The sequence below is a fragment of the Bradyrhizobium canariense genome, from assembly GCF_019402665.1.
GTDB classification, from domain to species: Bacteria; Pseudomonadota; Alphaproteobacteria; order Rhizobiales; family Xanthobacteraceae; genus Bradyrhizobium; species Bradyrhizobium canariense.
This window is the reverse complement of record NZ_VSST01000067.1, coordinates 1-57,671: the sequence shown is the minus strand read 5'-3', so window position 1 is coordinate 57,671 and position 57,671 is coordinate 1. Positions and strand designations below refer to the sequence as shown.

42 protein-coding genes and 3 pseudogenes (1 of these 45 running past the window's edge) are annotated in these 57,671 nt (G+C 60.2%); 24 read left to right on the top strand and 21 right to left on the bottom strand.

Annotation, left to right across the window (positions count from 1 at the left end; genetic code table 11):
- Positions 1 to 145, top strand: the end of a protein-coding gene (locus FXB41_RS32005; RefSeq protein WP_219684609.1) for an NAD-dependent succinate-semialdehyde dehydrogenase. The gene continues 1,313 nt to the left of window position 1, outside the view; 145 of the gene's 1,458 nt are visible here — the last part of the coding sequence; its start codon lies beyond the left edge, outside the window; the stop codon is at positions 143 to 145.
- 239 nt (positions 146 to 384) lie between these two features.
- Here FXB41_RS32005 and FXB41_RS32000 read toward each other — a convergent pair whose 3' ends face one another.
- Positions 385 to 1,074, bottom strand: a complete 690-nt coding sequence (locus FXB41_RS32000) for a haloacid dehalogenase type II (protein ID WP_007601119.1) — start codon at positions 1,072 to 1,074, stop codon at positions 385 to 387.
- A 314-nt stretch (positions 1,075 to 1,388) separates the two neighbouring features.
- On the opposite strand from FXB41_RS32000, the gene FXB41_RS31995 reads away from it, so the two are divergent.
- Positions 1,389 to 2,762, top strand: coding sequence for an aspartate aminotransferase family protein (locus FXB41_RS31995; protein ID WP_219684608.1), 1,374 nt, complete (start codon positions 1,389 to 1,391; stop codon positions 2,760 to 2,762).
- A 95-nt stretch (positions 2,763 to 2,857) separates the two neighbouring features.
- Here the strand turns inward: FXB41_RS31995 and FXB41_RS31990 are convergent, their stop codons facing one another.
- Both FXB41_RS31990 and FXB41_RS31985 read right to left on the bottom strand, forming a co-directional pair.
- The gene (locus FXB41_RS31990) at positions 2,858 to 3,334 is read right to left on the bottom strand and encodes an Lrp/AsnC family transcriptional regulator (protein ID WP_018453188.1); all 477 of its coding nucleotides are present in this window, start codon (positions 3,332 to 3,334) and stop codon (positions 2,858 to 2,860) included.
- Between the two features lie 115 nt (positions 3,335 to 3,449).
- On the bottom strand, positions 3,450 to 4,775 hold the full coding sequence (locus tag FXB41_RS31985) for an NAD(P)/FAD-dependent oxidoreductase (RefSeq protein ID WP_007601123.1): 1,326 nt from the start codon (positions 4,773 to 4,775) through the stop codon (positions 3,450 to 3,452).
- Positions 4,776 to 5,529: 754 nt separating this feature from the next.
- On the opposite strand from FXB41_RS31985, the gene FXB41_RS31980 reads away from it, so the two are divergent.
- The 9 genes from FXB41_RS31980 (at position 5,530) to FXB41_RS31940 (ending at position 17,820) form a co-directional block, all read left to right on the top strand.
- Positions 5,530 to 7,233, top strand: coding sequence for an ABC transporter ATP-binding protein (locus FXB41_RS31980; RefSeq protein ID WP_007601126.1), 1,704 nt, complete (start codon positions 5,530 to 5,532; stop codon positions 7,231 to 7,233).
- Positions 7,230 to 8,894 carry a peptide ABC transporter substrate-binding protein gene (locus FXB41_RS31975; protein ID WP_007601127.1) on the top strand — a complete coding sequence of 555 codons (1,665 nt, stop codon included), beginning with the start codon at positions 7,230 to 7,232 and terminating at the stop codon, positions 8,892 to 8,894. Before FXB41_RS31980 ends, FXB41_RS31975 begins: the two co-directional genes overlap by 4 nt.
- Positions 8,895 to 8,970: 76 nt before the next feature.
- Complete coding sequence (locus FXB41_RS31970; protein ID WP_219684607.1) at positions 8,971 to 9,921, top strand: ABC transporter permease; 951 nt, start codon at positions 8,971 to 8,973, stop codon at positions 9,919 to 9,921.
- A 36-nt stretch (positions 9,922 to 9,957) separates the two neighbouring features.
- Positions 9,958 to 10,836: an ABC transporter permease gene (locus FXB41_RS31965; RefSeq protein ID WP_007601129.1), complete on the top strand. Its 879-nt coding sequence runs from the start codon at positions 9,958 to 9,960 to the stop codon at positions 10,834 to 10,836.
- A 153-nt stretch (positions 10,837 to 10,989) separates the two neighbouring features.
- Entirely contained in the window at positions 10,990 to 12,300 is a 1,311-nt protein-coding gene (locus tag FXB41_RS31960) for an NAD(P)/FAD-dependent oxidoreductase (RefSeq protein WP_219684606.1), read from the top strand.
- 87 nt (positions 12,301 to 12,387) lie between these two features.
- The gene (thrC, locus tag FXB41_RS31955; protein WP_219684605.1) at positions 12,388 to 13,815 is read left to right on the top strand and encodes a threonine synthase; all 1,428 of its coding nucleotides are present in this window, start codon (positions 12,388 to 12,390) and stop codon (positions 13,813 to 13,815) included.
- Between the two features lie 386 nt (positions 13,816 to 14,201).
- Entirely contained in the window at positions 14,202 to 15,074 is an 873-nt protein-coding gene (locus FXB41_RS31950) for a GNAT family N-acetyltransferase (RefSeq protein ID WP_219684604.1), read from the top strand.
- A 26-nt stretch (positions 15,075 to 15,100) separates the two neighbouring features.
- Positions 15,101 to 16,279 carry an alanine racemase gene (locus FXB41_RS31945; protein WP_246649386.1) on the top strand — a complete coding sequence of 393 codons (1,179 nt, stop codon included), beginning with the start codon at positions 15,101 to 15,103 and terminating at the stop codon, positions 16,277 to 16,279.
- Positions 16,280 to 16,362: 83 nt separating this feature from the next.
- Entirely contained in the window at positions 16,363 to 17,820 is a 1,458-nt protein-coding gene (locus tag FXB41_RS31940) for an aldehyde dehydrogenase family protein (RefSeq protein WP_219684602.1), read from the top strand.
- Between the two features lie 86 nt (positions 17,821 to 17,906).
- On the opposite strand, the gene FXB41_RS31935 is transcribed toward FXB41_RS31940, so the two are convergent.
- Positions 17,907 to 18,809 (bottom strand): LysR family transcriptional regulator, encoded by a 903-nt coding sequence (locus FXB41_RS31935; protein ID WP_246649385.1) that lies wholly within the window; start codon positions 18,807 to 18,809, stop codon positions 17,907 to 17,909.
- Between the two features lie 44 nt (positions 18,810 to 18,853).
- Here FXB41_RS31935 and FXB41_RS31930 point away from each other — a divergent pair, with 44 nt between their 5' ends.
- The 4 genes from FXB41_RS31930 (at position 18,854) to FXB41_RS31915 (ending at position 23,596) form a co-directional block, all read left to right on the top strand.
- Positions 18,854 to 19,921: a four-carbon acid sugar kinase family protein gene (locus FXB41_RS31930; protein WP_007601136.1), complete on the top strand. Its 1,068-nt coding sequence runs from the start codon at positions 18,854 to 18,856 to the stop codon at positions 19,919 to 19,921.
- On the top strand, positions 19,918 to 20,922 hold the full coding sequence (gene pdxA, locus FXB41_RS31925; protein ID WP_007601137.1) for a 4-hydroxythreonine-4-phosphate dehydrogenase PdxA: 1,005 nt from the start codon (positions 19,918 to 19,920) through the stop codon (positions 20,920 to 20,922). Before FXB41_RS31930 ends, pdxA begins: the two co-directional genes overlap by 4 nt.
- Positions 20,922 to 21,947, top strand: coding sequence for a cupin domain-containing protein (locus tag FXB41_RS41820; protein ID WP_219684601.1), 1,026 nt, complete (start codon positions 20,922 to 20,924; stop codon positions 21,945 to 21,947). Before pdxA ends, FXB41_RS41820 begins: the two co-directional genes overlap by 1 nt.
- Positions 21,948 to 22,276: 329 nt before the next feature.
- Positions 22,277 to 23,596 carry an NAD(P)/FAD-dependent oxidoreductase gene (locus FXB41_RS31915; RefSeq protein WP_219684600.1) on the top strand — a complete coding sequence of 440 codons (1,320 nt, stop codon included), beginning with the start codon at positions 22,277 to 22,279 and terminating at the stop codon, positions 23,594 to 23,596.
- Positions 23,597 to 23,918: 322 nt separating this feature from the next.
- Here the strand turns inward: FXB41_RS31915 and FXB41_RS31910 are convergent, their stop codons facing one another.
- From FXB41_RS31910 to FXB41_RS31890, 5 genes are all read right to left on the bottom strand, one after another.
- The gene (locus FXB41_RS31910) at positions 23,919 to 25,229 is read right to left on the bottom strand and encodes an FAD-binding oxidoreductase (RefSeq protein ID WP_311985929.1); all 1,311 of its coding nucleotides are present in this window, start codon (positions 25,227 to 25,229) and stop codon (positions 23,919 to 23,921) included.
- A gap of 1,215 nt (positions 25,230 to 26,444) precedes the next feature.
- Positions 26,445 to 26,765: a hypothetical protein gene (locus tag FXB41_RS31905; RefSeq protein WP_007601140.1), complete on the bottom strand. Its 321-nt coding sequence runs from the start codon at positions 26,763 to 26,765 to the stop codon at positions 26,445 to 26,447.
- Between the two features lie 51 nt (positions 26,766 to 26,816).
- The gene (locus tag FXB41_RS31900) at positions 26,817 to 31,643 is read right to left on the bottom strand and encodes an NAD-glutamate dehydrogenase (RefSeq protein ID WP_219684599.1); all 4,827 of its coding nucleotides are present in this window, start codon (positions 31,641 to 31,643) and stop codon (positions 26,817 to 26,819) included.
- A gap of 169 nt (positions 31,644 to 31,812) precedes the next feature.
- A complete protein-coding gene (locus FXB41_RS31895; protein WP_007601143.1) occupies positions 31,813 to 32,232 on the bottom strand; it encodes a CBS domain-containing protein in 420 nt (139 codons plus the stop codon).
- A gap of 233 nt (positions 32,233 to 32,465) precedes the next feature.
- Complete coding sequence (locus tag FXB41_RS31890) at positions 32,466 to 32,936, bottom strand: aminoacyl-tRNA deacylase (RefSeq protein ID WP_219684598.1); 471 nt, start codon at positions 32,934 to 32,936, stop codon at positions 32,466 to 32,468.
- A 409-nt stretch (positions 32,937 to 33,345) separates the two neighbouring features.
- Between FXB41_RS31890 and FXB41_RS31885 the strand changes: the two genes are divergently transcribed.
- The gene (locus FXB41_RS31885) at positions 33,346 to 36,078 is read left to right on the top strand and encodes a UPF0182 family membrane protein (RefSeq protein WP_376707526.1); all 2,733 of its coding nucleotides are present in this window, start codon (positions 33,346 to 33,348) and stop codon (positions 36,076 to 36,078) included.
- On the opposite strand, the gene FXB41_RS42100 is transcribed toward FXB41_RS31885, so the two are convergent.
- The 4 genes from FXB41_RS42100 to FXB41_RS31865 all read right to left on the bottom strand — a co-directional run bounded on the left by FXB41_RS42100 (position 36,075) and on the right by FXB41_RS31865 (position 38,631).
- Positions 36,075 to 36,329, bottom strand: coding sequence for a hypothetical protein (locus FXB41_RS42100; protein WP_198288325.1), 255 nt, complete (start codon positions 36,327 to 36,329; stop codon positions 36,075 to 36,077). The two genes, FXB41_RS31885 and FXB41_RS42100, sit on opposite strands and share 4 nt — an antisense overlap.
- A 113-nt stretch (positions 36,330 to 36,442) precedes the next feature.
- Positions 36,443 to 36,802 (bottom strand): DJ-1/PfpI family protein, encoded by a 360-nt coding sequence (locus tag FXB41_RS31875; protein WP_219684596.1) that lies wholly within the window; start codon positions 36,800 to 36,802, stop codon positions 36,443 to 36,445.
- A gap of 35 nt (positions 36,803 to 36,837) precedes the next feature.
- Positions 36,838 to 37,701 carry a complex I NDUFA9 subunit family protein gene (locus FXB41_RS31870; protein ID WP_219684595.1) on the bottom strand — a complete coding sequence of 288 codons (864 nt, stop codon included), beginning with the start codon at positions 37,699 to 37,701 and terminating at the stop codon, positions 36,838 to 36,840.
- A gap of 33 nt (positions 37,702 to 37,734) precedes the next feature.
- A complete protein-coding gene (locus FXB41_RS31865; protein ID WP_219684594.1) occupies positions 37,735 to 38,631 on the bottom strand; it encodes a DUF2189 domain-containing protein in 897 nt (298 codons plus the stop codon).
- Positions 38,632 to 39,161: 530 nt separating this feature from the next.
- On the opposite strand from FXB41_RS31865, the gene coxB reads away from it, so the two are divergent.
- From coxB to FXB41_RS31835, 6 genes are all read left to right on the top strand, one after another.
- Positions 39,162 to 39,995, top strand: coding sequence for a cytochrome c oxidase subunit II (gene coxB, locus FXB41_RS31860; protein WP_007601153.1), 834 nt, complete (start codon positions 39,162 to 39,164; stop codon positions 39,993 to 39,995).
- 74 nt (positions 39,996 to 40,069) lie between these two features.
- A complete protein-coding gene (ctaD, locus tag FXB41_RS31855) occupies positions 40,070 to 41,845 on the top strand; it encodes a cytochrome c oxidase subunit I (RefSeq protein ID WP_007601154.1) in 1,776 nt (591 codons plus the stop codon).
- Positions 41,842 to 42,546 carry a cytochrome c oxidase subunit 3 gene (locus tag FXB41_RS31850; RefSeq protein ID WP_219684593.1) on the top strand — a complete coding sequence of 235 codons (705 nt, stop codon included), beginning with the start codon at positions 41,842 to 41,844 and terminating at the stop codon, positions 42,544 to 42,546. Before ctaD ends, FXB41_RS31850 begins: the two co-directional genes overlap by 4 nt.
- Positions 42,547 to 42,561: 15 nt before the next feature.
- Positions 42,562 to 43,284, top strand: a complete 723-nt coding sequence (locus FXB41_RS31845; protein ID WP_219684592.1) for a heme-copper oxidase subunit III family protein — start codon at positions 42,562 to 42,564, stop codon at positions 43,282 to 43,284.
- A 9-nt stretch (positions 43,285 to 43,293) separates the two neighbouring features.
- Complete coding sequence (locus FXB41_RS31840) at positions 43,294 to 43,695, top strand: cytochrome C oxidase subunit IV family protein (RefSeq protein WP_219684591.1); 402 nt, start codon at positions 43,294 to 43,296, stop codon at positions 43,693 to 43,695.
- 34 nt (positions 43,696 to 43,729) lie between these two features.
- A complete protein-coding gene (locus tag FXB41_RS31835) occupies positions 43,730 to 44,023 on the top strand; it encodes a GYD domain-containing protein (protein WP_219684590.1) in 294 nt (97 codons plus the stop codon).
- Positions 44,024 to 44,129: 106 nt separating this feature from the next.
- Here FXB41_RS31835 and gspG read toward each other — a convergent pair whose 3' ends face one another.
- Positions 44,130 to 44,546: a type II secretion system major pseudopilin GspG gene (gene gspG / locus FXB41_RS31830; RefSeq protein WP_256375810.1), complete on the bottom strand. Its 417-nt coding sequence runs from the start codon at positions 44,544 to 44,546 to the stop codon at positions 44,130 to 44,132.
- A 746-nt stretch (positions 44,547 to 45,292) separates the two neighbouring features.
- On the opposite strand from gspG, the gene FXB41_RS31825 reads away from it, so the two are divergent.
- Positions 45,293 to 48,643 (top strand): AAA family ATPase, encoded by a 3,351-nt coding sequence (locus FXB41_RS31825; RefSeq protein WP_007601159.1) that lies wholly within the window; start codon positions 45,293 to 45,295, stop codon positions 48,641 to 48,643.
- 115 nt (positions 48,644 to 48,758) lie between these two features.
- Here the strand turns inward: FXB41_RS31825 and FXB41_RS31820 are convergent, their stop codons facing one another.
- The 3 genes from FXB41_RS31820 to FXB41_RS31810 all read right to left on the bottom strand — a co-directional run bounded on the left by FXB41_RS31820 (position 48,759) and on the right by FXB41_RS31810 (position 54,529).
- Positions 48,759 to 50,033: a patatin-like phospholipase family protein gene (locus FXB41_RS31820; RefSeq protein WP_007601160.1), complete on the bottom strand. Its 1,275-nt coding sequence runs from the start codon at positions 50,031 to 50,033 to the stop codon at positions 48,759 to 48,761.
- Between the two features lie 2,246 nt (positions 50,034 to 52,279).
- A complete protein-coding gene (locus FXB41_RS31815; RefSeq protein ID WP_246649383.1) occupies positions 52,280 to 52,897 on the bottom strand; it encodes a lysozyme family protein in 618 nt (205 codons plus the stop codon).
- A gap of 1,422 nt (positions 52,898 to 54,319) precedes the next feature.
- Entirely contained in the window at positions 54,320 to 54,529 is a 210-nt protein-coding gene (locus tag FXB41_RS31810) for a hypothetical protein (protein WP_007601166.1), read from the bottom strand.
- A 789-nt stretch (positions 54,530 to 55,318) separates the two neighbouring features.
- Between FXB41_RS31810 and FXB41_RS31805 the strand changes: the two are divergent.
- Positions 55,319 to 56,271, top strand: a pseudogene (locus tag FXB41_RS31805) (TMEM175 family protein).
- 292 nt (positions 56,272 to 56,563) lie between these two features.
- Here the strand turns inward: FXB41_RS31805 and FXB41_RS41815 are convergent.
- The 4 genes and pseudogenes from FXB41_RS41815 to FXB41_RS31790 form a co-directional block, all read right to left on the bottom strand.
- Complete coding sequence (locus tag FXB41_RS41815; RefSeq protein WP_083869974.1) at positions 56,564 to 56,728, bottom strand: ThuA domain-containing protein; 165 nt, start codon at positions 56,726 to 56,728, stop codon at positions 56,564 to 56,566.
- A gap of 170 nt (positions 56,729 to 56,898) precedes the next feature.
- On the bottom strand, positions 56,899 to 57,168 hold the full coding sequence (locus FXB41_RS41145; protein ID WP_246649387.1) for a ThuA domain-containing protein: 270 nt from the start codon (positions 57,166 to 57,168) through the stop codon (positions 56,899 to 56,901).
- Positions 57,169 to 57,244: 76 nt separating this feature from the next.
- Positions 57,245 to 57,514: pseudogene (locus FXB41_RS31795) on the bottom strand (integrase core domain-containing protein); the annotation flags it as partial.
- Between the two features lie 40 nt (positions 57,515 to 57,554).
- Positions 57,555 to 57,671 (bottom strand): annotated as a pseudogene (locus tag FXB41_RS31790) (IS30 family transposase); the annotation flags it as partial.

Here is a 57,671-nt window from a genome sequence, read left to right as displayed (position 1 = left end):
GGTAGGCCTGAACACCGGCCTGATCTCGACCGAGGTCGCGCCTTTCGGCGGCGTAAAACAATCGGGGCTGGGGCGCGAAGGATCCCAGCTCGGGATAGATGAATATCTCGAGATCAAAACGCTTCATGTCGGCGGATTGGAATAAGGGGACGATTCCTGGTTTCAGGAGAGGAATCGAAGGGTTCTTCGATTTTGCGGCGGACCGCGTCCGCGCGATAAACAGCATGATGCCTCAACAGCGAAGTAACACAATTCTGTCGGATGAGTAGTTCAAACACAGAAAAAGGGGGCGGTTGAACCGCCCCCTTTATTCATCACGCAACAGTCTCTACTGAAATTTTCGAAGGTCTACGTGCCGCGAAAGAGCCCGAAAAGGATACGCCTTCACGCGCTTCTTCGAAGGGGCTCCAAGCCGACTGCGGCGGCGAGCCCGCCGATGTCCGCGACCTCAGTGTATTCATAGAAGGGGTTCGCGGGCTCGTGACCGCGGTTCACCCACACCTTGCTCTTGATGCCCAGGTCGTAGGCCGTCATCAGGTCGTACCGGAAGGACGAGGAGACGTGGGTAATATCTTCCGGGCCGCAGCCCAGCTTGTCGAGCATGTACTCGAAGCCCTTCATGTGCGGCTTGTAGGCGCCGGTCTCCTCGGCCGTGATGATCATGTGGAAGGGCGCGCCGAGCTTTTCGACGTTCGACATGATGAGGTTCTTCATGGAGTTCGACAGGATCACCAGCGGTAACTCCGTGGCGACTTTGGCCAGACCGGCCGGGACGTCGGGATGTGGACCCCATGTGTGGATCTCTTCATTGATGCGCTGGGCATCCTCCGGCCGAAATACGACACCGTTGCGCTTGCACGCGCGCTCCACCGAGTTGTGCACGACCTCGAAGTATGACTTCCACGCGCCAAGAACCTCGTCCAGGCGATAGGCAGCGAAATCCTTGATGAAACTTGCCATCGTCGTGGCAGAAAGCCGGGAGCCGTAGACTCGCCTTGCCGCACCGGCCATGTCGAAATTCGTCAGCGTGCCATAGCAATCGAAAGTGATATATTTCGGTCGGAACTTGGTCATGACGTGGAATCCTCCAATCTTCTCGGCACCGCGCGCCGGTACGACAAGCATCATAAGGAGCATCTCGTAAGATAAAGCGCCGCTTTCGCTGAAGCCGGAAGCAGATTGTGTCGTACCGGATCGAAGCTTTGGCAGAGAGTTGCGCCAAGCAACCGCTCGCGTTGAGCAGCACCGTCATGCGCCGGGCCTGCTCCGGCATAAGCTGCGGCATCGATCACCAACGAAAGTCAAAACTCCTCCGATCCGGGCGCGGCTTGGGAGGAACTGCCGTCCTGGATATCCTAATCTGCCTTCGGGTTGATATGGAGGACGACATGTTGAGCAATTCGCTGATCGAGCTGGATCGTGCGCATCTGGTTCACCCGGTCTCATCCTATCGCACTCACGAGGCCTTGGGTGTGCGGGTGTTAAGATCGGCGAAGGGCGCGACGCTGACCGACGTCTCGGGCCATCAATTGCTCGACGGCTTCGCCGGCCTGTGGTGTGTCAATGCCGGGTACGGACAAGACAGCATCGTTGATGCAGCCACGAGACAACTGCGCGAACTGCCCTATGCGACGGGCTATTTCGGGTTGGGCTCCGATCCAGCCATCCGGCTGGCCGCCAGGTTGGCCGAATTAGCGCCTGGCGATTTGAACCATGTTTACTTCACGCTGGGTGGCTCCGATGCCGTCGACAGCACGATCCGATTTATTCGGTACTATTATCATGCCAAGGGTACGCCGGAGAAGGATCAGTTCATTTCCGTCGAGCATGGCTACCATGGATCGTCGACGGCAGGGTCCGGCTTGACCGCGATCCCTGCCTTTCATGCGGGCTTTGGGGTACCTTATAGCTGGCAGCACAAAATTCCGTCGCACTATGCCTATCGTAATCCTGTCGGTTCCCATCCTCAGGCTATCATTGCTGCGTCGGTTGCGGCCCTGCGAGCCAAGATCGCCGAACTGGGCGCAGACCGCGTTGCGGCTTTTTACGTCGAGCCAATTCAGGGATCAGGGGGTGTCCTCGTGCCACCGCCGTCTTGGCTGAAAGCCATGCACGCTGTTTGCCGGGAGAACGATATTTTGTTCGTTGCCGATGAGGTCATCACTGGCTTTGGTCGTGTCGGCCCATTTTTCGCATGCGAAGAAGACGACGTCGTGCCGGATTTCATGACCACCGCAAAGGGTCTGACGTCGGGCTATGTGCCGATGGGAGCCGTTTTCATGTCCGACCGCGTCTACAATACGATTGCGGACGGAGCCGGCAGGACGGCGGTCGGCCACGGCTACACCTATTCCGCACATCCCGTCAGTGCAGCGGTCGGACTCGCGTGCCTGGATCTTTACGAAAGCGGCTTGTTGGCAAACGGCCGGAAGGCCGGGCACCGCCTGATGGAGGGCCTTCGCGCGCTTGCAGATCATCCACTTGTCGGCGATGTCCGTGGTCGCGGCATGCTGGCCGCAATCGAGCTCGTCACGGACAAGGAGCGCAAGACGCCCCTGCCGGCGGAAGCCGACGCGGCGCGCCGCATCTTCGACCGCGCATGGGACAACGGTCTCGTCATCCGCGCCTTTGCCCAGGGCGTGCTGGGTTTTGCGCCCCCGCTCTGCTGCACGGATGGGGACATCGACGGCATCATCGAACGAACTCGCATGACGCTCGACCAAACCCTCGAAGACAGCGACGTCCGCGCGGCGATGAAATGATGATCACTGCGCCTGTCATTCCGAGGCCAGCAAAAGCCTGAGCCGTAGCGCGACGCGACGATCTGTCCATGCCCCCCGAGGTGGAGGATTGTTCTTCAGCTATTGAATATGCTTTCGAGAGGCAGATGGGATTTCACGATCGGGGACTTCAGCACGACAAAACTGAAGTATTTGTCGATTCCGATATCCATCTCGACGAGACGTTCCATCAGCGCCTGATATTCGCTGATTCCCGCTGTGATAAACTTCACGAGGTAGTCATATCCGCCCGAAACCAGATGGCATTCGACGACTGAATCTATCTTTTCGATAGTCGTGAGAAAGCGCGCGAAATCGATCTGGCGATGATTTTTGAGCGTGATCTCGGCGAACACAGTCAGAGTTTGTCCGAGCTTGGAGACGTCGATCTGGGCGGAATAGCCGGTGATGAAGCCCTCCGTCTGGAGTCTCTTGACGCGCATCAGGCAGGGGCTCGGGGAAAGGTTTATAAGCTCTGCGAGCTCGACGTTGGAAGTCCGCCCGTTCTTCTGCAGTTCGCATAAAATCCTGATGTCGATCTTATCGAGCTTCATAAGCAATGCCATGAGATGGGAGCCATAGCGGCGTCAAGGCTTTGAGGCTTCAGCGTCATACGCACTGTCATAGCACCAACCAGCTTCCTTTCCCACCGGGCGGAGAGATTGCTTTTCAGAACTCGGCGACCTTGCCCCAGGCACCCGTTTTCAGCCGCTCCGGCCTGTATGGACGCGGGTCGACGATCGGCGCAGTACCCGTAATGATGTCGGCGATTAGGTGCCCCGCGCCGGGGCCAATCCCGAAACCGTGGCCGCTGAACCCTGCCGCAAGGATAAAGCCTGGAATCGCCCCCACCTCACCGATTGCGGGAACGCCATCCGGTGTGCTGTCAATATAACCGGCCCAGACATTGGAGATTGCGACGCGACGGAGTTCAGGCAGCAATTCGCAAGCTCGTTGATGTGTCAGCCGAATCTGCCGCATGTCGGGACGGGGACTAAGTGTCCGGTTCAGCTCCATCGGGGTCGTCTCATCGAGCGCCCACTTCGCCAAGGATTCATGACCTTGGCGCATGCCCTCGAATGCTCCAGGGGCGAGACTGCGCCAGCGTCGCGCGAACATAGGCACGAATTCGCGAGCGAACCTGAATTGCTGCGGCGTTGGATCGACGCGCGCACGCCCGCCGATCGCCGCAGTGTATCCGCCGTTGCTACGTCGCGTAAGCGACACGAGTGCGGTGTGCAGGGCATCAGGCAGGCCGGCTGCGCCAGGAGCCACGGCGAGAATGGACTGGCGCACGGACGCCTGCGGGAAGCGAATGCCGAGCTGGTTGCAGAACGAAGAGGCCCAGGCCCCTCCTGCCATGACCACCGTGTTGGTCCGGATTGTGCCTGTTTCGGTCACTACGCCGCTCACCCGGCCGGCACGGAGCTCTATGCCGCGAGCGGCGCAGTGCTGGTGCACCGTGCCGCCAGCCGTCATGATCGCACGCGCGACCACGGGCACAGCCTTCGAAGGGTCTGCCGTTCCGTCGGTTGGAGAGAATACGCCGCCTTTCCATTTGCGGCCCGTCGCTTTGCCCCTCTCGCTCGCTTCGTTCGTGCTCAACATCTGTGTCGTAACGCCGACCGTCTTTGCAAAATCGCGCCACTTCGCCCAGCCGGTCAGCTCATTTTCGTCATTCGACAGATAGAGAAGCCCGCAGCGGCGGAACCCCGTGTCTTCCCCGGTCTCCTGTGCTACTGTCTCCCAAAGATCGAGACTCTTGGTGGCAATCGGTAGCTCGCGCGCGTCGCGATTCTGTTGACGACACCATCCCCAATTGCGACTGGACTGCTCGGCGGCGACACGCCCCTTTTCGAGCAAGGCGACCTTAACGCCGCGGCGGGCGAGATAGTACGCCGTGAACACGCCCACCACGCCGCCGCCAATGACGACGACGTCAGCCTCTTGAGGCAGAGACGGGCTTGATTCAATATGGATGAGCGGCGCACTCATGAAGCGAGGACTCCCGGCGTTTGACCTATCGTAGCTGAGCATTCGCGGCAGGTGCTCTGCGGGAATTTGTGATTAGACGGAATATTCTGCGGTTTGCCGACTTCTGTTCAAGCTATTATTGTGAGAACACGTCGCTGGCGCCCACCTCATTCGCCAAAGCACCAGGGCATCAAGCTTTGAGCGCGTGCGGCCGTGCCGTGCACAACGATAGTGCGCTTGTGCGTAAAAGACAGGCCGCCTGAGAGTTCTCTCGTCGCGGCGGCAATCTCAATCTAGTCCGGTTCGGTAATTGATCTCCGACGTTTGGCGGCGCAGACTGAAATGCCAGATGGCACTTCGTTTTCAGAACTTCCTGCTGCCCATACGGCGCGTTTCGGCGACTCTGGGGTGATTGAAGCAGTCAAACTCGCGAATGCCGGGTCAATGTCGATCAATGGCAGAAGTTCTAAAGGGAAGCTGGATGAGCCTTGTCCAGGAACAGACCTCCACAAGAGCAATCAAGCTGGATGGGATTGTTAGCTCCAAGAACTTCGATTCAGTGATCGAGTTGGCCGCTCGTCCGATGTTTTGGCTTGAGCGACAGCTTTTTTTGCTGTTGAGCACCAAGCTTTGAATCATGTCGCACTCTCCGAACAGGGAATGGCAAAATGAGCGGCGAATTTTCGACCTGTCCGATCGTCGCGGCGCCAACAATGGCCGAAGAGCCAATCCGCAGCAGAACGACCCAACGCCGTTGAAAGGGGAGACTGTTCAAATGGCCTCTGCCTCTCAGGCTGTAGCTTCGGAAGATGTGGCACTCTCGGTGCGTGACCTGACCGTGAGCTTGCCGGCCGGGATGGAGCGGGCTCACGCCGTCGAGAACGTCTCCTTTGATCTGAAGCGTGGTCAGATACTGTGCATCATTGGAGAGTCCGGATCGGGCAAGTCGGTCACAGCCAATGCGATCATGGGGCTTCTGCCCAAGGCGATACGTGTTACCTCGGGTTCGATCGACCTGAATGGGACCAACATCGTAGCCATTTCGCCCGATAAGCTCCGCAACCTTCGCGGCCGCGTCGTCTCGATGATCTTTCAAGATCCGCTCTCAGCGCTCAATCCGCTGATGACCGTGGGCGCGCAGATCGAGGAAGTGATGGCAGCGCACGACGTTGGGACCGCGAAATCCCGTCGCAGCCGCGCCATAGACTTGTTGGTTGAAGTCGGTCTTCCCGATCCGCAACTCATGTATCACCAGTATCCATTCCGGCTTTCGGGCGGGCAACGGCAGCGGGTGATGATCGCCATGGCCCTGGCTCTTGAGCCCGCGATCCTGATTGCGGACGAGCCGACGACCGCACTCGACGTGACGACGCAGGCGCAGATCCTCAAACTGATCCGCGACATTCAGCGCCGCAAGGGAATGAGCGTGATGTTCATCACCCATGACTTTGGAGTCGTGGCGGAGATTGCCGATTCCGTTGTGGTGATGGAGAAGGGCCATTGCGTGGAGCAAGGCAGTGCCGAGCAAGTGCTCAAGTCGCCCAGTCACCTCTATACGCGCCGCCTGATCGCGGCCGTGCCGCACCTGACCGGCAAGGACCGCAATCCGTTGGAAGCCGCCGACAGGGCGTCAATCCTGAAGGTCGAGTGTCTGGTCAAGACCTATCGCAGCGGCAGTGCGCTTTTCCGCACGCAGCGCATCGTGACTGCGGTCAATGGTGTCTCGTTCGATCTCACGCAGGGCCGCACGCTAGGCGTTGTCGGAGAAAGCGGTTCGGGCAAATCGTCGCTCGGCCGGCTGCTGATCAAGCTCATGGAGAGCGACGGTGGCTCGATTCTGTTCGAAGGCCGCGACGTCGCCGGGCTTACCGAGGCCGAGTTTCGGCCGCTGCGGCCAAAAATCCAGATGATCTTCCAGGATCCTTTTGCGTCGCTCAACCCGCGCTCGACGGTCGGGCAAATTCTCACAGTAGGGCCGGTCGCGCACGGCGTGCCGCACAGAGAGGCTGGTGAGCGGGCGCGTGAGCTTCTGTCCCATGTGGGCCTGGATTCAGGCGCCTTTGAACGCTATCCGCACGAATTCTCCGGCGGGCAGCGCCAGCGCGTCGGCATCGCCCGGGCGCTGATGTTCAAACCAAAATTGCTGATCGCCGACGAAGCCGTCTCCGCGCTTGACGTGTCAATCCAGGCCCAGATCCTGAAGCTGCTGGACCAGATTCAGCGGGAGACTGGCGTCTCGATGATCTTCATCACGCATGATCTGCGCGTCGCCAGCCAGATCTGCGATGAAATTGCGGTTATGCATCGAGGACAGATCATCGAACGCGGACCGCCGTCGCAGATCTTCCTGGACCCGAAATCCGCCTACACGCGCGAGCTCGTCGCTGCCATCCCCGGCGAGCAGCCAAGGGGCGCTCGCGCGCTCGCGGGAGTCAATGAACACCGGCGGGACACAGCCAAGAACGAGGAGAGGTCATGACGGAAGCTTATTTTGACTCGAGCTATTCACGGCGCAATGCACTTCGATTGATGGTGGCCGGGGCTGCCGGCCTCGCTGCACCAGGCCTGTTGGGTACGCCCGCCTTCGCTCAGAAGGCTCCCGCCAAACCGAGCGGTCGCATCGTCGTCGGACTTGGACAAGAGCCGACAGTCTTCAATCCGCTGATGGTACACATTGAAGTCGATGATGGTGTCCATTTCTCGGTTTTTGACGCGCTGTTCCGGATCGACCCAAAAGGCGAGATTCAGCCCAACCTTGCCGTCGAAGTACCGAACCAGAAGAACGGCGGCATTTCGGAGGACGGTCTCAAATGGCACCTTCGTTTGCGTGATGATGTCCGCTGGCACGACGGCAAACCCTTCACGGCCGAGGATGTGAAGTTCACCCTCGAACTGATCACCAACCCGGACTTCCGGAGTTGGCGCACCGCCGGCCATGCCCTCGTGCGCGACATCACGGTGATCTCGCCCACGGAGATCTCGTGGCGAATGGAACAGGTTTTTGCGCCTTATCTGTCGTTCCTCACCGAAACCTTCATCGTGCCCAAGCACATCCTCGAGAAGGAGGCCAATCCAAACAACGCTGCCTTCAACCAGGCGCCTGTTGGCACCGGCGCGTTCAAGTGGGGCCAGCGGGTCGCAGGCGATCATCTCGAGCTCGTGGCTAACTCCGAATATTTCGGAGAAGGCCCTCACATCGAGAAGCTGATCTTCAAATACATTCCCGACCTCACCGTCCTCTACACTCAGTTCAAGAGCGGCGACGTGGACCTGATGGGGCAGCCGTACATCACAGCTGACCATTACGAGGAAGCCAAGGCGCTGGCGAACCGAGTTGTGACACTGGTCCCAAAGGCCTCATTCGAGTCCTTTTACCTGAATCTGGAGCGTCCACAGTTCAGGGAGCTTGCAGTCCGTGAGGCGCTCTATGCAGCCATCGACAAGGAATCGATTATCCAGGGGCTCTATTACGGCGTGCCGACTCCGACGGAGACCTTCATGCCGAGGCAGGCCATCTACTATAACCCCAATCTTCCAGCGCACGCATACAATCTGGACCGCGCGCGCCAGATCCTCGACCAAGCCGGCTGGATGCCCGGGCGGGATGGCATTCGGGCCAAAAGCGGCGTCCGCCTGTCCTTTGCCAGCTCGACCACTTCAGGCGATCCGCTTCGCGAGCAGGTGCAGCAGTTCTTGCAGCAGACATTTTCTCAGTTGGGCGTCGAGATGAAGATATCGAACTTGCCCGCCGCCGTGATGTGGGGCGAGTTCTGGCAGCAATCGCAATTCGATTCCGTGATCGTCGGTAGCACGTATCTGATCGGTGCTGACCCGGACGTGACCAATCGCTTGCACTCGCGTTCGATTAGAACGAAGGGCGGGCGTGGTTCGAATAATGCGCAGTATTCAAATCTAGAGGTCGATGCCTTGCTCGATCAAGGGGTTCGCAGCTTCGATCCGGACGCGCGGCGCACGATCTACCGTCGGGTACAAGAGCTTGTTCGTCGCGACCTGCCCTTCCTTCCGCTGTACCAGATCAATGCGGTCCAGGGTAACAAGAAAGGCATTTCCGGGGTCGCGCCGAACGTCAACACGCGCACTGAATCTTGGAACGCGCTGGCTTGGTCTTGGGCGAGTTGACGTATCGCCGCCCGGGGCCCGGATAGGCGCAGGGCGGCGACCGACTAGCCGCTGTCAAGTTAATATGGAGACTCGAATGCCCGGGTTCCTGCTCAATCGTTTTTCGCAGAGCATCGTGCTGTTGGTGATCGTCTCGATCATCGGCTTCACGGTGCTCAACTTCATGCCGGGCGGTCCTCTCGCGCAGTTCGGTCTGGATCCCGGCATGACTCAGAAGGACATTGAGCGACTGGCAGAGCAGCTCGGGCTGAACCGGCCGCTGTGGATTCAGTATTTTGATTGGGCTTGGCGGCTGGTTCAAGGCGACTGGGGACACTCTTTCCGCGACGGCACGCCGGTGCTGGCGGTGATTGGGCGTCACCTTTTCGCGACGTTGCTGCTCATGGGCACCTCCACGGCACTGGCCATCGCCATTGGTTCCTGGATCGGAATCCGCGGTGCCACCCACCGCTATTCCCTGTTCGATTATTGCGCGACGATCGGCGCCATGGTCGCGCTGTCGGTCCCGACCTTTTGGTTCGGTCTCGTCGGCATCTATATCTTCACGCTGAAGCTCGGTTGGGTGCCTGCAGGGAACATGTACACGATCGGTGACGGCTCGGTGCCGGACTACTTGCATCACCTGATCCTGCCAAGTTTGGTGCTGTCGCTGGTCCACGTCGCGGTCTGGAGTCGCTACATGCGCACCGCGACACTCGATGCACTGAGCCAGGATTTCGTCAAGACGGCTCGCGCCAAGGGCCTGAGTGAGCGCCGCATCCTGCTGAAGCATGTCGTCGGCAATGCGCTGTTGCCGATGATCACGCTGGCTGGGGTGCAGTTGCCGAGCATTCTGACTGGCGCGTTGGTCACTGAGACCATCTTTACCTGGCCGGGAATGGGGCGGCTGTTTCTCGACAGCCTCGGCTACAGTGATTATCCGATGGTCATGGGGCTGTTGATATTCTCAGCCATCCTTGTCGTGCTGGGCAATCTCGTCGCAGACATCCTTGTCGCACTCGTCGATCCGCGCATTCGTCTCAGCTGAAGACGCAGGTTCGTGCCGTCAACAGGAGTCCCAATTATGACTGACATCGCCGCCCACCTCCCTCCAATTCGCTGGTGGCACAGCCGCGGTGTGCGCCGCTTCATGCGACACCATCTGGCGCTGCTCGGATTCGCGATGATCGCCCTGCTCGTGTTGGCGTGCGTCTTGGGCCCCTACGCCTTGCCTTACGACTCGCTCCACATAGATATGCGCGCCCGTTTTGCTCCTCCGTTGAGTGGTCATCATTATTTCGGCACTGACCCGTTGGGGCGAGACTTGGCTGTGCGGCTGTTGATGGCTGGGCGCGTCTCACTGCTGGTGGGATTCTCCGCGATGTTGTTGTCAACGCTGATCGGAACGCTCGTTGGCGTGACCGCAGGCTATCGCGGCGGCTGGATCGGAGCGGCGCTGATGCGCACGGTGGATGGCTTTCTTTCCTTCCCCTCGATTTTCCTCGTGCTGGCGTTGGCGGCGACGCTCCGGCCCAGTCCGATGATGATCACTGTCATCATCGCTGTCACGAGCTGGATGGAGGTTGCCAGGATCGTCGAAGCCGAGGTCCGTTCGCTGCGCGAGCGCGAGTTTGTCCAGGCCGCGCGCATGGTCGGTCTGAGCGGCAGGCATATCATGCTTCGCGAAATTCTGCCCAATGCCACCGGTCCGATCATTGTGGCCGCAAGCCTCACCGTCGCCCGTGCGATTCTTCTGGAGGCCTATATCAGTTTCCTCGGTTACGGCATCCAACCACCGCTGCCCAGCTGGGGCAATCTGCTCAACGGCGCCCAGCAATATCTGGCCAGCGCTCCCTGGCTTGCCATCATTCCAGGCGCGGCGATTACGATCGCAGTGACCAGCTTCAACTTCATCGGCGACGGGTTGCGCGATGCGCTTGACGTTAGAGATGACCACATTTGACGGCTTGAGCCCAGGTGGCAGGCAGCGGACAGCGTTGAAGGCTATCCGGCAGAACCTCCTGATAGCGTAGACGTCGCAAGCACCGCGTTGGCTGATCAGAATCCGTCTTGTCAGTAATCCAAGGCCACCTTTAACACCCGAGAAGTCAGCGACATGCACGAGCCCAGAGCCGCAGAGAAGGACACGCCCTATTGGTGGGAAGCCGCACCACTTAGGTCGCTGCCTCAACAGACTCTTCCCAAGAAACTTGACGTACTGATCGTGGGCGCTGGCTATGCCTCTCTTTCGGCCGGGCTGGTGCTGGCGCGCGAGGGACGCTCGGTTGCGGCCTTTGACGCGATGACTCCGGGCGAGGGCGCCTCGACGCGCAACGGTGGAATAACCAGCGCAAGCATACGGCCGGATTACGCGGCGATCTCCCGACGCTTCGGCGAAGACAAGGCGTTGGCAATCGAGGCCGAAGGCAAGATCGCCCGCGAATTCCTTTACGATTTCATCAAGACTGAAGGGCTCGCCTGTGATTTCCGACTGGTCGGGCAGTTCAAGGGCGCGTTCGGATATGAGCAGTACGACACGATGGCGCGTAGCGCGGAAGTATTAGCGAAGAGGCTGCGGATCGAGTCTCACGCCGTACCCTATGCCGAGCAGCGCAGTTACATCGGCACCGATGTCTACCGGGGTGGAACAGTCCGGATGGATATCGGTGGGCTACAACCGGCGAAGTTTCACGCTGAACTGCTTCGCGTGGCGCTCGCTTCGGGCGTCGCGGTTCATGCGGACACGCCCGTCATCTCAATTGAGAGGGACGGCTCCGGATTCCGCATCGTGACCTCGGCCGGTTCGGTGCAGGCGCGTCAGGTTCTGGTTTGCACGAATGGCTATACTGATAGCGCCGTTCCCTTCCTGCGCCGCAGGCTGGTCCCGGTTCGCAGCCGGATCATTGCAACCGAGGAGCTCGCACCTGACGTCATAGCGCGGCTGATGCCCAAACGCATGATGATGACCGAGAACCGCCAGATCGGGTTCTATTACCGCCCATCGCCCGACGGCAAACGTATCCTGTTAGGGGGGCGCGACAGCTCTCGTGTCGGTAACCCGGTGGCTCCAAAGCTCCTGCTGCGCAAGGGGCTGGTGAACCTTTTCCCCGAACTCGAGAATGTTCGCCTTTCGCACAGCTGGTTCGGCAATGTGGCGATGAATCGCGACATGCTCCCGCGCATCTTCGAAGAGGACGGTGTGGTTTATGCCACTGGCTTCTGCGGTTCAGGCGTCGTCTGGGCGCCTTGGATCGGGATGCACGCGGCCCACAAGCTGATGGGAAACCACGAACGGGCGCGCACCGCCTTTGACTTCCGTCCGCCGGACTCCATCCCGCTCTATCGTGGCGATCCCTGGTTCATGCCCGCCATGATCTGGGGATATCGGATGCAGGATCATTTCGCGCTGTGGCGCGACCGCCGCTGACGGCTGGAAGCTCCATCGGGCATTCTCAAAGGTACAACCCGGGTCATGGAGCTGGCGGCACTGCCGCCTCTCGAAAGAAGAGCATCGATGCACTACGTATCCACGCGCGGACATTCAGGTCGCAGACAGTTCTGCGAGACATTGCTTGAAGGCCTCGCCGAGGACGGCGGGCTGTACGTACCTGAGACCTACCCGCGTGTGGACGCCGCTACATTGGATGCATGGCGTTCCTTGTCCTATCCCAGCCTCGCCTTCGAGGTCCTGTCGCTCTACGTCAGCGATATTCCGCCCGCTGACCTGAAGGCAATCTGCGAAAAGACCTACACGCCCGAGATATTTGGAGCTTCGAGCATCGTTTTGCTTCGAAAGCTGGAGACGCGGCTTTACCTCCAGGAATTGTCGAACGGTCCTACGCTGGCGTTCAAGGACATGGCCATGCAGTTGCTCGGCAATCTGCTCGAGTACGAACTGGCACGCCGGCACGACGAATTGAACATTCTTGGGGCCACCAGTGGCGACACCGGGAGCGCTGCGGAATACGCAATGCGCGGCAAGAAGGGGGTGCGGATCTTCATGATGTCGCCCCTCGGACGGATGAGCTCCTTTCAGCAAGCTCAGATGTTCAGCCTGCAGGACGCCAACATCCACAACATCGCCATAGATGGCGTGTTCGACGATTGCCAAGACATCGTCAAATGTGTGTCCAGCGATCTGGAATTCAAACGACGATATAAGATAGGTGCAGTGAATTCGATCAACTGGGCCCGACTGGTCGCGCAGGTCGTCTATTATTTCTCCGGCTATTTTCAAGTCTCCGAAGGGAGGTCAGCAGGCGTTGACTTTTCCGTGCCTTCAGGAAACTTCGGAAACATCTGCGCTGGTCATGTTGCGCGCATGATGGGACTTCCAATATCCCGTCTCGTTCTTGCGACCAACGAAAACGACGTGCTCGACGAGTTTTTCCGCACCGGCGTTTATCGCGCCAGAAGCCGAGCTGACACGCTTGAAACATCGAGCCCTTCCATGGATATTTCCAAGGCGTCAAATCTCGAGCGGTTCATCTTCGATTTACTCGGTCGCAACGCCAGTCGGACGAAATCGCTGTTTGAGAACCAACTTCGGAAATGCGGTTCGTTCGACCTCAGCGGTGATCCCAGCTTCGTAACGGCGGCGGCGCGTTTTGGATTCCGCAGCGGCAGGAGCACCCATGCCGATCGACTGGCGACGATCCGTGACACGTGGGACCGCTACAACACAATGATCGATCCTCACACTGCGGATGGTGTGACGGTCGGGCGCATGCATGCGAACCCCGAGACGCCGATGCTTGTGCTCGAAACTGCACAGCCAATCAAATTCGCTTCGACGATCAAGGAAGCGTTAGGCCGGCAGCCAGATCGTCCGCAACGGTTCGATGGACTAGAAGGGCTGCCGAGGCGAGTCAAAGTCCTTCCCCCGGATGGACGGGCCGTGAAGAACTACATCGCCGACGTCGTGCAGGGTGCGACGTGCTGAAGGGTCGGTTTCGGATCGAGGAGTGTTTCAGCCTCGGCCGGAGTTGTCATGCGACGAGGTTCGCAACGCAAAAGCGACCGCGACGTTGCAAGCACGCCTGAGGATGGCGACCGGTGTCAGCGGACGCGAGTAAAGTTGCGGTCGGCCCTCACGGGTTCGGCGGGTCTTGGCGCGAAGCTGACCTTGGCGCACGAGCCGCTGACAGCAGATTGTCTCTTCTACCGTATCATCAATGCAATACCCTGCCGAACTTTGCGTCAGTCTGATCGCGTAATGCTGTCGGAGCCAAGGTACGCTGCAATTCGTGTGAACATCGTCAGACGGACCTCGCCGTGTCAGGCACTGACGATTAGTCCGGTAACCGAAGCGAGAGACGTCGACGCATCATGGCAACCGCAGCTACCCAGGCCGGAGATCGCGCGAACGAAGACGTGGCCCTGATCCCTTTCGCGAGAGCGCACCTGAAAGGTGCGCTGAAGCTCTCGCAGGAGATGTCTTGGCCGTATCTGCTCAAGGATTGGGAATTTGCGCTGCAGCTTGGCCGCGGTTTCGTGGTGACGAGTGCGGGTGCTGTGGTAGGGACCGCGCTGTGGTGGCCTTACGGCGACACCCATGCTTCCGCCGGAATGATCATCGTCTCGAAAGCCGTTCAGGGACGGGGTTACGGGGCCCGGCTGATGGACGCGCTGCTCGCGGCGGCACGACCACGGATCATCACGCTGAATTCGACGGCAGAGGGCCTTGCGCTTTACGCACGCCGCGGCTTCGCGAGCATCGGCATGCTGCACCAGCATCATGGCGTTCCTCGCCAGCGCCGCGACACGCCGCCGCTCGCAAACGTCAGATTGATGGTTCCATCGGACTTCGGGGCGATCGTGGAGCTCGATCACGAGGCCTCCGGCTGGACGAGGCGCGAGATGCTGAACCGGCTGATCGAGGTCGGCGACGGCTACGTCCTCTTGCGTGACGGCACGCCCCGCGGCTACGCCATTTCCCGTCTCTTCGGCCGCGGGCATGTCATCGGCCCTGTGGTTGCCGAGAGCCCGACTGATGCGCGCGCATTGATCGAGGCCGCGCTCGCGCCCCTCGGGAGTGTCTTCGTCCGGATCGACACCTCTGCCTCCTCGCAGCTCGGGGACTGGCTCGAAAGCATCGGGCTGCAGCAGGTCAGCGACGCCACCACCATGGTCATGGGGGCGCAGACGCCATCGACCGGGCCAGCGCGCAGGTTCGCGGTCGCCAACCAGTCGTTCGGCTAGGAGACCTTGAGATGCAACGCTGGGATATGCGCGGGATCGATGTCCACAACGCCGCGCCATGCGAAATAGCCGCGACGGTCGGCGCGTTGGCGACGCCGGCCCTCCTGCTCGACAAAGACCGGCTGGATCGCAATCTCGCCCGTCTGTCCTCTCGTATGGCCGCGGCTGGCGTCGTGCTGCGCCCCCATATGAAAACCGCGAAATCCATTGAGGTCGCCCGGCGCGCCTATCCCTCCGGGCCCGGGCCGATCACCGTCTCCACCTTGGCGGAGGCTGAGTACTTCGCGCAGTACGGTTTCCGTGACGTGACATATGCCGTCGGCGTGGCACCGCACACCGCTGAAAGGGCGATCCGTCTCCGCAAAGCCGGCGTTGACCTTAAGGTGCTGCTCGATTCCCCTGAACAGGCGGCGATGTTGGGCGCGGCCGCGCACGCCGCCGGCGTGACGCCCTCCGCCTTCATCGAGATCGACTGCGACGGCCATCGCGGGGGGCTGACCGCCACCGATCCCAAACTCATCGCCGTCGCGGCGGCCCTGGCCGAGGCCGGCGTCACGCTCGCCGGCATTCTCACCCATGCCGGCGAATCTTACAGCCTTTACACGTCCGATGCTCTCGTCGCGGCAGCAGAGAACGAAAGGGCCGTGGCCGTGGCGGCCGCGGAGACATTGCGGGCGGCGGGGCATGAATGCCCGGTCGTGAGTGTCGGTTCGACGCCGACCGCCCATTTCGCCGATGACCTGACCGGTGTCACGGAGATGCGGGCCGGCGTCTACATGTTCTTCGATCTGGTGATGCACGGCGTCGGTGTTTGCACGACCGACGACATCGCGATCTCGGTTCTCGCCACCATCATCGGCACGAAGCCGGAGAAGGGATGGATCTTGGTCGATGCGGGCTGGATGGCACTGTCACGCGATCGCGGCACCGCGGCGCAGCGGGTTGACCAAGGTTACGGTCTCGTCTGCGATCTGTCCGGCCAACTCTATCCGAACCTGATCGTCGCGCAGGCGAGCCAGGAGCACGGCATCCTCGCCGTCAGGTCCGGATCGGCTGCAGCCCTCCCGCATATCCCGATCGGCGCGAAGGTCAGGATTCTGCCCAATCATGCCTGCGCGATGGCGTCACAGCACGAACTGTACAATGTCATCTCGGCGGGAAGTGACGCAATCGAAGCTCAGTGGCCGCGGATGCGCGGCTGGTAAACCTGAAACAGAATCGGGCGGCGATTTGCGCATGCCCAGCTTCCGCTGGTCGGCGCCTATTACCGGATCAAGGATCGCTTCCAATGACCTCGGCCGTTCGACACCTGACGGAAGCCGGCTTCCTCGGCAAATTCTACATCGACGGAGAATGGCGCAAGCCCAGCGGATCGGCGATGGCGGTCGTCGTCAACCCGGCGGCCGAGCAGCCAATCGCCGAAGTCGCGCTCGGAAACGACGAGGACGTGGAATACGCGGTCGCCGCGGCCAGACGAGCCTTCGCGGGCTGGTCTTGCAAGCCGGCTCCGGAGCGTGCAGCGCTGCTCGACCGGATCCATGGTTTGCTCCTGGAGCGGCTCGAGCTGTTCGCGCAGGCGATCACGAGCGAGATGGGGGCCGCTATCACCTATGCGCGCCGCGCCCAGGTGCCGCTGGCCGCCGAACATATCCGCGTCGCGCGTGACAATCTCGCGACCTATTCTTTCATCAGCCCGCGCGGCAGCACCGCCCTCATGCGCGAGGCGATCGGCGTCTGTGGTCTCATCACCCCTTGGAATTGGCCTCTCTACCAGATCACAGCCAAGGTCGGTCCGGCGCTCGCGGCGGGCTGCACGGTGGTGTTGAAGCCAAGCGAATTGTCGCCCCTGAGCGCCTTGATGTTCGCCGAGGTGATCGACGATGCCGGTTGTCCGCCCGGCGTATTCAACCTCGTCAATGGGACCGGTCCCGTCGTGGGCACCGGTCTGGCGTCGCATCCGCAGGTCGACATGGTCTCGATCACCGGCTCGACCCGTGCCGGAGTTCTCGTTGCGCAGGCGGCTGCGCCCACCGTCAAGCGGGTTGCCCAGGAACTCGGTGGCAAGTCGCCAAATATCATTCTGCCGGATGCCGAGCTGAGCCGGGCCGTTCCACTCGGCGTCGGCGCCGCTTTCCGCAATCTCGGCCAATCCTGCAGCGCGCCGACGCGCATGCTTGTGTCCCGCTCGCAGATGGCGGAGGTTGAGGCTCTCGCCGCGGCGGCTGCTTCCGAAATAGTGGTCGGCGATCCGCTTTCGGAATGCACGACCCATGGTCCGATCGCCAACCGGCCGCAGTTCGAGCGCGTCCAGACTATGATCGACGTCGGCCTGGAGGAACGCGCCAAGCTTGTCATTGGCGGGCCGGGGCGGCCCGACGACCTTCAGATCGGCCTCTATGCGCGGCCGACGATCTTCTCGAACGTCCGTCGCGACATGAGGATAGCTCAGGAGGAGATCTTCGGCCCGGTGTTGTCTATCATTCCATACGATTCGGTTGACGAGGCGATCGAGATCGCCAACGACACGGTCTACGGCCTCGGCGCGCATGTGCAGGGCACTGATATGGACACCGCGAGGAAAGTGGCTGGGCAGATCCAGTCCGGTCAGGTCCATCTCAACTATCCCGACTGGGATCCGAACGCACCTTTTGGCGGATACAAGCGTTCCGGGAACGGCAGGGAATACGGCTGCGAAGGCATGGAAGAATATCTCGAGACCAAGGCCGTTCTCGGATTTTATCAATGAAACGCTACCTCTAGGGCGAGCCGTTCAAAACTAAGATGCTGCATGCAAGGTAGCGCCGAGCCCTTGAGGAGGGCGAAGTTAAATCATTAGATCAGATTGCACTGTTCCTGCAGCCATGAAGCAAGATAGTTCGCTTTCCCAGACAGTTCAGTTTCTCCCGCCCAGATAAGGCCATAGTGGCTTTCGTCAGGATCGAAACCGGCAGGTGCGATGAGCCGCCCTCTATCTACGTCGTCCGTTGCAAGGACCCGCGGGCTGAGGGCAACGCCCAATCCGGCCAATGCTGCTTCAACGATGAGGAAGTGGTGATCGTAGAAGCGTATCTCCGTGGGGCGCCGCACCGACGGGTGGGTGGAAAGCCACCGCGACCAAGCGTCCGCCCGAGTCTTCGAACCTAGGGCGATGTAGTTTCCTGAGGCAAACACCGGCGCGAGCTGAGGGCTCATGACCGGTCCTACCCTTTCAGGAAAAAGGCGCCGGACGTGCCACGCCTCTGGGAACGCAAAGTCGAGCCGACGTATAGCAAGATCGATCCGATCGCGGCGAAACTCGACGGGGCCGCCGGCGACTGAGAGATGTAGAGCGATGTTAGGATGGACGGCCTGAAAGTTTGCAAGCCGTGGAATAAGCCAGCGCATAGCGACTGAAGGCTCGCATGAGAGAACGAGGGAATTCTGCTGTGCGTTGGCAGCACGCAAGCTCTCAACGGTTGTCGCCAGCTCGGTGAAGAAACGGCCGAGGGTGAGGTTGAGCACTTCTCCAGAAGCCGTGAGGCGCAAGCCACGTCCGCTTTTTTCAAAGAGTTTGAAGCCAAGGTCTTCCGAGAGTTTGGTGATACGGCGGCTCACAGCCCCATGGGTCAAGGCAAGGCTGTTCGCGGCAAGCCGAACCGACCCCAGCCGCGCAGTGGTCTCGAACGCACGTAAGTCGTCCAACGAAGGTATTTCTGATCGCCTCATTGGTGACCTGATATCACTGATGTAGCGCAAAAACTATCGCTTTTCATGCTAGATTAGCTTGGCATAATTGATCCATGCGAACCAATGGCGAATACACAATCGGTATTCTGGCCGATGACCTGACCAGCGCCGCCGATGGGGCCGGTCCGTTTGTCGAGCGGTGCCTGCGAGCCGTTGTCGGCCGACGTCGGAGGCCGCTAGAGGATGCAAAGATCATCGCCGTCGATAGCGGATCGCGATCGGTACCAGCTTCGCAAGCGGCACAGCGGGTGTCGGAACTTGCCGAGCAGCTCGCTTCACGGGATGTCCTCTACAAGACCGTGGACTCGACTCTTCGCGGGCATGTGACGGCCGAGATGGAAGCGGCCTTCGTGGCAAGCGGCCGCAAGATGCTGGTCTTTGCACCGGCGTTCCCCGGCGCTGGGCGTACAACCGTCAGCGGCATTCAGCTTGTGGGCGGCATTCCTGTCGCGGAGACCGAATACGGTCGCGACCCCGTCCATCCTGCGCGACATTCTCGGCTGGCTGAGCTCGTTCCGGCCTCCATTGGAAGCGTCGTCATCCTTGATGCTGCGACACAGGCCGATCTCGACAAACAAGTTGCCGCCCTGCCGGATCCGGAGTCGATCCTATGGGTGGGCTCTCCGGGCATGGCCCTTGCTCTGGCGAAGCGTCTTGCGCCGCTTGCGGTGGCGTCGAACGTGACCGTCACGGTTTGTGGCGACATTCTTGTTGCTATCGGCAGCGCCAATCCGCGCAGCCATCGTCAGGCCGACTGCATTGCAATGGAGCCTGGAATCGCTCTGCTGCGGGCTCCGATCGAACGGATGAATGATCCCGGATCCGTCCTGCACGACATTGCCCAAACTGCGGCTCGACGGTTGGCCGACGAGCGTTTCGACATGGTGATCGCCACAGGCGGGGACACCATGGAGGCGATCCTGGATGGCCTGGACATTTATGAGTTCGAGATCCTGCAAGAGCTCGAGCCGGGCTTTCCGCTTGGCCGCACGTCCCTCGGAGATGGACGAGAGCTACTGATCGCCATGAAGGCAGGCGGCTTTGGCGACGACGATACGCTGCGTCGTGCGATCACGCAGCTCCGCCTCGGCACCTCGGTATCAGAACTGGTTGTATCATGACCCAATCCGCTCCCCTCGCCATCACAATGGGCGATGCCTCCGGCATCGGCCCGGAGATCGTGGCGAAGACATTGGCCAAAGCCGGCGAAGGCACGGTCGTATTCGGCAGCTACGTCGTGATGGAGAATATCGTCCACCGTCTGGGCCTCGAGCTGACGGTCAGGCGTATCGCCGGACCTGAAGAGGCGCGCTCTGAGCCGCGGTCCATTGAGGTTGTCGAGGCGACGCAAATCATCGCGCCGCCTCCGCTCGGGAGCGTCAGCGCCATGTCCGGCCAAGCTTCCTTCGATGCCATCGTCGCCGCCGTCGCGGCAGCCAAGGCCGGCAAGGTCAGCGGCATCGTCACCGCACCGATCAACAAGGAAGCGATGGCAAACGCGGGCATTCGCTATCCCGGGCACACCGAAATCCTCGCCGACTATGGTGGTGCGAAGCGCGTTGCGATGATGCTGGCGAACGACGATATCCGCACGGTTCTCGTCACCATCCACACGTCGCTGCGCAAGGCCATCGACCAAGCGGATTTCGATGCCCAGATGTCAGCGATCCGGCTCGCAAATGAGGGCGGCAAGGCCCTCGGGATCGCGGCGCCGCGCATTGCGGTCGCAGGGCTCAACCCCCATGCCGGCGAAGGTGGTCTCTTCGGCGACGAAGAAATCCAGATCATACGGCCTGCGATCGAAGCAGCCCGCGCCGAGGGCGTCGACGCCAGTGGCCCCTGGCCCGGGGACACTGTCTACATGCAGGCCCGCAAGGGCCGCTTCGATGTGGTCGTGGCCCAATATCACGATCAGGGCCTGATCCCGGTGAAATATCTCGGCCTCGAAAAGGGTGTGAACATCACGCTCGGCCTGCCGTTCGTCCGTACAAGCCCTGATCACGGCACGGCATTCGACATTGCAGGCCGAGGCATCGCCGACACCGGCAGTCTCGAGACCGCCCTGACTTACGCGCGAAGGCTCGTCGCCGCGCAAATTAAGACCAAAGAAGGGGTAGTCTAATGGGCCTTCGCTTCATCTTCATGCTCACGCGCAACGATCGCACCGTCGAGGACGCCTCTGAACAACTCAAGACCGCCCTCAGCCTTGGCGTTCGCCACATCGGTTTCAAGGACATCGGCCTGCCGATCGATCGACTCAAAGTTCTCAACCAGGTCATCAAGGCAGACGGCGCCACCTCCTATCTCGAAGTCGTCTCACTCGACCGGCAAAGTGAGATCGTTTCGGCGAAAGCGGCGGTTGAAATCGGCGTCGACGTCTTGCTCGGCGGCACACGTCTTGACGACGTGCTGCCGATCCTTGCTGGCACCGGCATTCAATACTGCCCCTTCCCGGGTCGCATTACCGGTCACCCGAGCGTGCTCGAAGGGAGCATCGAGGAGATCGTTGAGAGCGCCAAGGCGCTCGCCCTGCGGGAGGGCGTGTATGGCCTCGACCTGCTCGCCTATCGCTCCAAGGAAGACGTCCCGGCCCTCATCAAAGCGGTGTGCGCGGCGGTGCCCAAGCCCGTCTATGTGGCCGGCTCGATTGATACGCCTGAGCGGATCGCCATCCTGAAGGACGCAGGAGCCGCCGGCTTCACTATCGGCACGGCCGCGTTGGACGGCAAGTATCCGGCCGACGACAAGGACGTCGCTCGCCAGCTTGGGGCCATCATTCGTGACGTGGCCTCCCTGAACCGACATCTCTCCCCACTCCACAAGAGGAACCTGGCCAACTCGTTCGGGCAGCTCAAGGAGACTTGGATCGCGGGTCAGATTAACGACATGCAGATCAAGCTCGCCAAGTTCGCGGGCGAGTTCGCCTGGCGCTTTCACAGGAGCGGTGACGAACTCTTCCTCGTGCACAAGGGCCGCCTGCTGATGAAGTTCCGTGATCGGGACGAGATCATCGAGCAAGGCGAGTTCATCGTGGTCCCGCATGGGGTAGAGCATTGCCCTGTCGCGCTGGACGACATCTGCGAGGTCGTGCTGCTCGAACCCGGCACATCCATGGATGCCGGCACCGCTCACGACCTCGAAGGCTAGACCGTCTGCCTGCGATCGGAACAAACGCCCGACGCTCGTGGTTCAGGACATCACTCGTCCCGGTGTCGCCGACCCAATCGCGACGGTCTGGGTCCATTTTGCTGGGGCATCGAAAAGCGGTCCGGTCTCCGTGGACAAGCAGGTCGCGTCGCCATTGCGCCGAACTGGGACGATCGCGCTTGAGCAGCTCGTATCGCACAAGCGCTCAAAAACCCGAACATCTTGCGAAGTTCTAGGTGATTTCAGCACATTCTATCGCGCGCACGATGCGATGAAGGGCTGATCGGAACTTTGCTTCCGCATTCTTGGCAGCTGAGGTTCGTTGGAACATGTCGCCCCAAGTCGAGCGCATTCACAGCGATGAGCGTCTCCCGGTCGAGGCCGACGTCGTCATCGTCGGCGGCGGCATCCTCGGCTCTACGGCCGCCTATTACCTGGCGAAGCGTGGCCTCTCTGTGGCGCTGCTCGAGAAGGGCCACGTCGCCTGTGAACAATCGAGCCGAAACTGGGGTTGGTGCCGCCAGCAGAACCGCGACCGGCGCGAACTGCCGCTCTCGGTGCTCTCCATGCGGCTGTGGGACGAGCTCACGCGCGATATCAATCGGGACCTAGGATTTCGGCGCTGCGGTCTCGTCTATGCGACCCACGACGAGGCTGTGCTCGCGGGCTGGGAAAAGTGGCGCGAGCTCGCCAGGGAGTACGACGTCGATACCCGGGTGCTGAGCCGGGCGGAGGTGGCCGAGCGCGTCCCCGAAGCGCGCGGCAAATGGGTCGGTGGGACCTATTCGGAGCGGGACGGCAAGGCCGAACCTGCGCTGGCCGCGCCGGCTATCGCCGAGGGGGCCAGAACTCTGGGCGCCACGATCCACCAGGGATGCGCCGCGCGGGCGCTCGACTTGGCCAATGGCAAGATTGCAGGCGTGCACACGGAGAAGGGCTATATCAGAACCAGCGCGGTGCTGTGCGCCGCCGGCGCCTGGTCCTCGCGCTTCCTTCGGCCGCTCGGAATCAGTTTCCCCCAAGCGAGCATCCGGCAGACCGCGCTGCGTTCTACCCCGACAATCAACATCGGCGAGGCGGTCTCGACACCCTACTGCACGATCACGCGCCGACTGGACGGCAGCTATACGCTTGCGATCAGCGGCAAGGCGAACCTCGAAATCACGCCCCAGGCGATCAGGTACAGCCGGGAATTCATGCCGCAGTTCTTGCGTCGCCTGAAGAACGTCAGGATTGGTGTCGGCCAATCGTTCGTTTCGGGGCCGGATTCAATGGCGGCGTTGCTGACCAACGATCGGATCTTCGAGCAGAATCGCGTGCTGGATCCTCCGCCCTTGAAATGGCTGGTGAACCAAGTGGTGAAGAGTGTCCGGAAAACCTTCCCCCAACTCGGCGAAATCAAGATCGATAGCGCCTGGGGCGGCTTCGTCGATTGCACGCCTGATGCAGTGCCTGTCGTGTCGAAGGTGGACGGGGTGGAAGGCCTCGTCCTCGCGGCGGGCTGCTCGGGTCACGGCTTCGGTTTGGGCCCGGGGCTCGGCTATCTGGCCGCACAGCTTCTCGTCAACGACACGCCTTGCGTCGATCCCGCACCGTTCCGGCTGTCGCGTCTGACCGACGGCTCGAAGCTGAACATCTCCGCCATCTGAAGATCGAGCCGGAAGTCAGGCCTGACGCGTACCGAGCGAAGCCAAGGTTCCGGCAGACGAGTGAGCGGGACTCCATGTTTCCGCGCCGTCAAGTCCGCCGGCTTATGGACGCAAAACGGTAGGAGTTGGTCGAGTTCGTCAGGTTCTACGAAGAAACCTCAAGCTGCTCACGCGACGGCATCAGGAATTCCTCCCCAACCTGAGCCACTCCTTCGGAGTGGCTCTTTCTTTAAGGACAAGGCGATTTGGGCAATCGAGGTACCCCAGCCGACGATGCACCGTTCGACCCGCGACGAAAGATCGCCAGCGCGCCGCCGATGATTCAAGAGGCAGACGTCTCGCCCAGCGGACGAACGATTGCGCCGGCGTTCATGATATCAGCCGGATCAAAGGCGGTCTTGATCCGGCGCATCGCCGCGATACGCCCAACATCGCCGTATCGCTCCAGAAGGTGCTTTTTGAAACGACCGACGCCGTGCTCCGCGCTGAACGTGCCGCCGAGCGCCGCGGCCGTGTCGTAGAGTTGCAGCGACAGGCTGCCTTCGATCCGCTCGGTGAACTCCAGTCGGTCGACATCGGGAGGAACGAGCACGTTATAGTGCAGATTACCGTCGCCGACATGGCCATAGACGGACAGCTCAAGGTCGGCGTCATACGATCGCACCTGCGAACCGGCCAAATCCAGAAAGTGTTGAATAGACGAAAGCGGCACCGAGATGTCGTGCTTGACCGATCCGTTCCGGCATTTCTCGCCCTCGGGGATGGTCTCGCGGAGCCGCCACATCGCGGTCCGCTGCGATCCGCTCTGCGCCAGCAATGCGTCCTCGATCCATCCGGACTCTATCGCCTCGGCCAGAACGGCTTCCATCAGTTCGTCGAGATCGAGATGACGTGAGGAAGAGGCGAACTCGACGAGGACGGCGCCTGCTGGGCCCGCTCCAAGCGAGGGGGGGGCGGTCATTGCTGCGGTTGCGAGCGCGATGGATCGGGCCGCCATGAATTCGAAAGTGGTCAGCAGATCCGCGGACTCGCGACGGACCAGGGCGAGAAGCTCAGCGAGCGGCGCGCCGCTCGCGAGCTTCAGCCAGGCAGTAGCGCGGCGGGTCGGCAAGGGCGCGAGACGCAACACTGCGCCGGTGACGATGCCGAGAGTCCCCTCGCTTCCGACGAAGCACTGTTTGACGTCATAGCCGGTATTGTTCTTCCGCAGCTTGCGCATGTCGGACACCACCGTCCCGTCCGGCAGCACCGCCTCGATTCCGAGCAGCAGATCGCGCGTCATCCCGTACCTGACGACCGACAGCCCGCCCGCGTTCGTGCCGATGTTGCCGCCGATCCTGCAACTGCCTTCCGCGCCGAGGCTGAGCGGCAACAGAAGTCCGGCAGCCGCCGCGGCGTCCTGTATGTTCTTCAGGATGACGCCGGCATCGACAGAGATGCTCATGGAGACGGGATCGATTTCGCGGATCCGGTCCATCCGCTCGAGGCTCACGACAATCTGGCGCCCGGAGGCATCCGGCGTCGCGCCGCCGCAATAGCTGGTGTTGCCGCCTTGTGGAACAATTCCGATACCGTGGTGCGCCGCCAGCCGTACAATGTCGGCGACCTGCTTTGTCGTCGCCGGCTTCAGCACGGCAAACGTCGAGCCCGTGAAGAGCTGGCGCTGATCCGTTGTGTAGGCCGCGATCCGCGCTGGATCGTCAACGACGCCCCTGTCGTCCAGAAGATCGCGAAAGGCGTGAACGTGTACCGACTGAGACATGCTTCAGCTTCCAATGGGCGTTATCGGATCATTTTCGCGCGTTTGTGCGGCATTGTTTGCCGTTCGGTCGCGGTTCCGAAGACACCAATGCCGAAATGCCACGATGTTCGGCAGTTTGCGCCGGTGCAGCCTCGTATTGAACGCCTTCATCGCGAGTCCCTTCGGATTTCGGAGGAGGCAATCGATGACTCGGCAGACAATCTATCGGAGGCCAGTATTTCGAAAAAGCGCGCCAGTTCGACCGCGTCGCCACCTACTCAACCTGTCGTTCGACGAGAGCGACCGGCTGCGGCTCCGTCGGAATCGTGAATTTCACGTGGACGCATGGACGTGCGTGGACCGCGCGAGAACGGCGGCTTCTGGCGGGCTATCAAGGTGCGAGGCCGGGAGTTAAGCTGCCCTCCGGTAAGAGAACAGCGCCTCCACAGTAGTGGGCCCAGCCATGTAGCGGTCTCCTGACTCGAACCCCCGACGCCTCGTCCTGTCGCGTGCTGCGCGTATTTGGTACCGGGACATTCCGACAAATGGAAATCCAATTGTGGATTTAATGCACGTTCAACGAGTCTTTTGTCGGAATGGCCATTGATCTTACAGATAAATCATACGCCTCTTAATCAGCGGGTCCCAGGTTCGAGCCCTGGTGCGCCGACCACTCTCAAGCGATTGGCCCGCAAGCACGCTTTCCTCCTAAAACCGAAACCGCGTGGCACCGATTTGGCACCGCCAAACGGGAGGCCGTGACGCGCCAAAATATTTCTTGCGTCATGCGTTGGGTTCTTACTCCGTGCTTGTGGTGGATAGTAATACCATGCGGTGGATCAAGGTATTTCGTCCTAAGAGAACAGAATGAGATCGCTGCGACAGCAGATTGAATCTAACAGCGGCCCGATTCGAGCATAAGGTTCCCGAGCGTGCATCGGCGCATGCGGGGCGCGGGGCTATGCCAGGCCCTGTGAGTGGGTTAAGCCACGACTGACAGGATGCTGCGTAGCACGGCTTGGCCGGTTGCTCTAGCTAGGGAGCGCCATTGCCGTTTCGCTGACGACGTCGCCAATCGATCATCGCCATTGCTGCGCTTCCCGTGGCTTAGCGGATACTCGCCACAATTTCGAGCCGGTTCTTCTCGAGCCAGGCCACGGCGTCGGGTCCATCGACGACGCATTCGAAAGTTTCCCAGGTTGGGTGCTCCTGGGATTCCGGTTGCAGTCGCTTTGCTGCATACTCAACGAGGTCGTGCAAGCGTTCGTATCCTCGTCGGCGCTCAAGGGACTCTGCAATCGCCGTGCTGACCCATCCTCGTTGGGCCAAATCGATAATGCTCGGAGCGTCAGCCTCGTTGAACCAAGTTGTGGCATCGAACTCGATGCAGCGGAGATTATCGGCGGTATGGCAAGTCGCGTGGATCATGGGAGTCCTCCGTTTCGCCGGCCAAATTTCACATCCCTGCCTCGCACGCCCTCAGGCTTTGACCAGATCCCCCAGCAAGTTCGCGGCCACAGTCAGCTTGGCGAGCGTCAGTCCGGTGGCGGCAATTTCCTCGACCGAGCGGCGGATGCGCGTCGCTTCGGGGTGAGCCGCGAGCCAGGTCTCGACGGCCTGCTGGCCGGACTGGCCGGTTGCCAGCATATGCGCTGCCAGTCTTCTTTCGGCGCAAGCGATCTGCTCAACGGCGCGATCGATGGCCATACGTTCGAAATAATCGTTTGCCAGCACGCTGCGCGCGGCGGCAATGATCCGGTCGAGCCGGAAATTCGCCTCGGCGGCAAAGAATGTCGCGGCGGCATCGCTGATGCTGCGGCTGGTGCGCTCCGCCACGGTCACGATATCCGGTGCCGAGACCAGGAAGTCGAGATCGGCGAGTTCGCAGGCGAGGCCGGCCGGGACGCCGGCATCAGTCAGGTCCTGCCGACGCTTGGCACGTGCGGGCTGCAAGTCCGTCGGCAGGGTGGTGTCGAGCCCGGCGACGATCTGGCGGATAGCTTGGCCGAAGCGCGCGACAACGGCCTCCAGCCCGTCCTTGAAATCGACATTGCGCACGTACCAGACCATGCGGGAGAGCAGGAGGTCCTGGATCGCCGCGTAGAGGCTGAGCTGCAACTGCCCGTCGATACGTGTGTCGAGCGCGTCGATCTCGTCATTGAGCCGCCTGAGCTCGTAGATCGCGTCCACCGCCACCTGCGCCATGACGATGGTCCAGATATCGGCGTCGGTCTCGTCGGTCAGGCGCACGACGCAGGCCGGGCCCCCGCGGTTGATCACGGCATTGACGAGACTGGTTGCGATGATCTCGCGTCGGAGACGATGGAGCTCGACCGCGCTCGGGAACTTGTCGGGAACCTCGCGCGGGAAGTAAAGGGTCAGTCTGCGGGCGAGATAAGGATCGTCCGGCACGCTGGTGAGGAGCAGGTCCTCGTAGAGCGTCAGCTTGGCGTAGGCGAGCAATACGGCAAGCTCCGGCCGTGTCAGGGCTTGGCCGCGCCGCGTGCGCTCGGTGAGCGCTGCGTCGTCCGGCAAGAACTCGACGGAGCGGCTCAGCAAACCGCGCTGCTCGAGCGACTGCATCAGGCGGGTGAGGAAGCCGGTCTCGGCCACGCCTTTGCGCTCGGCGAGCGAGAGCGCCAGCGTCTGCAGGTAGTTGTTGCGCAGCACCAGCGTGCCGACCTCGTCGGTCATCGTAGCTAGCAGGCTGTTGCGGTCGGCGGGGCTGAGGCGTCCCTCGCGTTCGGGGCGCGCCAGCGCGATCTTGATATTGACCTCGAGGTCGGACGTGTTCACACCGGCCGAGTTGTCGATGGCGTCGGTGTTGAGCTTGACGCCCTTCTGCGCCGCTTCGATGCGGCCGCGCTGGGTGACGCCGAGATTGGCGCCTTCGCCGATCACCCGGGCGCGAACATCGGCGCCCGCGATGCGGATCGGATCGTTGGCGCGGTCACCGGCCTGATCGTCGCTCTCTCCCGATGCGCGTATATAGGTGCCGATGCCGCCAAACCATAGAAGGTCGGCGCGCGCTTTCAGGATCGCGGTCATCACCTCGAACGGCGTAGCCTGCGGCTTGTCGAGATCGAGCAGGCTCCGCACTTCCGGTGCGAGCGGGACCGCCTTGAGCGTGCGCGAGAACACGCCGCCGCCTTGCGAGATCAGCGACTTGTTGTAGTCCTGCCAGCTTGATCGCGTCAGGTCGAACAGGCGCTTGCGTTCGGCGAAGCTGATCGTCGGATCGGGGGAGGGATCGATGAAGATGTCGCGGTGATCGAAAGCCGCCACGAGCTTTGTCGCCGGCGAGAGCAGCATGCCATTGCCGAAGACATCGCCGGACATGTCGCCGACGCCGACCACGGTGAAAGGCATGGTCTGAATATCGGTGCCGAGCTCGCGGAAGTGGCGCTTGACCGCTTCCCAAGCGCCGCGCGCTGTGATCCCCATCTTCTTGTGGTCGTAGCCCTGGCTGCCGCCGGAGGCGAAGGCATCGCCGAGCCAATGGTTCTTTTCGGCCGAAATCGCATTGGCGATGTCGGAGAAGGTCGCGGTGCCTTTGTCGGCGGCGACGACCAGATAGGGGTCGTCGCCGTCATGCCGCACGGTCGAACCGGGCGGCACGATGATGTCGCCGTCGAGATTGTCGGTGAGTTCGAGCAGCGAGCGAACGAAGATGCGATAGGCTTCGGTGCCCTCCGCGAGCCAGGCGTCGCGATTGGAAGGCGGCGGCAGGCGCTTGGGCACGAAGCCGCCCTTGGCGCCGACCGGCACGATCACGGCGTTCTTGACCTGCTGGGCCTTGACCAGGCCGAGGATCTCGGTGCGGAAATCCTGCGGCCGATCGGACCAGCGCAAGCCACCGCGCGCAACCTTGCCGAAGCGCAGGTGAATGCCTTCGACACGAGGCGAATAGACGAAGATCTCGTAGAGAGGTCGCGGCGCCGGCAAATCGTCGATCCGCCGCGCGTCGAACTTGAAGGAGATTACCGGACGCGGATGCCCATCCTCGCCGATCTGCCACAGATTGGTGCGGATGGTCGACTGCACCAGATTGGTGAAACGGCGCAGGATGCGGTCTTCGTCGAGCGAGGCGACGGATTTGAGCTGCTCCTCGATCTCGGCAAGGAGAGTTGTCTCGCGCGCCGAACGCTCGCGATCGGTAAGGTCAAGGCGCGGATCGCAGCGGGACTGGAACAGCGCGACGAGGTTGGCTGTGATCCCGGCGTTCTTGCGCAAGGTCTCCCACATATAGTCCTGGGTGAAGGGGGCGCGGATCTGGTGCAAATAGCGCGACAGTGCCCGGATGGTCGAGACTTCCCGCCAGCCGAGGGGCGTGCGCAGTATCAGGGCGTTGTATCCGTCGGATTCGGCGCGATCAGCGACCACCGCCATGATCGAGGCTTCCAGGCGATGGCTGAAGTCCGGGCTGATCTCGATCGGCTCGCCGTCGCTGGTCTCGATCGTCATGTCGTGCAGCCAGACCGGCTCGGGCCTGTTACCGGGCACGATCTGATAAGTGCGTTCGTTGACCACGCGCAGGCCGTGGTTTTCGATCACCGGTACGCGATAGGATAGCGATAGCGGTGCGGCGTCGGAGAACACCTTCAGCCCGAAGCGCCTGGGATCGTCCTCGCCCTTGTCCCGGTGCACCGAAATCGTCACCGGGCGGGCTGGGGTCAGCCTTTCGATGGTCGCGATATCGGCGATGGCCTGCTCCGCTGTGAAAACCTCGGTATAACCGCCGCTAAAGGATTGGGCATAGCGGTTGGCGAGCATGCGCGCCCGCATGCCGTCGGTCGACGCGGTGAGCGCGGCTTTCAGCTTGTCGGCCCAGGTCGCGGCAATGGCGCTGATCCCGGCTTCGAGCGTGGCGCGCTCGACGACGGGCGTCTTGCCTTCATAGCGCCCGATGATGAAGTGGACGCGCGCAAGCGCGCCTTCAGGGAACGATACGTAGGAAGCCGACAGGGTCCCCTTGTAGACCTGCGACAGGAAGGCTCCGACGCGCGTGCGGACGTCGGTGTCGTATTTGTCGCGCGGAATGAAGGTGAGGATGGAGACGAAGCGATCGAACTTGTCTACGCGCGCTAGCGCCCGGACGCGTGGGCGCTCGTAGAGAATCAGGACCTCGATGACGAAATTGTAGAGCGAGTCGACGTCGATCTGGAACAGCTCGTCACGCGGATAATCTTCGAGGATATGCATGAGCGCCTTGCCCGAATGGCCGTTCGGGTCGAAGCCGGCGCGCTGCAGCACCCGCGAAACCTTGTGGCGCACATAAGGGATCTGCCGCACCGAGCGGGTATAGGCCCCTGATGTAAACAGGCCGACGACGCGCAATTCGCCCTCGAGCCGGCCGTCGGGTGCATAGAGCTTGATGCCGACATAATCCATCCGGATGCGGCGATGGACGAGGCTTGAGACATTGGCCTTGATGACGATCAGCAGCGTCGGCTCGTGCATGAACTCGCGAATTTCCGATGTCATCACCACCATTTCGTTGCCGCGTCGCAGGACCTTCGTATCCGGATCGCGGAGGATGCCGAGGCCTTCGCCGGTCGTGATGTCGTCCGACGCATCGCTGTCGGGCGAGAAGCGATATTCGCGCACGCCGAGGAAAGTGAAATTGTCCGCGCAGAGCCATTGCAGGAACTGGTTGGCTTCGGCGACCTCGTCGATCGGCAGCGGCGGCGGATTGGAAGAGAACGTCTTGATCGCTTCCTCGACGCGGTCACGCATGGCGCGCCAGTCGGTGACGCAGGCGCGGACGTTGTTCAACGCCCTGGCGAGTCCGTCGATCAGCTTCTGGCGATCGGCGTCGGCGTCCAGGCGGGTGATATGGAGGTGAATCAGGCTTTCGCGTGCGCCCCTTGCTCCCTCTGGCAGTGCTTCGCCGTAGAAGCGCAGCAGCTTGCCCTCAGCATCGCGCTCCACTGCGATGATCGGGTGGGCGACGAGTGTGACTTCGATACCCTGCTCGGCGAGCTCTGCCATCGTGGAGTCGTACAGGAAAGGCATGTTGTCGTTGAGAATCTCGAGCACGGAAATCTCGCGCCCGTTCGGCAACGTCGGATTGACCACGCGGATATCGGCGCAGCCCGACGTGCGCCGCTGTACATGCTCCCAGGCGTGCTCCGCCAGGAGGGCGAGCGAGGCGGCATCGTAATTGTCGAGATCCTCGATATTGCTGTAGCCGAACAGAGGCTCGGCAAAGGCCCGGGAGCTCTTTCCCGGCGGCACGCTGCCTGCTGCGTCGCGGATCAGGGTTGCGCGGGCCTTGTCGTCACGCCACGCCATCGCGTCCTCCATTTGCCGCGCCGTGTCCGCATTATTATCATTTTGCGGTCACACCGACGCAAAGTAGAGCACGTCGGGCCGCCGCTTTCGCGCCGCGCGATGGGTCCTTGTTAAACGCATGGCTCGGGCTCAGCTCAACGTCGGACCGAGCGGTGATCGCGAGAGGAGCCCTGGCCCTACTTCAGTGATGCGCCGCAACACTCCTGACGGTGTCGGTCAGCACATCACCGGACGCGGAATGGCTGGCGTCACCCAGACTGATGATGCCGACCATCCGCTTGCTCTTGTTGATCACCGGCAGCCTGCGGACCTGCAGCTTCTCCATATGATGCATCGCCTTCGCGAGGTCATCGTCCTCCCGGCAGCAATGGATGCCTTCGGTCATCACATCGCGCGCTGTCGCGCGGCCGGCATCGAAGTTGTGGCTTGCGAGCCCTTTGCAGACGATGTCGCGGTCGGTCACCATCCCGACCAGCTTGTCGTCCTCGCCAACCGGAATGCAGCCGATGTCGTGCGCCCGCATTAATTTGGCAAGTTCGGTGATAGGGGTGTCAGGGCTGACCCAGTCGACACCCTTGTGCATCACGTCTTTGACCTTCATGGCGAGTCTCCGTTCCTGGGTTTCAGGTGCGTTGATGCAATGCAGCAGCGCCCCCATTTTCTGAACTGTACAACCGATCGGGTGCGGTGTCGCAGGAGAAAGCATCACTCCTTGGCGATCCGGCAGACAAACGCCGACGCTGTCGCCGTCACCCTTCCCAACGATTTAACAGCGACGTCGCGAGCCGCGTTCCCGCCCAGGATTGCAAAGGCATTGGGCGGTGCGCAAATTCCTCAGTCGTGCGCGCTAAAACGCCCGTGCGGTGCGTTGCTCGTCAGGCGCGCAAACTGCGCGTGACCCATATGAAGCAGCGTCTCATGATCGCCGGCTTCCATATAGATGTCCGGCTGTGCCTCGATGCTGTCGTCGACGATGATATCCAACCCGTAGCATTTGCCGACGGCAGGAACGGCACCGTGTGCACAGTCACTGAACAGCCGATTGATCTCGCTTGCATCGGCCATGTGGACATTGTCGCCGAGACTTGTCCTCAGGTCCGACAGGCGAAGGTGATGCGATGCGGGCAAGATGGCCAGGATGTATTCGCCGTTGCGCCGCAACACGATGCCTTTGGCGAGGCGGTCGCCCGAGATATGGCAGGTCTCAGCCGTTCGCGTGGACGTCATGCTGAGTTCGTGCGGGATCAGCTCGTATTGGATGTTTTCAGCGGCCAGGTATTTCTGGAGCGTGGGAGCAATGGCCATGACATCACCTCCGATGCAGGATGCAAACCATCCACCCCCGGCAGACTCTCGCCATAGGATGGGCGGCTGCCTATAGACCCAACACGGGTCTTCCATCCGCAATTATATACGGGTTCGCAATTTTATACAGGGTGGCGAACCAAGTTGCGCTATTTCACGATATGATGCGGTGCGGCGCGGCTTCGAGAGCGCCATGTTGCCTGACGACCGACTGGCAGCGCCGGCTGCTTCAGCCGACCTCGCCCCTTTGCGCTGCCGCGATGGCGGCGATGCAGGTTCTGGCAGCCCTGTCGTCGCCTCGAGGCGCTAATCCCGAATCGGGCGGGCGGGCGTCTCTCATTTCCGCTATAATGAAACCATGACGATCGGGATTACCGGACCCGGAGGCAAGATACCGAGGCAAAGTGCCATGGTCGGGTTGATTGTTGCGGCCGTCGTCATTGGGATTTGCCTCGTCCTGCTTGCGCTCGCGAGCGACCTCCTGGTCGGCTGGCTGTGGTTTGCCTCGATCGGTTATCTCCAGGTCTTTTGGACCACAATCGGCGCCGAAGCCGTCGTCTTTCTTGCAGTCTGGATCGGAACCACCGTCATCCTCTGGCTGAACGGATGGCTCGCGCTACGCTCTGCCCGACAGCGGCCGACGCAGTTCGTCGCCGCTCCGTCGTGGAGCGCCGCGGGCAACGCGCCGCCGGATCTGCTTGTGCTTGCGCGCGATCGATTGTCGTGGCCCTGGTTGATCACAGGCGTTGCGGCTTTGCTCGCTCTTCTTGTTGCGGCAGCCCAGGCCGGCAACTGGGGCGTCTTCCTGCGATTTGTCTATCAGGTGCCCTACGGCGCAGACGATCCGCTCTACAACAAGGACATCGGCTTCTACCTCTTCTCACTGCCCGCCTATATCCTCATCAAGAACTGGATGATCCTCGCGCTCGTTCTGAGCGGGCTTTTCGCCGCGGCGATCTACTGGGTGCACGGCGACATCGAATACGACGTTCACCGTCGATCAATATCGCCGACAGCGATCGCTCATGGTTCCGCTCTGCTTGGTTTTCTCTTCGCGGTAAAAGCCTGGTCCTGTGTTCTCGACCGCTATCTGCTGCTCTACGGCGACAATAGCGTCGTCGTCGGCGCAAGTTACACCGACGTGCATGTGGGGCTGCCGGCGTTGTGGCTAATGATCGGACTTTCGATCATCGCGGCGCTTACCGCCTGGGCGAACATCCGGGTTCGCACCTACCGGCTTCCGGCCGTGGCGATTGTGCTCGTCAGCGCCGGTACGTTCGTGCTGTCCAGCGTCGTCCCTGGGCTGTTCCGGCAGTTCTTCGTCAAACCAAGCGAGTTGGAGCTGGAGAAGCCCTACATTGAACACAACATCGCGCTCACCCGGCAGGCATACAATCTCGATCAGATCGCAGCCAGGCCGTTTACCGCCGAGCAGAAGCTTACCCCCGAGGCGCTCGAAGCCAACAAGGCGACAATTGAAAATATCAGGCTGTGGGACTGGCTGCCGCTGTCGGATACCTACGCGCAACTGCAGGAAATCCGCACCTACTACAAATTCCATGACCTCGACGTCGATCGTTACTGGCTCGATGGCTCCTACCAGAGCGTGATGCTCTCGGCCCGCGAACTGCGGTCCTCCCTGCTGCCGCCGAACGCCCAGACTTGGGTCAATCGCCACGTGCTGTTCACCCACGGCAATGGCGCGGTGATGAGTCCGGTCACACGCAAGAGCGCCGAAGGACTGCCGATCTTCTATCTGCGGAATATTCCTCCTGTCGCAGACGTCGGCCCCAGGATCGACGAGCCGCGCATCTACTTCGGCGAGCAGACCGACGACTACGTCGTCGTCAAGAGCAGCATCCCGGAGTTCGATTATCCGAAGGGGAAAGAGAACGCCTATGCGGCCTATGGCGGCACCGGTGGCATCTCGATCGGGGCAATGGCCACGCGAATGCTGTTTGCTTACTATTTCAACGATCCGAACCTGCTTCTCTCAGGCTACATTACGATCGACAGCCGGATCATGATCCGGCGCAATATCAAGGAGCGGGTGAGCACGATCGCGCCCTTCCTCAGGCTCGATCATGATCCTTATCTGGTCGTCAGCAGTGGGCGCATGTTCTGGATGCAGGACGCCTACACGACGAACGCCTATTTCCCGTATGCAGAGCCCGCACAGGGGCTCGATCTCAACTACATTCGCAATTCCGTGAAGGTTGTCATTGATGCTTATAATGGGACTGTCGACTTCTACCTTATTGATTCAGGCGACCCGATTGCAGCGACCTACCAGCGCATCTTTCCGAACTTGTTCAAGCCGTTCACGACGATGCCGCCGGACTTACGTAAGCACGTTCGCTATCCGGAAGACCTGTTCATGATTCAGGCCCGACTGTACCAAGCCTACCACATGGAGGCGGCCGACGTTTTTTACAACCGCGAGGATCTCTGGCAATTCCCGCGCCAGCCGGGCGGCGACGGCATCTCGACGATGACACCCTATTACATCATCATGCGCTTGCCCGGCGAACCGCAGGCCGAATTTTTCCTCATGCTTCCCATGGTACCGAGCCGCCGCGACAACATGATCGCGTGGCTCGCCGCGCGCTGCGACGCGCCCGACTATGGCAAATTGATTGTCTACGAATTCCCCAAGGAGAAGCTCGTCTACGGACCGTTCCAGATCGAGGCGCGGATCAATCAGAATACGGAGATCTCGCAACAGCTCACGCTGTGGAATCAGATGGGCTCGCGGGTGATCCGCGGTGCCAATTTGCTTGCGATTCCGATCGAGAACTCGATCCTTTACGTATCGCCGCTCTATCTGCGGGCACAGCAAGGACACCTGCCTGAGCTGAAACGCGTGATCGCAGCCTACGGTGAACATGTGGTGATGAAGGAGACGCTCGACGAGGCCTTGTCAGCGCTGTTCATCGAGCCTGGCGCGATGCGGCCGGTGTCTAGCTCGAAGGAGGAAATGCTTGTCACACGCCCGTCGGCAAGTCAGGCCCGGGAGGCGCTCGATCGCTACAATCAGGCCGTTGAACGATTGAAGTCCGGCGACTGGAAAGGCTTTGGCACGCGGTTCGACGCGATGCGCGAGCTTCTGGAGGACATGAGCCGGCACTCCACGGGCCATTAGCGCCGCGGCTCCTTTGGCGCCGGAAATGACGAACGCGACGCCGCGCTTGGGCTCTGCTCGAAATCATGGCGTGATTTCAATCGCATAAGAGTTCGCAGTTTTGTTCTGGGTGGCGCGCCATTTTCCCAAACACGTGCCCGTCTCATGTTTTCCGCATCACCGAAGTCGACCGCCTCCGCGACGCGTTCGACCGGTTCTGCAGTTGTCTCTATGTGGCCTCGCGCCAGATCGGCGCGGAGGCGTTCAACCATGCGCGCGGGTGTGGCGCCGGTCCGCGCCCGGAATGCGCGGCCGGCCGAACTGGCGGCGGCTCATGCCGGCCGCTTCCGCCAGATGCTCGAGTGTCAGTGCTTCGAATATGTGATCACAGGCATAGCCGAGGGCAGCGCAATACGGTCGTTCTCGGGTGCCAGATCGACCGAGGCTGCGAATTGTGATGTCCGCCATAGCGACGATGGTAGACGACGAGGTGCTGTGCAACGCACTTGGCGATGGCGAAACCATGGTCCTCCTCGATCAAGGCCAGCGCGAGATCGATTCCGGCCGTAGTGCCTGCCGAAGTTGATATGTTGGCGTCCCGACAGTAGATGCGATCCGCCTCGACCCGGATGGATGGATAGTCTCGCTGAAGGCGAGCCGCAAATCGCCAGTGCGTCGTCGCTCGACGTCCATCCAACAGCCCAGCTGCCGCGAGCGTGAATGCGCCCGTGCAGACGCGCGCCACGCGCCGTTAAAGCTGGATTAGCCGGGACGCTTCTCTCATCTTCGATTCGATAGCATCCCCTGAAGGATTTCCTCGATCGAATGTGGCGAGATGCCAAGCTCAGCAAATCCAGACATCTCCGGTGATGACACCGAGTCGATCCGCATCAGCTCCACTTGGTTACGCGTAATGGGCAGGCCAGGGAGTATCTCGGAGGCCCAGGCCAGCGCGTGCCAAACGGCAAACGGGATTGGAATCAGGCGTGGCGAGAGGCCAGCCTGTTGCGCGATCGCTCTGAGCAGTTGCTCGTAGGAATAGCGGGTCGGGCCGCCGAACTCAAAGACCGTCGGGTGGGGCTCGGCTCGCTCGATGATTCGGACAACCGCCTCCGCAACATCTTCGACATGGGCCGGTTGCAATCTGGTGCGGCCGCGGCCGAACATTGGATAGATCGGAAGCCGACGAAGGAGCTTGAGGACGGTGCCGAGAAACGCGTCATCCGGTCCGAACATCACAGCTGGGCGGACGATAAACGCACCGGCGAATTCCGCGCGGACCGCCCGTTCACCTTCACCGCGCTTTCTGATGTAGAGGGATGGCGAGGCGGCGTCGGCCCCGATCCCCGAAACGTGAACAAGCCGCTCGACTCCCGCCCGGCGGGCCTGGGCTGCTACAAGTTGGGCCGCCTCGACGTGAACAGAGTGAAATGTCTCCCCTCCGCGCTCGCGATAAAGGCTGACCGCGTTCACGGCGCCGTAGGCGCCGACCAACGCATTCGCGACGGATCGCTCGTCATGAACGTTGGCCGCTACGGATTGAAGTTGCACGTCCGGATGCCGTGACGCGATCCGGACGGGAAATTTATGACTGCACAGATGGCGAGCGATGCGGCTGCCGAGAAAGCCGGTTCCGCCGAACACAGTGATGGTGCGACCGTTCGTTGCTGCCTCCGGCTAGCGTTCGCGGCTCCACGGGAAGAGTGAGGCCGGGAAATCCGCCGCATAGCGGTGACCAATCGGCGGGCGCGGCTGTTCTTCCGGCGGGTTCGGGTCAGGCTCGATGACCTTCCGATAAAGATGCCAGGTGGCATGACCGAGCACCGGCAGAACGACGGCGAGACCGACGAAGAACGGTAGCGAACCGATCGCCAGCAGTGCCGCAACAACCAGACCCCATACCGCCATCTCAATTGGATTTTCCCTCACGGCCCGCAGCGACGTCCGGATTGCGTCGATCGCAGTCGCATGCCGGTCGAGCATCAGCGGAAACGACACGACACTGACGCACAGGGCCACGACGGCGAACAGGAAGCCGGCGCCACAGCCGACGATGATAAGCGACCATCCTTCCGGCGTCGTCAAAACACGCGTTGCGAAGTCAGGGATGCTTGCAGCCGGGGCGTGGCCAAAGGTTGCAACGTAGATCGCGTTAGCGGCGCCGATCCACACCCCGAACAGAACCAGCAGGAGGATGCCGAGTTCGAGCATGGCGCCGAAAGACGGTGCGCGCAGCACCTGCATGGCATCCCAAGCCGCTGCTTCCTCTCCGCGCTCGCGGCGGCGGCTGAGCTCGTACAGGCCGAGCGCGGCAAAGGGACCGATCAGCGTAAAGCCCGCAGCCAGCGGAAACAGCAGCGGCAGCACCGAATAGCCGATGACAAGTCTAAATAGGACAATTCCGAGGACGGGATAAATCACGCAGAGGACGATGGCGTGAGATGGGATGGCGTTGAAGTCTTCCCAGCCCAGTCGCAACGCGTTGCCCAAATCGGAAAGGCTGATCTTGCGTACGACAAACGGGGTGGAGACGCCAAACACTTGCAGTCTGGGTCTTGCGAATACGGTGGTCATGGCGCCGGTCTCCTTGCTTCTGATCGCAGGGGAAATGGCGCGCCTTCAAGTCGCGCACATTCGCCTCATGCGCGAAAATCGCGATTGAGCCCGGCAAACCAGATTCAACGAGAAGGAGCTTTGCCGGACGACACCCGTCGCGACCGGTGCACCCAGCTTAGCGCGATGGGTGGAAGAAACAAGACAGCGCTTGCGGCTGGGTGAATTGTGCATCTGCACAGTTCGTTTTGTTGCGTTGCGTCACCAAGCGATCGCTGCCGGCCTCCACCGCCGGCTTGAAATGATGCCGGAGACCTCGCGGTGCGACACACTCCACTATTGACGCCCGGCTCGACGCGTACCATGTTGAATCCAACGCCCCCAGCTCCGTTGAGACTTGTGCGGTCGTAACGTGCACTCGGCGTCGCGACCGGTTGAATGGGCGAGGCAAGAGGCATGACGGCGGCGGATGTGATTCCGCCATCGCAGCAGACGTGAGCTCCGCCCTCTGGTTCGTATCCGCAGCCTTTAGCGGCAAGGATGCATGAGGGATGGCTGTAGCAATCATTCTGCTGTTGGTCGCAATCGCCTCGGTGCTGTTTCACATTTTCAGCCCGTGGTGGTGGACGCCGCTCGCCTCAAACTGGCGCTACATCGACGACACGATCACCCTGACATTCTGGATAACCGGGGCGGTTTTCTTCGCGGTCGTCGCGTTCATGGCCTATTGCGTCTTCCGCTTTCGACACACGGAGGGAAGGCGCGCAGCCTACAATCCCGAAAACAAGAAGCTCGAATGGTGGCTCAGCGTCGGTACTGCAATCGGCGTCGCAGCCATGCTGGCACCCGGCCTGGTCGTCTGGCACCAGTTCGTCACAGTGCCGGCCAATGCGACCGAGGTCGAGGTCATGGGACAGCAATGGCAATGGAGCTATCGGCTTCCCGGAAAGGACGGCCGGCTCGGGACTTCCGATGCCCGCTATGTCAGTGCCGAAAATCCCATGGGGTTGAATCCCGACGATCCCGCCGGCCAAGACGATGTCGTCATTCAAAATGACGACTTGCACCTGCCGCTCGGGAAACCGGTGAAGGTGTTGCTCCGCTCGATTGACGTCCTGCATGATTTCTATGTGCCCGAGTTTCGGGCGAAGATGGATATGATACCGGGCTCGGTCACATATTACTGGTTCACGCCCACGCGCACCGGAACATTCGAGGTTCTCTGCGCGGAACTCTGCGGTGCCGCGCACGCGCAGATGCGGAGCAAGGTCGTCGTAGAGGAAGAGAAAGACTATCACGCGTGGCTGGACAAGCAGCGGACGTTCGCCGAGCTTTCCGGGCAGCGGGATGTCGCGAAAGCGGCTTACACGAGAGAGAGCGAATGAAAACATCGGCGAGGAGCGCCGCATAGCAGAGGGCGAACTCTTCGTTGAAGAGAGAGACCAAGGAGGGGATTCCGATGGTCGATGTCCCGTTTGACACAGTCGCAGGCGTCCCGCCCGCCGAAGTGGGCGAGGTCGAGCTCTATCATCCGAGAAGCTGGTGGACGAGATACGTCTTTTCGCAGGACGCCAAGGTCATCGCCATCCAGTACTCGATCACGGCGATGTCCATTGGGATGGTTGCGCTGGTGCTGTCATGGCTGATGCGGCTGCAACTCGGATTCCCCGGCACGTTTTCGTTCATCGATCCGAACCAATATCTCCAGTTTATCACCATGCACGGCATGATCATGGTGATCTATCTTCTCACCGCGCTGTTCCTTGGTGGCTTCGGCAACTACCTTATCCCGCTGATGGTCGGCGCCCGGGACATGGTGTTTCCCTATGTGAACATGCTGAGCTACTGGGTCTACCTGCTCGCGGTCGTGGTGCTGGCCTCGACCTTTTTCGTACCCGGCGGGCCCACCGGCGCCGGCTGGACGCTGTACCCGCCGCAGGCGATTCTCTCCGGTACTCCCGGGCAGGATTGGGGCATCGTTCTCATGCTGGCCTCCCTGATCCTGTTCATCATCGGCTTCACCATGGGCGGGCTGAATTACGTGGTGACAGTGCTGCAGGCGCGCACGCGCGGCATGACGTTGATGCGTTTACCCTTGACGGTGTGGGGCATCTTCACGGCCACCGTCATGGCGCTGCTGGCCTTCCCGGCGCTGTTCGTCGCTTCGGTGATGTTGCTGCTCGACCGCCTGCTGGGAACCAGCTTCTTCATGCCGACGCTAGTCGAGATGGGCACGCTGACGAAATACGGGGGTGGCAGCCCGATCCTGTTCCAGCATCTGTTCTGGTTCTTCGGTCATCCCGAGGTCTACATCGTCGCCTTGCCGGCCTTCGGCATCATTTCCGATCTGATCAGCGTCCATGCCCGGAAGAACATCTTCGGCTATCGCATGATGGTCTGGGCGATCGTCGCGATTGGCGCCCTCAGCTTCGTCGTGTGGGCGCACCACATGTATGTGAGCGGCATGCACCCGTATTTCGGGTTCTTCTTCGCCACCACGACGCTCATCATCGCCATCCCGACTGCGATCAAGGTTTACAATTGGGTGCTGACCCTTTGGCGCGGCGACATTCATCTCACCATCCCGATGCTGTTCGCGCTGGCGTTCATCGTCACCTTCGTAAACGGCGGCCTGACTGGCCTGTTTCTCGGCAACGTGGTCGTAGACGTTCCGTTGTCCGACACGATGTTCGTTGTCGCTCATTTTCACATGGTGATGGGTATTGCGCCGATCATGGCGGTGTTCGGCGGAATCTATCATTGGTACCCGAAAGTCACCGGACGAATGCTCAATGAGGCGCTTGGACGATTCCACTTCTGGGTCTCGTTCCTCGGCGCCTATGCGATTTTCTTCCCCATGCACTATCTGGGCCTGTTGGGTATGCCCCGCCGCTATCACGACATCGGCGAAACGGCATTCGTTCCGGCATCCGCCCATGACCTCAATGCGTTCATGAGCGTCGCGGCCCTGATCGTCGGCTTCGCCCAGCTCGTGTTCCTGTTCAATCTGATCTGGAGCCTGTTCAAAGGAAAAGAGGCCGGCGGCAATCCCTGGGGCGCCGCGTCGCTGGAATGGCAAACGCCAGAGACCCCGCCGGGGCATGGCAACTGGGGCAAGGAGCTCCCGATCGTCCATCGCTGGGCCTACGATTACAGCGTCCCCGGCGCCGCCATGGATTTCGTGCCGCAAAATGAACCGCCGGCAGGATTGTCGGCGCAAGGGCCCCACGCATGAGCGCCATCATCCTGTTCATGGCTGGAATAGCCGCAATTGCGGGATGGTGGCTCTCGCAACAGCGGCTGGCAGCCAAGCCATGGCTGGAGGAAGGCGTGATGGTCGATCTTCGCGAGGAGAGTACCTCGTCCCTGCCGGCGGCGAAGCTCGGATTGGGCGTATTTCTCGCGGTCGTCGGCTCGCTATTCGCACTCTTCATCAGCGCCTACTCGATGCGCATGAACATGGTGGACTGGCGGACGCTGCCAGTGCCAGCGCTGTTGTGGTTCAACACCGGCGTCCTAGTCTTGAGCAGTGTGGCACTGCAATGGGCGTATATGGCCGCGCGCCGCGACGACATCGACGGCATAAGCATCGGCCTGTGCGCGGGTGGAGCGTCCGCCATTACATTCCTTGTCGGGCAACTGCTGGCGTGGCGCCAGCTGAGTGGCGCCGGGTACTTCCTGGCGTCCAATCCAGCCAATTCGTTCTTCTACCTGATCACCGCTGTGCACGGGCTGCATCTGATGGGCGGTCTGGTGGCGCTCGGTAGAACGGCTGCCAAGGTATTGCGTGGCGCCGAGGCGAGCCAAATTCGTCTGAGCGTGGAACTCTGCACTATCTACTGGCACTTCCTGCTGTTGGTCTGGCTGGTCCTGGCCGGCCTGCTGACGGGCTGGACAGACAATTTCGTCGACATCTGTCGCCAGTTGCTGAGCTAGGGAGGCAAGGACCAGATGGCAGAAACGGCGCTGATAAACAACGTAGAACCGCCGGCGCGGCCTGCAGGTTGGCGAGGCATCGCCGCCGATTGGTCCTCGGATCAGCGCGCCTTCAAGAACGTTTCCTGGGGGAAGGCCATGATGTGGATCTTCCTCCTCAGCGACACCTTCATCTTCAGTTGTTTCCTGTTGTCGTACATGACGGCGCGAATGTCCACGACCGTGCCGTGGCCCAATCCCAGCGAGGTCTTCGCCCTCACGATCGGGGAAAAGAAAATCCCGCTCATCCTGATTGCGATCATGACCTTCATCCTGATCAGCAGCAGCGGGACGATGGCGATGGCCGTCAACTTCGGTTATCGCCGCGACCGCGTGAAGACGGCGGCCTTGATGTTGGCCACAGCAGCATTCGGCGCAACGTTCGTCGGAATGCAAGCCTTTGAATGGACCAAGCTGATCGTGGAAGGCGTCCGGCCCTGGGGCAATCCCTGGGGTGCGGCGCAGTTTGGTTCGAGCTTCTTCATGATCACCGGCTTCCACGGCACCCATGTGACGATCGGCGTGATTTTCCTGATCGCCATTGCGCGAAAGGTTTTACGGGGAGACTTCGATGTCGAGAGGCGCGGTTTCTTTACGAGCAGAAAAGGGCATTACGAGATCGTCGAGATCACCGGCCTCTACTGGCACTTCGTCGATCTCGTGTGGGTGTTCATCTTTGCACTTTTTTATCTCTGGTGAGGTCGCAGCATGACAAACGTCGCGGTACATCTGGAAGCAAAGCAACACCCGCTGCAAGCTCACATGCATGACGCATCTGCATCAGGAGCCACGCACACAAAGGGCCAGCAGCATCCGATCAAGCTTTACCTCGTGGTCTGGGGATGGTTGTTCGTTCTCAGCACCTGCTCCTATCTCGTCGACTATTTTGGCCTCCACGGCCATCTCCGATGGTCGCTGATCCTGCTGTTCATGGTGTTGAAGGCTGGCCTGATCGTTGCGGTCTTCATGCACATGGCCTGGGAGCGGCTGGCTTTGGCCTACGCGATCCTGCTGCCGCCGGTGCTGGTGCTGGTCTTCGTGACGATCATGGTGCTCGAATCCGACTACACGCATCTGCTCCGGGTCTTGTTTTTCGCCTCAACGGCATAGCTAGCATTGCTTTCGTGCCAGAAGGAGGACGGCAATGACCACCTATGTCATGCTTGCAAATTGGACCGAGCAAGGCATCCAGAAGGCGAAGGACTCGCCACGCCGTCTGGACGCTGCGAAGAAGGCTCTCAAGGATATGAGCGGCGAGATCAAATCCTTCTTCCTGACCATGGGTGACTATGACATGGTCGTGATCCTGGAAGCCCCGGACGACGCGGTCGCGGCGCGTTTCAGCCTGCAGCTGGGGATGCAGGGAAACGTTCGGACGCGCACGTTGAAGGCGTTTCCCGAAGCCGCCTATCGGGAAATCATCAACTCGCTCGGCTAGTCGGCTCGGGGACTATCCCGGCCGGATGAAGTTCGCAAGGACGCGTAACGCGGACGATGTCGTCCTGGACGCAGAGGACGCGCTCGCGGCCACGGTGCGGCGCTCACTATTTCTGCCAGTTAGCGATATCGGCTGCCTGCTCGGTGCCTCCTTCGCGACCGTCGGCTCCAAAGGACGCCAGGTCGTAGGCTAGCCCATGCGTCCCCGGAGATGCATACTCATATGGCTTGCCCCAAGGATCGTTCGGAACCACGCTGCCTTTCAAGTAAGGCCCGTTCCAGCGTTCGACGTTGTTTGGCTTCTGCACGAGCACGGCCAATCCAACACCCGTCGCCGGATATGAGCCATTGTCGAGATAGTACAGGTCGAGCGCTTGCGCAAAGCTCTCGATCTGAATCCTGGCCGCTTTGGTTTTCGATTCCGACAGATGGTTGAGCACACGCGGGCCCACCAGACCGACGACGAGACCTATGATGGTAATCACGACGAGCATTTCGACGAGCGTGAAGCTGTCCTGCTCCAACAAAACACGCTGGGGAGCGGTTCGACCGATTAAAACTACGCTGATGCTGGCGCATGGCTCAACCTGGACTTGCTCTTCCTCTCGTATCGTCAAAACATCAAACGACCAAGATGGCGGGCTATCAGGGCGCGAGGTCGGGGAGTTAAGCTGCCCTCCGGTAAGAGAACAGCGCCTCCACAGTAGTGGGTCATCTCAAGCCTTGGCGTCGTTGATCTCATCGTGGTGAGACAGGCTCGAGACGTGGTTCGGAAACCGTGGGCACAACGAGAAGGATACGTATTGGACCGGTCCTTCGATCGACGGCCGGGTATCGCAAATCCCCGATCAAACTCTTGAAGGTGCGGACGGCTAAAGCGGGGCTGATGCAATCGTTCCTCACGGCGAACAGATGAGCCGCCGCAAGCACTGCCTTATTTTTGGCAAGCATCGCATTTCGGGGAACGACGACGCTCGCCATTGATCCCGGGCGCCATCGATTTCGATGGCCAGTGCCTTCAAATGCCTGCATCTCCGGCGCTACGGCTTCCGCTTCTGGCGCCTCAGACGTGGAAGAGCGGAAGGTGATCGGCATCAAGCGAACGCCACGATGGACCTTCAGAGACCGTGCTTGACCGCGCCGACCCTGAGCCAGGAGGAGTGCCGGTTTTGCGTTGCGGGAAGATCCGGGCTTCATGCCTTCGTCTCAGATGTGCCTACGCTTACGTTCTTGACGTGCTATGCTAATTATAACAGCCAATAGGTGTGCCATGTCCGGTATTGCAGAATGGCTATCATCGATCGGTTTGGGAGAGTACGCTCAGCGCTTTGGCGAGAACGCCATTGACCTATCAGTTGTTGGGGATCTCACCGAGCAGGACCTGAAGGACCTCGGTGTCCTGCTCGGCCATCGCCGCAAGATGTTGCGTGCTATCACGGAGCTCAAGGGCGACATTGCGCGCACGCCTCAAGCGGGCGGCAAGGCGGCGCGGGACGGAGCCGAGCGGCGTCAACTCACGGTTATGTTTTGTGATCTGGTCGGCTCGTCGGCGCTCTCGGCCCGTCTTGATCCCGAAGATTTGCGAGGGGTTGTTGGCGCCTACCACAGCTGCATTGCGGAGGTGATCGCTCGGAATGAGGGTATCATCGCGCGATACATGGGCGACGGAGTGCTCGCCTATTTCGGTTATCCACATGCCCACGAGGATGATGCCGAGCAAGCGGCGCGCGCCGGGCTGGCGCTGGTCGATGCCGTGGCCAACCTCCAGACATTCCCGTCCACGCAACTTCGAGTCCGCGTCGGGATTGCTACCGGGATGGTGGTCGTAGGCGATTTGACGGGAGAAGGTGCGGCGAAAGAGCAGGCGGTTATTGGCGAAACACCAAATTTAGCTGCGCGCTTGCAGACGCTCGCCGATTCGGGCGCCGTCCTGATCTGCGAGAGTACTCACCGGCTAACCGAAGGACATTTTGAATTCCGGAATCTTGGCCCGGTCATCCTGAAAGGTTGGGCGGAGCCAACACAAGCATGGCAGGTGCTGGGCACTACCGGCATCGACAGCCGCTTCGAGGCCCAGCACAAAACTCAGTTGACGCAGCCAATTGGACGCGAGGAGGAGATCGAGTTGCTGTTGCGTCGCTGGCAGCGCGCCATGAGCGGCGAGGGTTGCGCAGTAATGCTTACCGGAGAGGCGGGCATCGGTAAATCGCATATCGCCTTGGCGCTCGACGAGCGGCTGCAAGGAGAGGAGCACATCACGGTGCGCCAATTCTGCTCGGCGCATCATACTAATAGTGCGTTGTACCCGTTTATCCGGCAACTCGAACGAGCCGCCCGGTTCGAGCGGAGTGATTCGCCGACGGCTAAATTCGCCAAGCTTGAGGTCCTGCTCGGTCGATCCGGAGCTGACGCAGATCGCGTAGTGCCTCTGGCCAATCTTTTGTCCTTGCCACTCGGTGAGCGTTACCGACTGCAGGAGCTGAGCCCGCAAAAGCGCAAAGAAATGACATTAGGGGCGCTATTGGCTCAGCTGAAAAGCCTGGCAGCACTGCAACCAGTGTTCGTCATTGTTGAGGATGTCCATTGGGCGGATCCGACTTCTCTCGAGCTCCTGACGATGACCTTGGAACAAGTACCGCGGCTTCGGGTGCTGCTGCTCATCACCGCGAGACCGGAATTCACGCCGCCTTGGCCTGGTCATGCGCATGTTACGACGCTCTCTTTGACGCGACTTAACCGTCGCAACGGAGCGGCGTTGATCGAGCGGGTCACCGCCGGCAAGGCGCTCCCGAAGGAGGTTTTGGATCAGATACTCGCCCGCACTGATGGCGTGCCTCTGTTCGTAGAGGAGCTGACCAAGACCGTGCTCGAAACCGGGTTCTTGCAAGAGCAGGACGATCATTACACCCTAAGCCGCCCTCTGCCAGCGATGGCGATTCCGACCACGTTACAGGCATCGCTAATGGCCAGACTCGATCGATTGGCCCCGGTAAGGGAGGTAGCTCAGGTCGGCGCCGTGGTGGGTCGCGAGTTTTCGTACGAACTGCTGAGCACGGTGGCCGGGTTGCCAAGAGAGAGACTGGAGGAGGCTCTTGCCCAGTTGGTCCGATCGGAGTTGATCTTCCGCCGCGGCGAGTTACCGCAGGCGGTGTATACCTTCAAGCATGCACTTGTGCGGGACGCTGCCTATTCAGGGCTCCTGAAGAGCCGACGCGCAGCGCTGCATGCCACGATCGCGCAGGCCTTCGAGCAACGGTTCCCGGAAATTGTGGATGCTCAGCCCGAAACGCTCGCGCACCATCTCACTGAGGCCGGACTGTTCGAAAAAGCGGAGGCATACTGGTTGCAAGCCGGCAAGAAGGCAGCCACGCGCTCCGCCAATCTTGAGGCCATTGCGCACTTGCAACGAGGGATCGAGGCCACGAGCCATCGGCCCGATGACGCACGAAACGACAGGCTTGAACTTGACCTCCAGTTCGCTTTAGGCCCCTGCCTGATCGCTACCCAAGGGCCGGCCTCCAACAAGGCGATGGCTACCTTTACCCGCGCGCGAGAGCTGTGCGAGCGCCTGCGAGATCCTCCCGAGCAACTTCAGGTCATGTTCTGGCTAACCACTGCGAGCGTCATTCGCGGTGAGCTGCCGCTGGCCCAGGAAACGATCGCCGCTTTGCTTCATCTCTCCCAAACGCGCGGCGACCGGCCAGCCTTGCTCAATGCGATGCGCGGGCAGGCGATGATCCGCCTGTTCATGGGACAGATCACCGGAGCCCAGGAAGCGATCGAACGGGCTTTCGAAGCCTTCGAGGCGAGCAGCGAGGAGGATAGACTGGCAGCGCGTGTGGCCGGCCAGGATGCCGGCGTGGCCGACCTTGCGCTGATGTCGTGGCCACTGTGGCTACTTGGCCGCGACGATACGGCCATTATGCGAATGGACGCTGCAATTCAGCGCGCGGATGCCATTGGCCATCCGCATTCGCAGGCATACGCTTTTTATTATGCCTGCATTCTCCAAGCTCTCCGCGGCGAATTCCTGATAGCGCAAAGTTATGCCGAGCGCTGTATCGCCTTATCAGAGGAGCATGGATTCCGGCAGTGGCGTTTGGCCCGCGCCGTTCGCGGCATATGCATGGCATCGCTCGATCCCTCACCCAACGCGCTCGGAGAAATCCGTCCTGCGTTGGACGAGTATCGTCACGCAGGTTATCAGTTGGCCATTACCGCGCTCTTGGTACTTTTGTGTCAGCGCCTGTTGATTGATCGAGACTACGAGCCCGCGCTGGAGTTGATCGAGTCGGGCCTCGCTATAAGTACCCGCAACAGCGAACGAATTTTGGAAGCCGAGTTGTACCGACTCAAAGCACGGGTGCTAATAGGCCGCGGCGGACCAGATGTCGAGGCTGTGGCACAGTCACTGATCGAACAGGCATTGGCCATGGCAAGGGGGCAACGCGCCAAGGCCCTTGAGCTTCGGGCCGCGACAGACCTTGCCGCGCTATGCATCGATCAGCAACAACGCGAGCAGGCGCTCGATTTACTTGCGCCGATCTATGACTCCTTCACCGAGGGCTTCGACACGAGAGATATGAAGCAGGCGAAGGCGCTGCTCGACAAGCTGCGGTGACTATCGCAAAACGCCGGTTCGTTGCGTCAGGCCCGGATGATTGGCCTCAAATCATTATTCGAGGTCGAGGATTTCCGTTCGGAAGACTTCCGCCCTTCCAATGATGCTCGAGCCTTTATGCAGCGGCTCGCTTCAGCTCCTTGTGATATTCGCACACGCTTTGCCAAGCTGACCCCTCTGGCTTCTCGTTGATGAAATGCGGCCCGTTGTGCGCAGGTCGCGCCTCATGCTTTCCGAATGCCTCGAGCGCCTGCTCCGCAGCGGCCTTTCCCAGCTTGCGTCCATTATCGAGATTGCTGTGATTCCATTTGAAATTGATGTGACCCGGAACGTGAATCTCTATGATCTTGAGTTTCTTGTCCCTTGCCTCCTCCTGTTTCGATTTTTTGTCACACCGGATGTGGTATTTGAAAAGCTTGACGTCATCTTCGCCAACCGTCGAGGCGAACAATTGGCAAAGATTTGCCAGCGCGTCATGAAGATTCTCCGGCTTGCGGATTTGCTTTGAATCGACAATCCGGCTCACCCATATCTCTTCCAGCTCCGGGTGCTCCTCCAGCAAACTTTCGAAGTTGACGGTATCGACAAGCGCCCCTTCGCAGTAGGTCACTCCGCCAATCTCTACGGTACCTTCGACGAAGGGAAGAGCTGAACACGCACACAAGGTGCTTGCGTCGATAGGGCCCTCAAACATAAACTTTCCGCTCGCCCTTTTCATGGGACGATTGGAAAATAATGCGAGCTTCTGCTGATCAAGGTTCCAGGCGTTATGGAAGATTACTGGTTTTCCAGGCTTTTTCAGCTGTTCGAAATCTATCCCCTTCATGAACTCGCTATCTGGATAGTTGATCCTTGACAGGCCGTTGACTTTGGAAAGGTACATTAAGGACGTCAAATAACGGATGAAGGGATTGGTTGCCATCGCTTGATTGAGAATCCATCTATTGAAATCCCCTTCATCCAATCTTGTGAACTTCTTTTTTCTGTCTCTGTCAGGCAGCTGATTGAACAAAATCTCCATCGAGTCCTGGAAGACGTCCATCATCCGGTATGGATCCCATAGGAAGTCCTTATAGTTGTCGGAATCGCTGACGAAGTTGTTCAGCGCCTTTATGTTGCTGCGCCAATCCGGACCGAAGACTGTGTTTATGGGAAAACGCTTATAGCTTTCGTCGTCCCGAAAGACGCCATTCCTGAAGAATTGGTGAGTCTTTTCGACTTTGTCTTCATGATCGTCCCATTGGTTGTAGACGATCCCGACCCATGCGCCGATGCAGGACAGTGCCCAGACATCGAACGTTATGTTGTGTGCGGTGAGAGCTTCCAGAACCCCGATGTGCAGCCCTGCCGCCGGTCCACCACCCCCGAGCGTTATTGCTCTCTTCGCCATGGCATCCTCCGTTGACTCTTGTGTGGTTATGCTCCGATCGAATTTCACTGCCGCGGAAGACTAGTAGTTTTCATGCCTATTGAAAAGCGTTCGGACTCTCCGTTGGCCGGACTTTGGCAGAACGATGCGCGGGAGCCGTGGTGGTTGATCCGAGACCCCGAGCGACGCGAGTTAGACGTCGCGGCAGGGGATCGCTAAGCTCTCGCAGATAGAAGCGAACGCTTTCGTTGTGTCGGTGTCCTCGAAACAGAATCGGGTCCCGGAGTCCGCACGTTCTACCCACCAGTCGATCTTCCTTCCTTTTGATATCCGGGCCGCCTCTGAGCGGAGCTGATCCAACTGTCGTCCATAGGCCCGAACTATTACGCAATCTGGCTTAGTCATTAATCAATGTTCTTTCCGCAAAAAAAAACGCATAAGCGCTGATCGCGCCACCTTATGAAGATGCGCTCCGATCAAGAGCCTAGCGTCGAGACTGTTCATCTACCTCGCGCGCGGCCAAGGTAAGCTCTATTTCGGTGAGCTGTTCCAACAAACGATGCACGATGTCGACGCAGTCTGATGACGGTATGGATCTCACGCGTCGTGCGTTAAGCTCCGCTTCGAGGAGCTTCGCCAGTACAAATTTGACACCCATTGGATTCCTAAAATGCGGGCCGGGATGAAAACCCAATACTGCACCATTTGGGAAAAAGTTGCAATTGGAGGTAGATCACAGAGCCGCAATTCAATACCCTCGGGCGGAGATACAAGCCTGCGAAGGCACATCGCATCTAGGGGGATTCGTAGATCCGGCCTGAGCGAGAGGCCCTGCGGTTCACGCCATCGGCGCGGTTATCCGCTAGTGGATCGAGACCGGTGCGGAGCGACTGGCCTCCTCACGTCATTGGTTCGCCGACAGGCTACCAATCGTCAGTGCGTCCCTTCGCTCTATGTCTCTGAGGAGCGGAGAAAGTCGCTTGCATGGTCATATTGTGCGCTGCCATCTACGATCTGCTGGGCGCGCGGGCCAAGTAGGGCGCCAACGATTTCGGGACCGAGCAGTTCAAGCGCGGTCTGCCCATAGCTGAAGCAAATTCGCGGGAATGTCTTTCATAGATTCCAAACAGGTTCAGTAAGCGATGTTCGCCATCGTGGTTGTGGTCCTGATGCGCCTTCGCTGCATAAAAAGCAAACAAGCCACGAAAAGCTTCACGGGAAACGATAGGTTTGCCATCGCAATGTCCCCCAATAAAAAGCGAGCCATCTAATTCACGAAATTTGGAGTTCTCGTGGAATAAAAGCTACTGGTATTTAGTCGCTCGGCTTTGAAGAATCGGTCAGCAAAGCTGTCTTGACTAATGCAGCCGCCGTGACAGCCAGGCGCCATCGCCGGGGCTACGGTTCTTCACCTTTCAATGTCTGTTCCTATAATGCTTTAATGTCTCTGCCGTACCGCCGCACCTCCAGTGACAACCTGGTAAGGAGGGGTGTCAAAGAGCCCTGAGGGACCCGACAGAGCTGAGGCTGAGGACTACCTGGACCGTTCTGTGGTCTGCAAACACGCTCAGTCTCCCTTCTAAATAGGTATGAGCGTCGCCCTGCGTGCGCCTGCAAGCATCCGGAGTTTATTCCGATCTACTGCTTGAGTGAGCACAGGTGGTCACGAGCAGCATGGTCCGGGTGCATTGCCAATCGGTTCCCAACATCGGTTCATAGACTCCACGAGGAGTACCGATCGCCATAGTAGTACCAGCCGCCATCAAAACAACGGCGGTCAGCGCGAGCATTCGATAGGTTGCCAATTTCCACTTCATTGCGCTTCCCTCCAGTGGAAGCGTACACGCTACGCTCGGTGATACTTGCCGCTTGTGAACTACTTCACACAATGCGCATCACAGCCGTGTGCAGGAGGCGCGCCAGCGTGAACTGAAGGGCCTCTGATCGTGCCGGCAATCAGATCAGTTCATCGGCTGCCCCTTTGCACAACAATCACAGTTCGCCGAAGACCTCACTGACCTTCATCTTGATCGGCAAAAGTGGGTCTCCTCAGAAAGCGGAGCGGCGGACGCCATCGCCGGCGCTGCGGTACGGGGACATGGTGGTTATCGCGACGGGCAAGCCGCGGCGCTGCCGCCGGTTCCCTCATCGATGAGGTTGCGTCAGGTGAGATCTGGCAAGCGCCGTCCTGAACGCTATGGATCGGCTACCGAGCTGGCTTCCAGCCGAGAGCTTCGCGACCGCAAATCGCGTAGTTATCTGAGCCGCTAACGGCCAGGCCGAGTGCCTACTGCCATTTTGCGATCGGCCCAGCTCTTAACATCGCCGACGGTCGTCGCCTTGAGGAACGCGTTCGCCTTGACCAGCTTTTCGCGTGTGGTTCGACCCGTTATGTCAGCGGCGGCCATAACTGAAGCAGCATCGGCAGTTTCTGCGCCGGAAAATAGCGCCACGGCTCCCGCCGGTCCCGCGAAATGGGCGAGGTAGAGAGAACCGGGCGTGGCCGGCAGACTGCGCTTGGTCAGCATCGCGGCATGTTGCTCGACCAGCCGTGCGGCAACGTCGCGCGTAAGCTCGGCATCTCCGCGCAAGTCCAAGACTTCCTTGTCGCTGCGGCCCTTGATCAGATCGCGTCGGTGCCTTCGAACGGCTTCGAGCCACGTATCATCGAGAAACTGGGCGGCGCCGGTGGCGCTCGACCGCTTGTTCCTTGCATTCGGGTCACCGTTGGACTCGGCTATGATAATGCGCTCGACCAATGCCTTCGCAGCCGCTCTGTCGATCGATTTCCCCTTCAATTGAGCATCGCGAAACAGGACGAAACTTGCGACGAAAGCCAGGCCGATTGCCAGTCCAACAACGAGCGTGATGAATTCCGCGGACAACCACTTCCGCGCGGCGACAACGGATCCACGCTCGTCGGGGCGAGGCGGTCGGATTTCCTCGTCGCGGCGTATTTGCTCTGACACATGCGGCGGGAGCCGCGGGTTGCCATCAGCTGTCGTCCCAACGTAGAGGAATCCGTGCTCTAGGTCTGGCATCGCGTCTGCAGGTTTAATGCTTTCAAAACGCCATCGAAGGCACCTGACAGGCACGGCTTTGCCTCCGCGATTGGTTTGGCGCGACTGGCGCCTGCGCTTGCCTTGGAAATTCCGTGGCGGGGCCGAGGCCTGGGCAGCATGATCGCGGATTTTCCGCTTGCGTTGCCTTTCTGCTCGATGATCTTCGAATGTGCTGGTGCAACGATCGCAATGTGGTCCGGCGGATCCTTTAGTTCGCTCGAGGAAAGTGGCTGCGGTGGCGCTTGGAGTTGCGGAGTTTCGAGCCGGTCTGCCTTGGTCAGTGTATCGTGTGAGGGACGTAATCCGACCGTTGCGAGAGCCGGCGGCTCGTTCACAGGCTCTGTGATGCGCGGGGGCGCCTCGAGCTCCATCACGGCGAGTGTACCGAGGCCAATTAGGAAGAGAGCTACTCTCATCTGATTTCACGCCCTCCGAACGAGAAACCTCACTCAAATCCTCTTAGAAATGAGCTCCAGAAATCAAGGACGGATTGCAAAGGTCCAATAAGGCCCCTTAGCGGCAGAGGTGAACCGGGAAGCGCTGCTATGGGAGAAGATCAAAGACAGGGTTAACGCGGATCATGCGAACTGGCCGAGTGAAGGGGATAGTCAACCCGATGTGGCGCTGCCGGCTTCTCACTTCGAAAATGTCACCGAACCCCAGCTCGACGCCGTCTCGTCCTCGCTACGCCCTGGCAAGTTCGCGACTGCATTTTGCAGCGGGAGGTGTGCGTCTGTGAGTTGGTTCAAACAGCAAGGGGGACGGCGGAGTACATTTCCGCCGTGGAGGACTTCAGCAGCTGGGCAGCACGTGAGGGTGAGCTACGCAATCGTGAGCGATCACTGCAAACCGTCGGCAGGTTATCTGAGACTTCTAAGCGAGGCCGCCGGTCCACGCGGTGGAAAAGCACCGGGTCAAAATGGACAAGTAAAATATCGGGCCAGCCCCGGTGTCGAAGTTTTAGCGCTAAATTCGTCCGGATGGCGAAAAGGGCCGCTGGCTGCTGCGTCGACCTTCCACCCTGGGACATCACCGGACTCGGGCGTTCACCTCCGTCGGAAAGCGCGCGGTCACGTTGGCGGTCATTGTTCGAACCCGAGCAAGCGGCGATCAGTCCCAGCCAACCAAACAGACTTGCCCGTGGCATCGAAGCGCGGGCGTCGACAGTGGACGAAGCGCGATCTTGGCGGATTGGCTCCTGCCGATGTCATAGAGATTTGCAAATGGGGAACACCGGCCGCCGACCTACTTGACGTAGATCATTCGTTCCTTAGTGGCCCGCAGGCTGCGGATGTAATAGCCTTGTGCCTGAACGGCTGACTTGATTTCGTTGCTAACGTTGAGAACTCGTTTTCTGCTCTTGCGCCAGGTATGTGCAGAGTAAAGCGCAGGTACGGCAGAGCCTGTACTTAGAACGAGCAAGCCGCGCTTGTCATTGCGATAGATATCAAACATCGTTCGTCCCCGCTGACCATATTGAACTAAGAATGAAATATGTTTCGGTTGTCTCAATGGCCGAGCTTAGTATTTCGGTCGGCTGTGCGGGTTGTAAATCTGCAACGCCAGCGACTTTCCTTCAGTTCGTTCCGGATACAGAACGAACTGAAGCAAGCCCCGGCCGCCGTCAAATTGCTGCGTATGCAATTACTTCAGTCACGATGTGTTTCGGATGTTGTTGATTGGGGGCGGAATCGAGCGGGAAGCGGCAACCGCCGTCTTCACGGATTCGCCCCGTGTGGTTGCTCTTGCACGGCAGCGCCGACACGTCACCGTGGGCGGCGATGCATCTGGCCCGTAGGCGATGTAGCTACGTCTTTCGCTGACTGCCTGTTCAGTAAGAATAGCCGACTAGACCTGCTCGGGCTCTGCGCTTCGCGTTTTGACCCTGGCTGCGTGAAAACGTGAAATCTCGCGTAGCGCGGAGAATCTGCTTCTCAGATGGAGCGGCGTCGCAGTTCAGTATGCTCCTCACGCTCCCGGAACAGGCTTCTGAAGGAATGCTTTTCTCTGTAATTTGTGCGGCGCTGCATTTTTTACACAGCCAAGACCCATTGCGGACCTGACTGTCAAACGCGACGCTAAATTCAAATTTCAAGTAAGTCTCGGCCCGTAGTCTAGATTGTGGTCCGAATGCTGATGCGTAATGAAAATGCTTTTTAACGCGTTTAGCCCAAGACCAGCTTGCACGATCTGTCGGGCAACGCCGTTGCCACAACAATAACGTAAAGGGAGCCCCCGGCTACAATGGCATTTGAAGGTGCAGCTCGCCCAACCTGCAAGGGCGGACCGCCGGTGGTGCCCAACAACACAATCGTGCGGGCAGATTGTCCCGCCGCGAGTCTCGGTGCCAGCGCCGGTGCGAGAAGTGCTCCTGCGGAAATCTTTAGCGTCTCTCGTCTGTTCAACGTCACGGATCGCCCTCCACCTAAGCGACAGAATGCTACTGCTGAATGGCAGGACCGTCTACTTCGCTGTTCCGGTTTGAGCTTGCTTGGGAATGCCGCTTGTGGGCCTCAGCGAAGAGGCAGCATCGCTCTAGAGGTCCGCTTATTGAGGCATGGAAGACAAGATTTGCTCAGGCTGAGTTCTTCGCATTTTGACCCGCAGGAGACATGCGTTGAGGCCACTCCGTTAGTGGTGGCAACCTCCTCGGAGCTTGGGGTTGCTTCTTCGGTCTGGCCCGATTATCGTTTCTGTTGCAATCGCAAGGCAGTGGAACGGTGGAGGCCTGCGGTGCCCCGCGCTAGAGCGACCCCGGAGCGACTGAGCGCGTTTTCCGACGGCGTGTTCGCTGTCCTTATCACAGTATTGGTCTTAGAACTCCGCCGCCGGAGCAGCCGACCTTCCAAGCGTTGCTTGCGCTCTGGCCTACATGGCTAAGCTATGCTGTGAGCTACCTGTTCATCGCCGTTGTTTGGGCTAATCACCATCATCTCATGCGCTATGCGACAGATGCCACGCCCCGCCTGATGTGGTTTAATTTCGCGCATTTGTTTTCTGTATCGTTGCTTCCGCTCTCAACCGCTTGGATGGCCGTGAGCGAATTAGCCCCGCAGCCGGTTGCCTTCTACGCGGCAGTATTCTTCCTGGTGAACGCGACCTATATATTTTTGATCTTGGAGCTCATCGACCGCGCCCCGGTCGATGATACGCCGCCGAAGGTGCGCAGGGTCTCATGCCTGTCCGACCGATCGTAACTCTATGCCTTTTTGGGCTGGCCGCGGGTGTTGCGCTTAAATATCCTCTGGTTGGACTTGCCATTTGTTGTTGTTGTCTGACCGTCTATCTGAAACCCGAAGCGCCGGGAGCGTGAGCGAACGTGGGTTGCTAAGCCGCCTTTTGGCCATTGCCGACCTGCCACAAGCAACCGGTCCAGGACCGCTTATGACCCGGAACGGAAGGTCGCAGACCAAGACCGTCCGAACCTCTGGCACGGACACCACCCGACGAATCCGGCGGTGGCGCAAATGCGAAGTGCGGCGGCGTCTCCTAGGGCGACCTTCGCATAGACCAGAGGATAGCGTTCGTGAGGATTCGCTGGTAGCGGGCGTCCTGCCAAACTGACGGCTCGTGGCCTAGCGCCGAATAAAATACTCGTCCCTCGCCATAGAATCGGGTCCAGGTGAGAGGCCAGCCATAGAAACGTTGATGCACGTCGGTCTTGCCAAGGTCCCCGAGCTTGGGTCGAGACGCAGGAGCACGCGTGAACCACGATAGTCGAAGTCGCTGATTTGGTAGATCTCGTCCTCGACTTGCAACGAATTCCCGAGAAAAGCCACCAGGGGATCGCCAGGATCAACCACCTCGATCTTCACGGCCTGATGTCAAGGATGACCATTGAAGTAGCCGCCGACCAGATCGAGATAGTCCGGCCAAGTGTAGAATGTGTCCGTCGCCGAATGAACCCCGAGGAACCCGCGGCCCGAGCGCACAAACTTGAGAAGAGCTCTCTTTTGCGCGGCGCTCATCGGAAGTTCTCCGGTTGTGTAGAACATCACCGCCGCGTAGCGCTCGAGGTTTTCGGTAGAAAATTCGGACGTGTCTTCCGTTGCAATGACTTCAAAGGCACCCGAATTGCTTCCGAGCTGGGTCAGGATTACCTTGGAAAGCGGTATGACATCATGCCGGTAGCCGGCGGAGTATGATCTTCCCCCGAAAAAGTGGACGGGTTTAAGCGACTTTTAGCTCCATTTCGATCGGGGCGATATATCCGATGGCGGAATGGAGCCTGGTTCGGTTGTAGAAGCCCTCGATGAAGGCGAAGATATCGCGCTGAGCCTCGGCGCGGGTGTTGTAGTCGCGATGATGGACGAGCTCGGTCTTCAAGGTATGGAAGAAGCTCTCCATCGGGGCGTTGTCGTAGCAATCGGCCTTGCGGCTCATGGATGCGGTGATGTCGGCGTCGGTAAGAGCATCACGATAGGCGCGTGAGGCATACTGGGCGGATTCAAACGGTCGTCGCAACACCAGTTACTTTCACTCATAACAGAAGATCGTCAAGCGCCTCCGCCGGCGTTTTCCAGCCTAGTGTCTTCCGCGGTCGGGCATTGAGGGCCGCTGCCACAGCGGATATCTCTTCGGCGCTGTGGATGCTCAG

What these genes read in the sequence shown, in the direction of transcription:
- FXB41_RS31930 (WP_007601136.1), top strand. Translation starts at nt 18,854, where the DNA reads ATGCGAACCAATGGCGAATACACAATCGGTATTCTGGCCGATGACCTG.
- FXB41_RS31850 (WP_219684593.1), top strand. Translation starts at nt 41,842, where the DNA reads ATGAGCGCCATCATCCTGTTCATGGCTGGAATAGCCGCAATTGCGGGA.
- FXB41_RS31975 (WP_007601127.1), top strand. Translation starts at nt 7,230, where the DNA reads ATGACGGAAGCTTATTTTGACTCGAGCTATTCACGGCGCAATGCACTT.
- FXB41_RS31985 (WP_007601123.1), bottom strand. Translation starts at nt 4,775, where the DNA reads ATGAGTGCGCCGCTCATCCATATTGAATCAAGCCCGTCTCTGCCTCAA.
- FXB41_RS31840 (WP_219684591.1), top strand. Translation starts at nt 43,294, where the DNA reads ATGACAAACGTCGCGGTACATCTGGAAGCAAAGCAACACCCGCTGCAA.
- FXB41_RS31810 (WP_007601166.1), bottom strand. Translation starts at nt 54,529, where the DNA reads ATGTTTGATATCTATCGCAATGACAAGCGCGGCTTGCTCGTTCTAAGT.
- FXB41_RS42100 (WP_198288325.1), bottom strand. Translation starts at nt 36,329, where the DNA reads ATGGTTGAACGCCTCCGCGCCGATCTGGCGCGAGGCCACATAGAGACA.
- FXB41_RS31825 (WP_007601159.1), top strand. Translation starts at nt 45,293, where the DNA reads ATGTCCGGTATTGCAGAATGGCTATCATCGATCGGTTTGGGAGAGTAC.
- FXB41_RS31960 (WP_219684606.1), top strand. Translation starts at nt 10,990, where the DNA reads ATGCACGAGCCCAGAGCCGCAGAGAAGGACACGCCCTATTGGTGGGAA.
- FXB41_RS31980 (WP_007601126.1), top strand. Translation starts at nt 5,530, where the DNA reads ATGGCCTCTGCCTCTCAGGCTGTAGCTTCGGAAGATGTGGCACTCTCG.
- FXB41_RS32000 (WP_007601119.1), bottom strand. Translation starts at nt 1,074, where the DNA reads ATGACCAAGTTCCGACCGAAATATATCACTTTCGATTGCTATGGCACG.
- FXB41_RS31990 (WP_018453188.1), bottom strand. Translation starts at nt 3,334, where the DNA reads ATGAAGCTCGATAAGATCGACATCAGGATTTTATGCGAACTGCAGAAG.
- FXB41_RS31940 (WP_219684602.1), top strand. Translation starts at nt 16,363, where the DNA reads ATGACCTCGGCCGTTCGACACCTGACGGAAGCCGGCTTCCTCGGCAAA.
- FXB41_RS31950 (WP_219684604.1), top strand. Translation starts at nt 14,202, where the DNA reads ATGGCAACCGCAGCTACCCAGGCCGGAGATCGCGCGAACGAAGACGTG.
- FXB41_RS41820 (WP_219684601.1), top strand. Translation starts at nt 20,922, where the DNA reads ATGGGCCTTCGCTTCATCTTCATGCTCACGCGCAACGATCGCACCGTC.
- coxB (WP_007601153.1), top strand. Translation starts at nt 39,162, where the DNA reads ATGGCTGTAGCAATCATTCTGCTGTTGGTCGCAATCGCCTCGGTGCTG.
- FXB41_RS31900 (WP_219684599.1), bottom strand. Translation starts at nt 31,643, where the DNA reads ATGGAGGACGCGATGGCGTGGCGTGACGACAAGGCCCGCGCAACCCTG.
- FXB41_RS31835 (WP_219684590.1), top strand. Translation starts at nt 43,730, where the DNA reads ATGACCACCTATGTCATGCTTGCAAATTGGACCGAGCAAGGCATCCAG.
- FXB41_RS31995 (WP_219684608.1), top strand. Translation starts at nt 1,389, where the DNA reads ATGTTGAGCAATTCGCTGATCGAGCTGGATCGTGCGCATCTGGTTCAC.
- FXB41_RS31890 (WP_219684598.1), bottom strand. Translation starts at nt 32,936, where the DNA reads ATGGCCATTGCTCCCACGCTCCAGAAATACCTGGCCGCTGAAAACATC.
- ctaD (WP_007601154.1), top strand. Translation starts at nt 40,070, where the DNA reads ATGGTCGATGTCCCGTTTGACACAGTCGCAGGCGTCCCGCCCGCCGAA.
- FXB41_RS31905 (WP_007601140.1), bottom strand. Translation starts at nt 26,765, where the DNA reads ATGATCCACGCGACTTGCCATACCGCCGATAATCTCCGCTGCATCGAG.
- FXB41_RS31885 (WP_376707526.1), top strand. Translation starts at nt 33,346, where the DNA reads ATGGTCGGGTTGATTGTTGCGGCCGTCGTCATTGGGATTTGCCTCGTC.
- thrC (WP_219684605.1), top strand. Translation starts at nt 12,388, where the DNA reads ATGCACTACGTATCCACGCGCGGACATTCAGGTCGCAGACAGTTCTGC.
- FXB41_RS31895 (WP_007601143.1), bottom strand. Translation starts at nt 32,232, where the DNA reads ATGAAGGTCAAAGACGTGATGCACAAGGGTGTCGACTGGGTCAGCCCT.
- FXB41_RS31865 (WP_219684594.1), bottom strand. Translation starts at nt 38,631, where the DNA reads ATGACCACCGTATTCGCAAGACCCAGACTGCAAGTGTTTGGCGTCTCC.
- FXB41_RS31845 (WP_219684592.1), top strand. Translation starts at nt 42,562, where the DNA reads ATGGCAGAAACGGCGCTGATAAACAACGTAGAACCGCCGGCGCGGCCT.
- FXB41_RS31965 (WP_007601129.1), top strand. Translation starts at nt 9,958, where the DNA reads ATGACTGACATCGCCGCCCACCTCCCTCCAATTCGCTGGTGGCACAGC.
- FXB41_RS31915 (WP_219684600.1), top strand. Translation starts at nt 22,277, where the DNA reads ATGTCGCCCCAAGTCGAGCGCATTCACAGCGATGAGCGTCTCCCGGTC.
- pdxA (WP_007601137.1), top strand. Translation starts at nt 19,918, where the DNA reads ATGACCCAATCCGCTCCCCTCGCCATCACAATGGGCGATGCCTCCGGC.
- FXB41_RS31820 (WP_007601160.1), bottom strand. Translation starts at nt 50,033, where the DNA reads ATGGCGAAGAGAGCAATAACGCTCGGGGGTGGTGGACCGGCGGCAGGG.
- FXB41_RS31945 (WP_246649386.1), top strand. Translation starts at nt 15,101, where the DNA reads ATGCGCGGGATCGATGTCCACAACGCCGCGCCATGCGAAATAGCCGCG.
- FXB41_RS31970 (WP_219684607.1), top strand. Translation starts at nt 8,971, where the DNA reads ATGCCCGGGTTCCTGCTCAATCGTTTTTCGCAGAGCATCGTGCTGTTG.